The organism is Seohaeicola zhoushanensis, from assembly GCF_014656415.1.
Lineage (GTDB): Bacteria > Pseudomonadota > Alphaproteobacteria > Rhodobacterales > Rhodobacteraceae > Seohaeicola_A > Seohaeicola_A zhoushanensis.
This window is the reverse complement of the sequence record NZ_BNCJ01000002.1, coordinates 115,344-171,429: the sequence shown is the minus strand read 5'-3', so window position 1 is coordinate 171,429 and position 56,086 is coordinate 115,344. Positions and strand designations below refer to the sequence as shown.

Annotated in this window: 50 protein-coding genes, 2 pseudogenes and 1 riboswitch (2 of these 53 only partly in view); of the genes and pseudogenes, 25 read left to right on the top strand and 27 right to left on the bottom strand. The window is 68.0% G+C overall.

The window, feature by feature from the left end; genetic code table 11:
• Positions 1-754 carry the 5' portion of a DUF8462 domain-containing protein gene (locus IE266_RS04830; protein WP_229863927.1) on the bottom strand. Its footprint begins 314 nt before the window's first position, so the window shows 754 of its 1,068 coding nt (coding positions 1-754); the start codon lies at positions 752-754; the stop codon falls past the left edge of the window.
• A gap of 367 nt (positions 755-1,121) precedes the next feature.
• Here IE266_RS04830 and IE266_RS04825 point away from each other — a divergent pair, with 367 nt between their 5' ends.
• Complete coding sequence (locus tag IE266_RS04825) at positions 1,122-1,850, top strand: CBU_0592 family membrane protein (protein ID WP_189678915.1); 729 nt, start codon at positions 1,122-1,124, stop codon at positions 1,848-1,850.
• Positions 1,851-1,976: 126 nt separating this feature from the next.
• Here IE266_RS04825 and IE266_RS04820 read toward each other — a convergent pair.
• From IE266_RS04820 to IE266_RS04790, 7 genes and pseudogenes are all read right to left on the bottom strand, one after another.
• Positions 1,977-3,278, bottom strand: a pseudogene (locus IE266_RS04820) (NAD(P)/FAD-dependent oxidoreductase).
• 6 nt (positions 3,279-3,284) lie between these two features.
• Complete coding sequence (locus IE266_RS04815) at positions 3,285-4,454, bottom strand: acetyl-CoA C-acetyltransferase (RefSeq protein WP_189678914.1); 1,170 nt, start codon at positions 4,452-4,454, stop codon at positions 3,285-3,287.
• Positions 4,455-4,475: 21 nt separating this feature from the next.
• Positions 4,476-5,099, bottom strand: a complete 624-nt coding sequence (locus tag IE266_RS04810; RefSeq protein ID WP_189678913.1) for a LysE family transporter — start codon at positions 5,097-5,099, stop codon at positions 4,476-4,478.
• A gap of 66 nt (positions 5,100-5,165) precedes the next feature.
• Positions 5,166-5,795 (bottom strand): glutathione S-transferase, encoded by a 630-nt coding sequence (locus tag IE266_RS04805; protein WP_189678912.1) that lies wholly within the window; start codon positions 5,793-5,795, stop codon positions 5,166-5,168.
• A 185-nt stretch (positions 5,796-5,980) separates the two neighbouring features.
• Positions 5,981-7,120: an acetate/propionate family kinase gene (locus IE266_RS04800; protein ID WP_189678911.1), complete on the bottom strand. Its 1,140-nt coding sequence runs from the start codon at positions 7,118-7,120 to the stop codon at positions 5,981-5,983.
• Positions 7,117-8,499: a bifunctional enoyl-CoA hydratase/phosphate acetyltransferase gene (locus IE266_RS04795; protein WP_268249743.1), complete on the bottom strand. Its 1,383-nt coding sequence runs from the start codon at positions 8,497-8,499 to the stop codon at positions 7,117-7,119. Before IE266_RS04795 ends, IE266_RS04800 begins: the two co-directional genes overlap by 4 nt.
• Positions 8,500-8,605: 106 nt before the next feature.
• Positions 8,606-9,091: a class I SAM-dependent methyltransferase gene (locus tag IE266_RS04790; protein ID WP_189678910.1), complete on the bottom strand. Its 486-nt coding sequence runs from the start codon at positions 9,089-9,091 to the stop codon at positions 8,606-8,608.
• A gap of 173 nt (positions 9,092-9,264) precedes the next feature.
• Between IE266_RS04790 and IE266_RS04785 the strand changes: the two genes are divergently transcribed.
• The 5 genes from IE266_RS04785 (at position 9,265) to IE266_RS04765 (ending at position 15,612) form a co-directional block, all read left to right on the top strand.
• Positions 9,265-11,037: an ABC transporter ATP-binding protein gene (locus tag IE266_RS04785; protein WP_189678909.1), complete on the top strand. Its 1,773-nt coding sequence runs from the start codon at positions 9,265-9,267 to the stop codon at positions 11,035-11,037.
• Positions 11,030-12,940, top strand: a complete 1,911-nt coding sequence (locus tag IE266_RS04780) for an ABC transporter substrate-binding protein (RefSeq protein WP_189678908.1) — start codon at positions 11,030-11,032, stop codon at positions 12,938-12,940. The genes IE266_RS04785 and IE266_RS04780 overlap by 8 nt, the downstream gene beginning before the upstream one ends.
• Positions 12,940-13,968 (top strand): ABC transporter permease, encoded by a 1,029-nt coding sequence (locus tag IE266_RS04775; protein WP_189678907.1) that lies wholly within the window; start codon positions 12,940-12,942, stop codon positions 13,966-13,968. Before IE266_RS04780 ends, IE266_RS04775 begins: the two co-directional genes overlap by 1 nt.
• Positions 13,965-15,119: an ABC transporter permease gene (locus IE266_RS04770; protein ID WP_189678906.1), complete on the top strand. Its 1,155-nt coding sequence runs from the start codon at positions 13,965-13,967 to the stop codon at positions 15,117-15,119. The genes IE266_RS04775 and IE266_RS04770 overlap by 4 nt, the downstream gene beginning before the upstream one ends.
• Before the next feature lie 124 nt (positions 15,120-15,243).
• On the top strand, positions 15,244-15,612 hold the full coding sequence (locus tag IE266_RS04765) for a hypothetical protein (protein ID WP_189678905.1): 369 nt from the start codon (positions 15,244-15,246) through the stop codon (positions 15,610-15,612).
• A gap of 6 nt (positions 15,613-15,618) precedes the next feature.
• Here the strand turns inward: IE266_RS04765 and IE266_RS04760 are convergent, their stop codons facing one another.
• A complete protein-coding gene (locus IE266_RS04760; protein WP_373310503.1) occupies positions 15,619-17,958 on the bottom strand; it encodes a mechanosensitive ion channel family protein in 2,340 nt (779 codons plus the stop codon).
• 373 nt (positions 17,959-18,331) lie between these two features.
• On the opposite strand from IE266_RS04760, the gene IE266_RS04755 reads away from it, so the two are divergent.
• The 9 genes from IE266_RS04755 (at position 18,332) to rpe (ending at position 26,159) form a co-directional block, all read left to right on the top strand.
• The gene (locus tag IE266_RS04755) at positions 18,332-19,543 is read left to right on the top strand and encodes a glycosyltransferase family protein (protein ID WP_229863897.1); all 1,212 of its coding nucleotides are present in this window, start codon (positions 18,332-18,334) and stop codon (positions 19,541-19,543) included.
• Entirely contained in the window at positions 19,540-20,772 is a 1,233-nt protein-coding gene (locus IE266_RS04750) for a glycosyltransferase (protein ID WP_189678904.1), read from the top strand. Before IE266_RS04755 ends, IE266_RS04750 begins: the two co-directional genes overlap by 4 nt.
• Positions 20,769-21,836, top strand: coding sequence for a glycosyltransferase family 4 protein (locus IE266_RS04745; protein ID WP_373310502.1), 1,068 nt, complete (start codon positions 20,769-20,771; stop codon positions 21,834-21,836). Before IE266_RS04750 ends, IE266_RS04745 begins: the two co-directional genes overlap by 4 nt.
• A complete protein-coding gene (locus IE266_RS04740; protein ID WP_189678903.1) occupies positions 21,833-22,411 on the top strand; it encodes a histidine phosphatase family protein in 579 nt (192 codons plus the stop codon). Before IE266_RS04745 ends, IE266_RS04740 begins: the two co-directional genes overlap by 4 nt.
• Complete coding sequence (locus IE266_RS04735) at positions 22,408-23,514, top strand: glycosyltransferase family protein (RefSeq protein ID WP_189678902.1); 1,107 nt, start codon at positions 22,408-22,410, stop codon at positions 23,512-23,514. Before IE266_RS04740 ends, IE266_RS04735 begins: the two co-directional genes overlap by 4 nt.
• Positions 23,511-24,251, top strand: coding sequence for a polysaccharide deacetylase family protein (locus IE266_RS04730; RefSeq protein ID WP_189678901.1), 741 nt, complete (start codon positions 23,511-23,513; stop codon positions 24,249-24,251). The genes IE266_RS04735 and IE266_RS04730 overlap by 4 nt, the downstream gene beginning before the upstream one ends.
• Positions 24,248-24,724 carry a class I SAM-dependent methyltransferase gene (locus tag IE266_RS04725; protein ID WP_189678900.1) on the top strand — a complete coding sequence of 159 codons (477 nt, stop codon included), beginning with the start codon at positions 24,248-24,250 and terminating at the stop codon, positions 24,722-24,724. The genes IE266_RS04730 and IE266_RS04725 overlap by 4 nt, the downstream gene beginning before the upstream one ends.
• The gene (locus IE266_RS04720) at positions 24,724-25,407 is read left to right on the top strand and encodes a DUF1045 domain-containing protein (protein ID WP_308434565.1); all 684 of its coding nucleotides are present in this window, start codon (positions 24,724-24,726) and stop codon (positions 25,405-25,407) included. Before IE266_RS04725 ends, IE266_RS04720 begins: the two co-directional genes overlap by 1 nt.
• A 62-nt stretch (positions 25,408-25,469) precedes the next feature.
• A complete protein-coding gene (gene rpe, locus IE266_RS04715; RefSeq protein ID WP_189678899.1) occupies positions 25,470-26,159 on the top strand; it encodes a ribulose-phosphate 3-epimerase in 690 nt (229 codons plus the stop codon).
• A 4-nt stretch (positions 26,160-26,163) separates the two neighbouring features.
• Here rpe and IE266_RS04710 read toward each other — a convergent pair whose 3' ends face one another.
• The 5 genes from IE266_RS04710 to era form a co-directional block, all read right to left on the bottom strand.
• Complete coding sequence (locus IE266_RS04710; RefSeq protein WP_189678898.1) at positions 26,164-26,775, bottom strand: glutathione S-transferase family protein; 612 nt, start codon at positions 26,773-26,775, stop codon at positions 26,164-26,166.
• Positions 26,776-26,931: 156 nt separating this feature from the next.
• Complete coding sequence (gene katG, locus IE266_RS04705; protein ID WP_189678897.1) at positions 26,932-29,148, bottom strand: catalase/peroxidase HPI; 2,217 nt, start codon at positions 29,146-29,148, stop codon at positions 26,932-26,934.
• A 290-nt stretch (positions 29,149-29,438) separates the two neighbouring features.
• Positions 29,439-30,764 carry a glutamate--tRNA ligase gene (gltX, locus tag IE266_RS04700; protein ID WP_189678896.1) on the bottom strand — a complete coding sequence of 442 codons (1,326 nt, stop codon included), beginning with the start codon at positions 30,762-30,764 and terminating at the stop codon, positions 29,439-29,441.
• Positions 30,765-31,076: 312 nt separating this feature from the next.
• A complete protein-coding gene (locus tag IE266_RS04695) occupies positions 31,077-31,409 on the bottom strand; it encodes a DUF1491 family protein (RefSeq protein WP_189678895.1) in 333 nt (110 codons plus the stop codon).
• Between the two features lie 3 nt (positions 31,410-31,412).
• On the bottom strand, positions 31,413-32,318 hold the full coding sequence (gene era, locus IE266_RS04690) for a GTPase Era (protein ID WP_189678894.1): 906 nt from the start codon (positions 32,316-32,318) through the stop codon (positions 31,413-31,415).
• 92 nt (positions 32,319-32,410) lie between these two features.
• On the opposite strand from era, the gene IE266_RS04685 reads away from it, so the two are divergent.
• Together IE266_RS04685 and IE266_RS26830 are read left to right on the top strand one after the other, a co-directional pair.
• Positions 32,411-32,794: a GFA family protein gene (locus tag IE266_RS04685; RefSeq protein ID WP_189678893.1), complete on the top strand. Its 384-nt coding sequence runs from the start codon at positions 32,411-32,413 to the stop codon at positions 32,792-32,794.
• Positions 32,795-32,965: 171 nt separating this feature from the next.
• Positions 32,966-33,610, top strand: coding sequence for a thermonuclease family protein (locus tag IE266_RS26830; RefSeq protein ID WP_229863896.1), 645 nt, complete (start codon positions 32,966-32,968; stop codon positions 33,608-33,610).
• 24 nt (positions 33,611-33,634) lie between these two features.
• Here IE266_RS26830 and IE266_RS04675 read toward each other — a convergent pair whose 3' ends face one another.
• A complete protein-coding gene (locus IE266_RS04675; protein ID WP_189678892.1) occupies positions 33,635-34,027 on the bottom strand; it encodes a winged helix-turn-helix transcriptional regulator in 393 nt (130 codons plus the stop codon).
• 111 nt (positions 34,028-34,138) lie between these two features.
• Here IE266_RS04675 and IE266_RS04670 point away from each other — a divergent pair, with 111 nt between their 5' ends.
• Complete coding sequence (locus tag IE266_RS04670) at positions 34,139-34,996, top strand: SDR family oxidoreductase (protein WP_189678891.1); 858 nt, start codon at positions 34,139-34,141, stop codon at positions 34,994-34,996.
• Between the two features lie 40 nt (positions 34,997-35,036).
• Here IE266_RS04670 and IE266_RS04665 read toward each other — a convergent pair whose 3' ends face one another.
• Positions 35,037-35,294 carry a YjhX family toxin gene (locus IE266_RS04665; protein ID WP_189678890.1) on the bottom strand — a complete coding sequence of 86 codons (258 nt, stop codon included), beginning with the start codon at positions 35,292-35,294 and terminating at the stop codon, positions 35,037-35,039.
• A gap of 325 nt (positions 35,295-35,619) precedes the next feature.
• On the opposite strand from IE266_RS04665, the gene IE266_RS04660 reads away from it, so the two are divergent.
• Positions 35,620-36,240, top strand: a complete 621-nt coding sequence (locus IE266_RS04660; protein ID WP_189678889.1) for a sulfotransferase family protein — start codon at positions 35,620-35,622, stop codon at positions 36,238-36,240.
• Positions 36,241-36,279: 39 nt separating this feature from the next.
• Here the strand turns inward: IE266_RS04660 and IE266_RS04655 are convergent, their stop codons facing one another.
• Positions 36,280-37,242 carry an acetyl-CoA carboxylase carboxyltransferase subunit alpha gene (locus IE266_RS04655; protein WP_189678888.1) on the bottom strand — a complete coding sequence of 321 codons (963 nt, stop codon included), beginning with the start codon at positions 37,240-37,242 and terminating at the stop codon, positions 36,280-36,282.
• 82 nt (positions 37,243-37,324) lie between these two features.
• Positions 37,325-37,930, bottom strand: a complete 606-nt coding sequence (locus tag IE266_RS04650; RefSeq protein WP_189678887.1) for a LysE family translocator — start codon at positions 37,928-37,930, stop codon at positions 37,325-37,327.
• 72 nt (positions 37,931-38,002) lie between these two features.
• Between IE266_RS04650 and IE266_RS04645 the strand changes: the two genes are divergently transcribed.
• Positions 38,003-38,455 (top strand): Lrp/AsnC family transcriptional regulator, encoded by a 453-nt coding sequence (locus IE266_RS04645; protein WP_189678886.1) that lies wholly within the window; start codon positions 38,003-38,005, stop codon positions 38,453-38,455.
• A gap of 115 nt (positions 38,456-38,570) precedes the next feature.
• Here the strand turns inward: IE266_RS04645 and IE266_RS04640 are convergent, their stop codons facing one another.
• On the bottom strand, positions 38,571-39,530 hold the full coding sequence (locus IE266_RS04640) for an L-malyl-CoA/beta-methylmalyl-CoA lyase (RefSeq protein WP_189678885.1): 960 nt from the start codon (positions 39,528-39,530) through the stop codon (positions 38,571-38,573).
• A 288-nt stretch (positions 39,531-39,818) separates the two neighbouring features.
• Here IE266_RS04640 and dgcN point away from each other — a divergent pair, with 288 nt between their 5' ends.
• Positions 39,819-40,820, top strand: a complete 1,002-nt coding sequence (gene dgcN / locus IE266_RS04635) for an N-acetyltransferase DgcN (RefSeq protein ID WP_189678884.1) — start codon at positions 39,819-39,821, stop codon at positions 40,818-40,820.
• Positions 40,817-41,815 (top strand): N-acetyl-D-Glu racemase DgcA, encoded by a 999-nt coding sequence (gene dgcA / locus IE266_RS04630; protein ID WP_189678883.1) that lies wholly within the window; start codon positions 40,817-40,819, stop codon positions 41,813-41,815. Before dgcN ends, dgcA begins: the two co-directional genes overlap by 4 nt.
• A gap of 40 nt (positions 41,816-41,855) precedes the next feature.
• Here the strand turns inward: dgcA and metZ are convergent, their stop codons facing one another.
• Together metZ and clpB are read right to left on the bottom strand one after the other, a co-directional pair.
• Complete coding sequence (gene metZ / locus IE266_RS04625; RefSeq protein WP_189678882.1) at positions 41,856-43,043, bottom strand: O-succinylhomoserine sulfhydrylase; 1,188 nt, start codon at positions 43,041-43,043, stop codon at positions 41,856-41,858.
• A 68-nt stretch (positions 43,044-43,111) separates the two neighbouring features.
• Positions 43,112-43,187: riboswitch (SAM riboswitch) on the bottom strand.
• Positions 43,188-43,279: 92 nt separating this feature from the next.
• A complete protein-coding gene (gene clpB / locus IE266_RS04620; RefSeq protein ID WP_189678881.1) occupies positions 43,280-45,895 on the bottom strand; it encodes an ATP-dependent chaperone ClpB in 2,616 nt (871 codons plus the stop codon).
• A 323-nt stretch (positions 45,896-46,218) separates the two neighbouring features.
• Between clpB and arr the strand changes: the two are divergent.
• Positions 46,219-46,644: pseudogene (gene arr / locus IE266_RS04615) on the top strand (NAD(+)--rifampin ADP-ribosyltransferase); the annotation flags it as partial.
• Between the two features lie 269 nt (positions 46,645-46,913).
• Here arr and IE266_RS04610 read toward each other — a convergent pair.
• Positions 46,914-48,395, bottom strand: coding sequence for an ABC transporter substrate-binding protein (locus tag IE266_RS04610; RefSeq protein WP_189678879.1), 1,482 nt, complete (start codon positions 48,393-48,395; stop codon positions 46,914-46,916).
• Between the two features lie 175 nt (positions 48,396-48,570).
• Here IE266_RS04610 and glpK point away from each other — a divergent pair, with 175 nt between their 5' ends.
• Positions 48,571-50,049, top strand: a complete 1,479-nt coding sequence (glpK, locus tag IE266_RS04605) for a glycerol kinase GlpK (RefSeq protein ID WP_189678878.1) — start codon at positions 48,571-48,573, stop codon at positions 50,047-50,049.
• Between the two features lie 122 nt (positions 50,050-50,171).
• Here the strand turns inward: glpK and groL are convergent, their stop codons facing one another.
• The 4 genes from groL to IE266_RS04585 form a co-directional block, all read right to left on the bottom strand.
• A complete protein-coding gene (groL, locus tag IE266_RS04600; RefSeq protein WP_189678877.1) occupies positions 50,172-51,815 on the bottom strand; it encodes a chaperonin GroEL in 1,644 nt (547 codons plus the stop codon).
• A 59-nt stretch (positions 51,816-51,874) separates the two neighbouring features.
• Positions 51,875-52,162 (bottom strand): co-chaperone GroES, encoded by a 288-nt coding sequence (locus IE266_RS04595; RefSeq protein WP_189678876.1) that lies wholly within the window; start codon positions 52,160-52,162, stop codon positions 51,875-51,877.
• A gap of 249 nt (positions 52,163-52,411) precedes the next feature.
• On the bottom strand, positions 52,412-52,798 hold the full coding sequence (locus tag IE266_RS04590) for a hypothetical protein (protein WP_189678875.1): 387 nt from the start codon (positions 52,796-52,798) through the stop codon (positions 52,412-52,414).
• A 67-nt stretch (positions 52,799-52,865) separates the two neighbouring features.
• Positions 52,866-53,543 (bottom strand): DUF2161 domain-containing phosphodiesterase, encoded by a 678-nt coding sequence (locus IE266_RS04585; RefSeq protein ID WP_189678874.1) that lies wholly within the window; start codon positions 53,541-53,543, stop codon positions 52,866-52,868.
• A 111-nt stretch (positions 53,544-53,654) separates the two neighbouring features.
• Here IE266_RS04585 and IE266_RS04580 point away from each other — a divergent pair, with 111 nt between their 5' ends.
• Positions 53,655-54,638, top strand: coding sequence for a TraB/GumN family protein (locus IE266_RS04580; RefSeq protein WP_189678873.1), 984 nt, complete (start codon positions 53,655-53,657; stop codon positions 54,636-54,638).
• A gap of 21 nt (positions 54,639-54,659) precedes the next feature.
• Here IE266_RS04580 and IE266_RS04575 read toward each other — a convergent pair whose 3' ends face one another.
• On the bottom strand, positions 54,660-56,086 hold the 3' portion of the coding sequence (locus tag IE266_RS04575) for a bifunctional sugar phosphate isomerase/epimerase/4-hydroxyphenylpyruvate dioxygenase family protein (protein ID WP_189678872.1). 451 nt of this gene lie beyond the right edge of the window; the window shows 1,427 of its 1,878 coding nt (coding positions 452-1,878); the start codon falls outside the window, past its right edge; its stop codon occupies positions 54,660-54,662.

Sequence of the window (56,086 nt, the reverse complement as noted above, 5' to 3'; positions counted from 1 at the left end):
TGGGGCTTCCCTCGGCGACATTCCAGGCATGATGTCCCCATTCTTGGAGAAAGAACGGATAGCCACCGGTCAGTTCATTGATGCTCTCCAGCGCGTCTTTCTCGATCTCCACGCCTTCCGCCTTGAGAGGTTTGATGATCGCATCATGCGCCGCACCTTCGTCGAGGGCACCGATCTTGGGAAATACGAAGACACGCTCCGCATAGCTCTTGGCGTCACCGGAGAGCTTGGCGATCTGTGGCAATCCCCCGGCAAAGACCATGACGGGAAGATTGCGCTGGGACATGCGATGCACGGCGACGATGACCGCGGCCAATTCTTCTTCCAGATACTGGACCTCGTCGATGAGAATTACCCAGCCTTTCGCGGCTGATCGGGCCGCGCGTCCGATCGCTTCGAACATCTCGCCCAGATCGATTTCCAGGTTTCCGCTGTCCGCGACCCCGGGGTCTGCATCCACGCCGATCTCGACGTCGCCAAGCGTGATCTTGAAGGCGCTTGCGAAGCCCCGCAGTGCCTGCAACCCCTTGATCGCCATATGCCGCGCCTTCTCCTGCGCCGAGAGCTTGCGCAGGAGTTGACGCATGGCGGGATAGAGCATCTCGGTCAGCGGCTTGCTCTCGGGGGCTTCGATGAACGCGGAGATGAAGCCTTCGCGTTCCGCGACCTCCAGTACCTCGTTGAGGAGTACGGTCTTGCCCGTGCCTCGCAACCCGAGGAAAATCTGGCTTTGGGCGCTCCTGCCGGCGATCACCCGTTTCAAGGCGACACCGGCGTCGTGGACGATGCCCTCGCGTCAAGCGAGTTCCGGTGGACGCGAGCCCGCGCCTGGCGAAAATGGGTTTGCTACCGGGTCCATGTCGGCGTCCAATTGTCCTGAAAGCTACCGAAGACTAGCAGGAACTAAAAAGAATGTCTTAGTTCTTGTTAGCTTCTCCTAGTTTGCAGATCTGACAGTCGATCTCCCAAGCGACATCCAAGGTTTCCCTTGTTCTTAGCGAAGCGGTGCAGGGAGTCGCGGCCGTGGCGGACCGGCCTCGGGACTGGTATGCTGGGCGCACGTCATGCGCTGGAGCGACGCTGCCATCAGGCAACGTGCAGTCTCTTCTTCGGGGGTTTACGTGCTCAACAATCTTGGCGCCTGGTTCTGGGGCATGGGGGTCTACGACGTGATCGGCGTCATCGGCGTCATCTTCTACGTCGGCGCCTATCTCGCCCTGCAGCTCGGCCTGCTGCGTGGCGACGGCTACAGCTACCCGATCCTGAACCTGATCGCCTCGGGCTCGGTTCTGATCAGCCTCCTGCGCGATTTCAACCCGTTTTCAGCCACCATCGAGACCTGCTGGATCGTCATCAGCCTGATCGGCATCACCCGGCTGTTCATCGTGCATCGCATCGCGCTGAGCGACGAACAGGCCGAGGTGGCGCGGCGCATCGTGCCCTCGCTCAAGAAGGACCGGGCGCGGCGCCTGCTCAAGCTTGGCCGTTTCGTCGACGCGCCCGAGGGCTTCGTGCTCACCGAGATGGGCAAGCCGGTGCAGGATCTCGCCATGGTGATGGAGGGCTATTGCAGCATCGACCGCGGCGGGCTGCATATCGGCACCATCTCGGTCGGCGCGCTGGTGGGCGAGCTGACCTTCGCCACCGGCGCCCCGGCCACCGCCACGGTGCGCACAACCGCGCCGGCGCGGCTGTTCCTGATCGACCGCAAGGCGCTGCTGGCCTTCATGGCGCGGAACCCCGACGCCATGGCGGACATGGAGCGGTCGGTCGCCGGGGACCTGCGCCTCAAGCTGACGCAGACCACGACCCGCCTCTCGACGGTGATGGGCGAGCGCGAGGTGTCCTGAGCGCCCGGCGTCCACGCCCGCTGGGCTGCGCCGCCTCGGGGGCCTTGCCCCCGCCGCGCCTGCGGCGCGACTCCCCCGAGTATTTGGGAAGAAGAGAAGCGGGGGGCGCGGCGCCTGCCTGCGCCGTCAGCCCAGGACGGAGAAGCTGCTCTCGGTGTTCACCTTGCGGCGGCGCGAGTAGAAGCCGGCGTCGATCTCGCGCCCGAGGTAGGGCAGCGTGAAGCGCAACGGCCTGGTGTCGTGATCCGCCCCGCCTTCGCAATAGCCGATCAGCGCCGTCATCAGCTTGCCGGCGATCGGTGCGTTCTTGAACTGGTTCCCCGAGGTGCCGCAGGCCATGTAGAAGCCCTCGAGCGCAGAGCGGTCGTAGATCGGGATCCAGTCGGTCGAGGCGTCGTAGAGGTCGACCACACCGCGCATCCGGCTGGGGATGCCGAGCGTCGGCACCCGCTGGGCATAGCGCATCGCCTGGGTCGTCCATTGTTCGGTGAAGTCGCGGTTGTAGTGGAGGTCGTCCTCGACCCAGTGATGCGGGTCACAGTCCGGGTCTTCCGAGCCGATCAGGATGTGGTTGCCATGTTCGGGGCGCACGTAGCAGGCGATGTCGCTGTCCGAGACGATTGTGCCATCGGTCTCGAAGTCGAAGCCGGGCGGGCTGGGGACATGCACCACCTCCTGGCGCAGCGGGCGGGTGCGGATGGTCATGTCATCGAGCACGCCGGCCATGGCGTTGACGATATGCGACCCCGGCCCCGCCACGTTGACGACCACCGGCGCGTGGATCTCCTCGCCGCTGGCCAGCCGCACGCCGGTGACGCGCCCGCCGGCCTGCAGGATCGCGCTCACGGTAGCGTTCAGCCGGGTCTCGGCGCCATGCCGCGCCGCCGCCGCCAGCAGGTTCTGCGCCGAGAGCGCCGGGTCGGTGACATAGCCGGCATTGGGCTAGCAGACCGCGCCACCCATCCGCCGTCCGTTGGGCTGGCCGAAGGCCGGGTCGTCGAGCCGCCGCGCCGGGGCGAAGCTGGCGAGGTCGCAGATCGGCAGCCGCGCCTGCACCTGCTCCGCCGTCAGCTCTTCGAAGGGGCAGCCGAGTTCGGCGCTGAAGGTCTTGTGCTTCTCCAGCTGGCCGTTGGCCTCGGTCTTCATCACCAGGCAACCCACCTCGCGGAAGCGGGCGAGGTCGCTGCCCGCCGGCAGCCCGAGGTAATCGGCCCAGTCGCGCCAGTAGTGGTAGCCCTCCCAGGCGAAGGCGGTGCCGTCGAAGGTCGAGTAATGCATCCGCACGATGGCGCAGGAGCCCGAGGTGGAGCCATGCCCCGCCTGCGCGTTGCGGTCGAGCGAGAGCACGCGCCGCCCCTGCTTGGCCAGTTCGAAGGCGATGGCGGCACCGATCACGCCGGTGCCGATGACGATGACATCGGGGCTCATGTCGCGTTACAGCGCCTCGACGATGGTGACATTGGCGATGCCGCCGCCCTCGCACATGGTCTGCAGCCCCCAGCGCAGGCCCCGCGCCTTCAGCGCGTGCACCAGCGTGGTCATCAGCTTGGCCCCCGAGCCGCCCAGCGGGTGGCCGAGCGCGATGGCGCCGCCGTTGACATTCAGCCGCTCGGGGTTGGCGCCGGTGTGCTGCAACCAGGCCAGCGGCACCGGGGCAAAGGCTTCGTTCACCTCGTAGAGGTCGATGTCGCCGATGGTCATGCCGGCCCGGCGCAGGGCGCGGTCGGTGGCGTAGAGCGGCTCTTCCAGCATGATGACAGGGTCGCCGGCGGTCACCGTCAGTTCATGGATGCGGGCGAGCGGGGTCAGCCCATGCGCCTTCAGCGCGCGTTCCGAGACCACCATCACCGCCGCCGCGCCGTCGCAGATCTGGCTGGCGTTGCCGGCGGTGATCCGGCCGCCCTCGACCAGGGTCTTGAGGCTGCCGATGCTCTCGAGCGTGGCGGTGTCGCGGATGCCCTCGTCGGCGGTGTGCAGCTCGGTGCCGTCGGCGGTCTCGACCTCGATCGGCAGGATCTCGGCGGCGAAGGCGCCGCTGTCGCGGGCGGCGGCGGCGCGCTGGTGGCTCTGCAGCGCGAAGGCGTCGAGGTCGGCGCGGCTGTGCTTCCACTTCTCGGCGATCATCTCGGCCCCGGTGAACTGGCTGAAGATGGTCTGAGGGTATTTCGCGCCGATGCCGGGGCTCGTGGGCGAACCCGGCTGCGGGTGGCGGCTCCACTTGCCGGTCGAGCCCATGGGCACGCGGCTCATGCTCTCGGCGCCGGCGGCGATCACCACGTCCTGCACGCCCGACATCACCGCCTGCGCGGCGAAGTGGATCGCCTGCTGCGACGAGCCGCACTGGCGGTCGATGGTGACGGCCGGCACCGAGCGCGGCAGGCCCGAGGCCAGCACCGCGTTGCGGCCGAAGTGCAGCCCCTGCTCGCCGGCCTGGCTGACGCAGCCCATGATCACGTCGTCGATGGCGTCCGGCGCGATGCCGGAGCGGCGGGTCACCTCGTCGAGCACGGCGGCAGCGAGGTCGACCGGGTGCCAGCCGCGCACGCGGTCGTCGCGGCGGCCTCCGGCGGTGCGGGTGGCGCTGACGATATAGGCTTCGGGCATGGGGTCACTCCTTGGGCGGGATCAGGTGAAACGGGCGGTGAGAATGCGCAGGCCAAGCGCGCCGAAGCCCAGCGCGAAGGCGGCCTCGAAGCCGCGACGCAGGCGCAGGTAGCTGCGGGTCATGACCGGAACCGAGAAGAGCAGCGCCCAGCCGTGGAAGATCAGCAGGCTCTGGGTGAAGACGGCGAGGATCACCACCACCAGCGCCGAGGCAGGGGTGCCGGCGGGAATGGCTATGGAATAGAGCGCGCCGAAGAACAGGATCGCCTTGGGGTTGGTCAGGTGCAGGGCGAGGCCGCGCAGGTAGAGGCGGCGGCGGGACCCGGTGAAGCTGCGGGTGGCGATGGCGCGCCCGCCGATGGCGGCGCGGGCGGATTTGAAGGCGAGGAACATCAGGTAGGCGGCACCGACATAGCGCACGACCTCCAGCGTCCAGGCATGGGTGTGCATCAGCGCGCCGAGGCCCGCGGCTGCGGCGACCGACCAGATCAGCGAGCCGGTGGTGATGCCCGAGGCCAGCGCCAGCCCGGCGGCGCGCCCACGTTCGAGCGAGGTGCCGGCGATGGCCAGCGTCGCCGGGCCGGGCGAACAGCTGGCGATCAGCGCGGCGGCGAGGATCGCCGCGAGGTTGATGTCATGCAGCATGGACCTCCCCTTCCATCCGGCGCAATCCAATCCCCGAAGCGGCGCGGCGTCAACCGCGCCGCCGCGTCACAGCGCGGCGCTGGGGCGGGCCTTGATCGCGTCGTACCAGGCCTGGGTGGCGGTATTGCCCTCGGGGATGCGCATCTTGATGACCCGCGCGAAGTCGACGAAGACGAAGGCCGAGATATCGGCCAGGGTGAAATGGTCGAGCGCGACGAAGCGGCTCTCGCGCAGCCGCTGCTCCAGCATCTCGAAGAAGGCGGCGGCGCGCTCCATGCCGCGCGCGGCCAGCTCGGGGATCTGCGCGTGGTTGACGGTGCCGGTCACCGCGCGGTCCTTCATCCGCGGGTTGCCGTTGCGCAGTGCCTCGGCGATGGGCAGACCGCCCTGCAGCTCGGCGATGGCGTTCCACATCAGCACCAGCCCCTTCTCGTCGGGCGTGCGCCCCATCAGCGGCGGCTCGGGGAATGCGGCTTCGAGATAGGCGGCGATGCCGAGGTTCTCGGTCAGGATGGTGCCCTCGTCGGTCACCAGCACCGGCACGGTGGCGCGCGGGTTCACCGCCAGGAACTCGGGCCGCAGCTGCTCGCCCTCGGCGATGGAGATGTTGCGCGTCTCCAGGAACAGCCCCTTCTCGGCGATGAACATGCGGGCGCGGCGCGGGTTGGGCGCGGTGGGGCAGTCGTAGAATAGCATCAAGGATCCTCCCTGCGCGCACCATTGTGCGGCAGGGCCGGAGAGGCAAGCCCCGGCGGCGGTGCGGTGCCGAAATCCTGCGAGGATTTCGGGCGGTTTCCTTCGAGGAAACCGCGCCCCTGCCCAACGTTGGCCGAAATCCTCGCAGGATTTCGGACGTTTTCCGCGACGGAAAACGTCCCCGCTCAGCCCAGCGCGCGGGCGACGGCGCGGGCGATCACCCGTTCTTCGTCGGTGCGGATCACCAGGATCTCGGTCGGGCCGATGCCGATGTCGGTGGCGTTCACCGCATTGGCCGCGGCGTCCAGCTGCAGGCCGAGGAAGCCCAGCCCCTCGATCACCCGCGCCCGGATTGGCGCGGCGTTCTCGCCGATGCCGCCGCAGAAGACCACTGCGTCAAGCCCGCCCATCACCGCCGCCATCGCGCCGAGTTCCCGCTTGATGCGGAAGACGTAATAATCGATCGCCTCGGCCGCCTCTGGCGCGGCGCTGGCCAGCAGCGTGCGCATGTCGTGGCTGATCCCCGAGAGGCCCTTGAGACCGCTTTCGAGGTAGAGCATCTGCTCGATCTGCGCCGCGCCCATGCCGCGGGCCATCAGGTAGAGCAGCACGCCGGGGTCGAGCTGGCCGCAGCGGGTGCCCATCGGCAGCCCGTCGAGCGCCGAGAAGCCCATGGTCGAGCCGATCGAGCGCCCGCCCTGCACCGCGCACATCGAGGCGCCGTTGCCGAGGTGGCAGACCACCACCCGCCCCCTGGCGAGGTCGGGCCGCTGCTGCGCCACCACGCCGGTCACATAGTCGTAGGACAGCCCGTGAAAGCCATAGCGCCGCACGCCCTCGTCATACAGGTGGCGCGGCAGGGCGAAGGCGTCGTTGACGAAGGGATGGCCGCGGTGGAAGGCGGTGTCGAAACAGCCGATCTGCAGCGCCTCGGGGAAGGCGGCCTGAGCCGCCGCCACGGCAGCGAGGTTGTGCGGCTGGTGCAGCGGCGCCAGCGGGTTCAGCGCGGTCAGCTGGGCGATGACATCGGCTGTCAGCGCCACCGGGTCGCCGAATGTCTTGCCGCCGTGAACGATGCGGTGGCCGACTCCCACAACGTCACGGTCGCCCAGATGGCCCTCGACCGTCGACAGGATCGCCCGCACCGCCGCCGCGTGATCGGCCGGGCCGATCTCGCGCGCGTCCTCGCCCTTCAGCTTCATCCGCGCCAGCGGGCCGAGGTTCTCGATCAGGCCCGAGAGATTCAGTTCGGGTTCCGGCGCCGGGGCGTAGACCGCGAATTTCAGCGAGGAGCTGCCCGCGTTCAGGGTCAGGATCGCGCTCATGCCGACCGCGCCGCGTGCAGCACCGCCACCGCGCAGGAGGCGAGGCGCGATTTCTCGTCATCGGCGCGGCTGGTCAGGATCACCGGGCAGCGCGCTCCCATCACGATGCCGGCGCTCTGCGCATGGGCGAGGAAGGTCAGCTCTTTCGCCAGCATGTTGCCCGCCTCCATGTTGGGCGCGACGAGGATGTCGGCATGGCCCGCCACCAGCCCCTTGATCCCCTTGGTGCGCGCGGCGGCGAGGTCGACCGCGTTGTCCATCGCCAGCGGCCCGTCGACCAGCCCGCCGGTGATCTGCCCGCGGTCGGCCATTTTCGACAGGATCGCCGCGTCGAGCGTCGAGGGGATCGCCGGGTTCACCGTCTCCACCGCCGAGAGGATGCCGACGCGCGGCTCGGCCAGACCCAGCGAATGGGCAAGGTGAATGGCGTTCTGGATGATGTCGGCCTTGATCATCAGGTCGGGCGCGATGTTGATCGCGGCGTCAGTCACCATCAGCAGGTGGTCGAGGCCGGGCACATCCATCACGAAGACATGGCTGAGCCGGCGGTCGGTGCGCAGCCCGCTCTCGCGCGACAGGATGGCGCCAAGGAAGATGTCGGTGTGCAGGTGCCCCTTCATCAGCGCGCCCGCGCGCCCCTCGCGCACCAGCGCCACGGCGCGTTCGACGGCGGCCTTGTGATCGGGGGCCGGGGCGATCTCGACGCCCGAGATGTCGAGCCCCGCCGCCTGCGCGGCGGCGGCGATGCGGTCGGGGTCGCCCACCAGCACCGGCTCGATCAGGCCATGCTGCGCCGCCAGCAGCGGTCCGGCCAGGGCGTCGGCCTCCTCGGGCGCGACCACGGCGGTGCGCATCGGCCGCAGCGGCGCCGCCGCTTCCAGCAGCCGGTCGAAATGCTGGTGATCCTGCAGGATCAGCCCCGGCACCTCGGCAGGGTCGAAGGTCACCGCCCGCGCCGGGGCGATCACCTCGGCCTCGCCTTCCAGCACGGGGCGGCCGTCCTGCGTGGTGACGGTGGTGGCAAAGCGCGCCAGCCGCCCCTCGCCCTTCTCCAGCAGCCTGACCCGCACCACCAGCGTCTCGCCCGCCTGCGCCTGGCTGACGAAGCGCAGGCTCTGCGAGCGGTAGATCGTGCCCGGCCCCGGCAGGTCGCAGCCCAGAACCGCCGAAACCAGCGAGGCGATCCACATCGAGGGCGCCAGGGCCTCGGGGCTGCCGTCGCCGTCGCCATCCTCCTTCGGGAGGTGCATCGGGTTCAGGTTGCCCGAGGAATTGGCGAAGACATAGAGGTCGTCGGCATGAAGCACGCGGGTGTGCTCGGCCTCCATCCCGATCTTCAGCGCGTCGAAAGGGATGTTGTGCAGCAGCTTGCGTTGCACGAGGAGCGTTCCTTCCTGCCGTTGGCCTCCCGCTCCGGCAGGGCCGAGCAGTCCGGTGAAGGCTAGCCGATTCTGGACCGCATGGGGAGTGACGCTTTGGCGCGGCTCAGGCGCGGTAGATGAAGCAGCGCCCCGGCACCGCGCCGGGCGGCAGCGGCAATTCCTCGAGGCGGTCGAAATACATCCGGTCGCTCGACACCATCAGCCCGCCCGGCGCCAGCAGCGGTTCGACCAGCGGCGAGATCAGCTGCGCGAAGGCGTCGTTCTTTTCGAGGTTGTGCCCGCCAAGATCGGCGTGAACCAGGCTCGCCGTCGCGCCCAGCCGCGCCAGCGTGGCCGGCAGCGTGTCGCGCACGTCGCCCAGGATCAGGTCCGCGTCGGGCGGCGTCGAGTCGGGATGCGAGGCCACCGCGCGCTCGAAAACCAGGATCTGGCGGCCTGCGACCTTCTCGCGCAGGTGGTGATAGGTGCGCCCGTTGCCGAGCCCCAGTTCGAACACCGGGCCGGGCATCGTGGCGGTCTCGGCAATCGCCCAATCCAGGCAGGCGCGCTGCGAAACCATGCGGTCGATGAAGATGTCCAGTCGGCTCATTGCAATGCCCTTTCCGCGTGCGTCCCCGTCTAGATGGCAGATCGAAAGCCCGAATTACACCCCCGCAAAAATGCGGATAGGGTTTGACGACCCGACCAGCGCCGCGCCAAGGTAAGTATTAATACCGGCTGCCAGGGGGCGGCCCACCAGACCGGCAGGCGAAACCGAGCGACATGACTCCATTGCTGACAGTCGAGAACCTGAGCGTCGGCTTCGGCCGCGCCGATCCGGTCGTGCGCGATGTCAGCTTCGAGATCATGCCCGGCCAGACGCTGGCCCTCGTCGGCGAAAGCGGCTCGGGCAAGACCGTCACCTGCCGTGCGATCCTGCGCATCCTGCCGCGCGTCGCCCGCATCCACTCGGGGCGCATCCTGCTGAACGGGCGCGACGGGCCGCGCGACCTTGCCACCCTATCGCAACGCGACCTGCGCGCGGTGCGCGGCGACACCGTCTCGATGATCTTCCAGGAGCCGATGCGCTCGCTCTCGCCGCTGCACACGCTGGGCAACCAGGTGGCAGAGGTGCTCTGGCTGCATCGCGGAGCCAGCGGCGGCGATGCGAAGAAACAGGTGCTCGACACCTTTGCCCGCGTCGGCTTCCCAGATCCCGAGCGCGCCTATGGCTCGTACCCCTTCGAGATGTCCGGCGGGATGCGCCAGCGCGCGATGATCGCAATGGCGATGGTCGGAAAGCCCGACCTGCTGATCGCCGACGAACCGACGACCGCGCTGGATGTGACCACGCAGGCGCAGGTGCTCGGCCTCATCAAGGAGCTGCAGCAGGAAACCGGGATGGCGATGATCCTGGTGACCCACGACCTCGGCGTTGTGGCCAATATGGCCGAACAGGTGGTGGTGATGCACAAGGGCCGGGTGATGGAATCCGGCGCGGCGGCCGCGGTGCTGGGCGACCCGGCGCATCCCTATACCCGACAGCTGTTCGACGCGGCCCCTGCGATCCCCGCCAACCCCGAATTCGTACCCGAACCGCCGCACGACGACCTGATCCTCGAACTGAAGAACGTCAACAAGACCTATACGATGCGGGCCAAGTCGTCCTGGAAGGCGCAGGTGCTGATCCGCGCCTGCCGCGGTGTCGACCTGGCCCTGCCGCGCGGCACCACGCTTGCCATCGTCGGCGAAAGCGGCTCGGGCAAGACCACCGCCGCGCGCATCGCGCTTGGCGCGGAACGCCCCGACGAGGGCGGCGAGGTGCTGTTCAAGCCCGAGCGCGGCAGCGCAGCCATCGCCGTGCACGACCTCAACCGCACCGCGCGGACCGCCTTCCAGAAGCAGGCGCAAATGGTATTCCAGGACCCCTACTCCTCGCTGTCGCCGCGGATGCGCATCCTCGACGCGCTCTGCGAGCCGCTGGAGATCCACGGGATCGGATCGTCATCGGAACGCCGTGACCGCGCCGCACAGATGCTGGCGCAGGTCGGGCTGACCTCGGACATGCTGATGCGCTATCCGCACGCCTTCTCGGGCGGCCAGCGCCAGCGCCTGTCGATCGCGCGGGCGCTGATGCTGAACCCCTCGCTGCTGGTCTGCGACGAGCCGACCTCGGCGCTGGACGTCTCGGTGCAGGAACAGATCCTCTGCCTGCTGGAAGACATCCGCGACCGGCTGGGCCTGTCCTATCTCTTCATCAGCCACGACCTTGCCGTGGTTGCCCGGATCGCCGACGAAGTTGCAGTGATGCGCCAGGGCCTGGTGGTCGAACAGGCCCCGCCCGAGACGCTATTCCACAATCCGCGCCACCCCTACACGAAGGCGCTGATCGCCGCTCAACCCACGCCCGACATCAACCGGCCGATCAACCTGAAACTTGTTGCGCAGGGGGCCGGCGCACCGGAAAGCTGGCCCGAGGCCTTCCGTTTTTCCGAGACCGTGGTACCGTCGCTGATGCAGGTGGAACCCGGCCACAAGGTGAGATGCCATGTCTAGGATCGTTCACTCTTTCGCCTTCGTTCTCGCCGGGATGCTGGCCGGCCCTGCCGCCGCGGCGGACCTGCAGGAAAGCCCCTACTGGGCCGAGAAGATCGGCAAGGGCGAGTTGCCCGCCATCTCCGAGCGTGTCCCGGCCGAGCCGCTGGTGGTCGACCTCGAGGCCAAGGGCCGCACCTCGGGCACGCCGGGCGGCACGCTGACCACGCTGGTCTCGCGCGACAAGGACATCCGCATGATGGTCGTCTACGGCTATGCGCGGCTGGTCGGCTTCGACAAGGATTACAACCTGGTGCCGGACATCCTGGCCTCGGTCGACGTGCAGGAAGGCCGCGTCTTCACCTTGCACCTGCGCAAGGGCCACCGCTGGTCCGACGGCGCGCCCTTCACCTCGGCCGATTTTGCCTATTGGTGGGACGACGTCGCCAACAACCCCGAGCTCAGCCCCTCGGGCCCGCCGGATTTCCTGCGCATCGACGGCAAGTATCCAACCGTCACCACCCCGGACGAGACCACCGTGGTCTATGCCTGGGACGCGCCCAACCCGCTGTTCCTGCAGACGCTGGCCCAGGCCCGTCCGCCCTTCATCTACCGCCCGGCGCATGTGATGAAGCAGTTCCACCAGAAATACGCCGACCCTACCGGGCTGGCCGAAGCCGTGGCCGACGCGCGTGTCAAGAGCTGGGCCGCGCTGCACAACGGCCTCGACAACATGTACGACTTCGACAACCCCGAGCTGCCGACGCTGCAGCCCTGGGTGAACACCTCGGACGGCAAGAAGATCCGCCACCAGTTCGTCCGCAACCCCTATTACCACCGCGTCGACAGCCACGGCATCCAGCTGCCCTATATCGACGTGGTCGAGATGGAGATCGTCTCGGGCGGGCTGATCGCCGCCAAGGCCAATGCCGGCGAGACCGACCTGCAGGGCCGCGGCCTAGATTTCCGCGATATCCCGATCCTCAAGAAGGGCGAGGCCGACGGCAAACCCTATCGGACCCTGCTCTGGGCCAATGGCACCGCGAGCCAGATCGCGATCTATCCCAACCTCAACTGCGCCGACGACACCTGGCGCACCGTGCTGCGCGACGTGCGGGTGCGCCGTGCCCTCTCGCTGGCGATCGACCGCGCCGCGATCAACCGCGCGCTGTTCTTCAAGATGGCCAAGCCCGGCGCCATGTCGGTGCTGCCGCAAAGCCCCTTCTTCGAGGAGGAGAACCGCGAGGCCTGGGCCGCCTTCGACACCGCCCAGGCCAACGCGCTTCTGGACGAGGCGGGGCTGGCGAAGAAGGGCGGCGACGGCATCCGCCTGCTGCCCGACGGCCGCCCGATGGAGCTGGTGATCGAGGTGGCCGGCGAACGCCAGGAAGAGGAGAACGCGCTCCAGATCGTCACCGACACCTGGCGCGAGATCGGCGTCAAGCTGGTGATGCGCCCGCTCGACCGCGACATCCTGAGGAACCGCGTCTATGCCGGCACCTCGATGGCCTCGGCCTGGTTCGGCTGGGACAACGGCATCCCGCAGGCCTATACCTCGCCCGACTACCTCGCGCCGCGCCAGCAGGAGTTCTTCGCCTGGCCGAAGTGGGGCCAGTTCTACCAGACCAACGGCGGCGCCGGCGAGCCGCCCGACATGGAGGCCCCCAAGCGCCTGCTCGACCTCTCGCATGAATGGGAGCAGACCACCGACGACACCCGCCGCGCCGAGATCTGGCAGGAGATGCTGAAGATCCATGCCGACAACGTCTTCGGTATCGGCATCCTGAACGAGGCGCCGCAGCCCATCGTGGTCTCGACCAAGCTGAAGAACGTGCCGGAATCGGCCATCTGGGCCTGGGAGCCGGGCGCGCATTTCGGCATCCACCGGATGGACGAATTCTATTTCGAAGGCGGCAAGAAGTAATGCAGATCCTGCGCTACGCGGTCTATCGCTTCGGCACCATGCTGCTGACGCTGCTGGTCGTTTCGGCGCTGATCTTCGCCATCATCAACCTGCCGCCGGGCGATTACCTGTCCAACCAGATCGCCGAGCTTAAGTCGACCGGCCAGTCGGCGGGCGTCGCCAAGGCCGAGTTCCTGCGCAAGGAATACGCACTCGACCGGCCGCTGTGGGAGCAATACCTGATCTGGGTCGGCTTCGCCCCCGGCCCGCACGGCTTCTCGGGGCTGATCCAGGGCAATTTCGGCTGGTCCTTCGAATTCGACCGCCCCGTGGCCGAGATCGTCGGCGACTCGCTCTGGCTCACGGTGCTGGTGAACCTCGCCGCCGTGCTCTTCGTCTACATGGTCGCCCTGCCGCTGGGCGTGCTGGCGGCGGCGCGCTCGCGCACCTGGGTCGACTATTCCTCGGCCTTCGTCGGCTACCTCGGGCTTGCGACGCCGAACTTCCTGCTGGCGCTGATCCTGTTCTACTACGGCCACCGCTACATGAACCTGCCCATCGGCGGGCTGATGGACCCCTCGTTCGAGGGCCAGCCGATGAGCTGGGACAAGGTGCAGTCGATCCTGTGGCATCTGATCGTGCCGACCTTCGTGATCGGCACCTCGGGCGCGGCGGCGATGATGCAGCGGCTGCGCGCGAACATGCTCGACGAGCTGGGCAAGCCCTATGTCGAGACCGCCATCGCCAAGGGGATGAGCCCGCGCCGGATGCTCACCAAGTATCCGCTGCGCGTCGCCTTCAACCCCTTCGTCGCCGATATCGGCAACCTGCTGCCCTCGATGGTCTCGGGCTCGGTTCTGGTATCGGTGGTGCTGGGGCTGCAGACCATCGGCCCGACCCTGCTCACGGCGCTGCGCGCGCAGGACCAGTTCCTCGCCGGTTTCGTGCTGATGTTCGTGGCCCTGCTCACGCTGATCGGCACCATGATCTCGGACGTGCTGCTGGTCCTGCTCGATCCGCGCATTCGCTACGAGGGCCGCGACGCATGAGCCGCCTACCCGACGGTCGCTATGTCGACGACGCCCCCTACGACCCGAACCTCTCGATCCAGACGATCGAGCGCAAGGATCTCGACGCGCCCGCCCGCGTGCTGGTCTGGCGCAAGTTCAAGACCCACCGGCTCGGCCTGATCTCGGGCATCTTCCTGCTGTTCTGCTACCTGATGCTGCCCTTCGCCGGCTTCATCGCGCCCTATTCGCCGAACGAGCGGTATTCGGACAATCTCTACTCTCCGCCGCAGGGCATCCACCTCTGGCACGAGGGCAAGTTCGTCGGCCCCTACGTCTATGCGATGACCTCCGAGCCGAACATGGTCACCTTCAAGTGGGAGTTCAAACCGGACACCTCGACCCCGCAGAAGCTGTCTTTCTTCTGCAAGGGCTCGACCTATGACCTCGCCGGGCTGATTCCGACCGACCGGCACCTGTTCTGCGCCCCCGAGGGCGTCACCGTGTTCCTTCTCGGCTCTGACCGGCTGGGCCGCGACATGTTCAGCCGCATCCTCTATGGCGCCCAGCTGAGCCTCACCGTGGGCCTGATCGGCATCACCGTCTCCTTCGTGCTCGGCATCTTCTTCGGCTCGGTCGCCGGCTACTTCGGCGGTGGCATCGACTGGGTGATCAATCGGATGATCGAGATCCTGCGCTCGCTGCCCGAGCTGCCGCTCTGGCTGGCGCTTTCGGCGGCGGTGCCGTCGAACTGGGGGCCGGTCTCGGTCTTCTTCATCATCTCGGTGATCCTCGGGATCCTCGACTGGCCGGGCCTGGCCCGTTCGGTGCGCGCCAAGTTCCTCAGCCTGCGCGAAGAGGAATACGTCCGCGCGGCCGAGATGATGGGTGCCTCCTCGGGCCGGGTGATTCGAAAACACCTGCTGCCGAACTTCATGAGCCACCTGATCGCCTCGGCCACCCTTTCCATTCCGGCGATGATCCTGGGCGAAACCGCCCTATCGTTTCTCGGACTGGGACTGCGCGCCCCGGCGGTCAGCTGGGGCGTGATGCTCAACGATGCCCAGAACCTGGTCAACGTGGAGATATACTGGTGGACCGCTCTGCCCATGCTGCCCATCATCATCGTCGTGCTCGCGTTCAATTTCCTCGGTGACGGGCTGCGCGACAGCCTTGACCCCTACGAGCATTGATTGCGTAATTGTAATCCTCACCACAGACGGCTGTATGAAACCGTCCGATAGTTACCGAGTTATCTCCCAGAGGTCAGCACAATGACCGTTTACGATCAGGAGATGTTAACGAATGAGACCGGACATGAATCCCAGCACCTATGCACGGGTCGCCCCGCCCGTTGATCAACCGACGCCGACCCTCTGGTGCGGCGAAGGCCGGGGCAGCGAGGAAAGCGCGCTCGACACCGAGACCGCCGTCCGGCTGAACTGCATCGTCGGGCGCATCTTCGAGGCGGCGGCCGACTGGAGCCAGCTGGTGCGCGGCCTGTCGGCCTATGGCTTCTCGCTGCAGTTCGAAGGCTCGCGCCTGGTGCTGTTCAACGACCAGACCGGCCACGGCCTCTGCACCTGCGCATCGCTCGGCCACAGCTTCCGCGCGCTGCTCGCCCGGCTGGGCAAGCCCGCCGTTCTGGCCGACTCGGGCCGGCTGATCCCCCGCCCGGCGCGCTGAGGCGGCTCAGCGGTCGTCGCCGCCGACGCCCTTCATGTCGTCCATCGCATCGTCGTCGATCGCCGCCTGCGCCGCGCCGGTGATGGCTTCGCGCTGCTCGGGCGTCAGTTCGGCGACGCGCCCGTCGGCCAGGCGCACCGTCACCTCGCGGTGCGCGAACTTGATGCCCTCTCGCGCGAACAGCGCCCGGATCTCCTCGTAGACGCGCTTGCGGATATTCCACTGGTCACCCGGCTTGGTCATGAACTTGACCCGGATGATCATGGCGCTGTCCTGCATCTCGATCACGCCCTGGCTCTTGAGCGGCTGGATGAAGTCGGCACCGATCACCGGGTCTTCCAGCAGCTCCTGCCCCAGCTTCTTGATGAGCTTGCGGACCTTCTCGACATCCGTGTCATAGGTCACCCGCAGCGGCAGCTTCATGATCACCCAGTCGCGCGAATAGTTGGTCAGCACCTGGATCTCGCCGAAGGGAATGGTGTGCAGTGCGCCGAGGTGGTGGCGCAGCTGGAACGAGCGGACCGAGATCTTTTCGACCGTCCCCTTCACGGTGTTGATGTCGATGTATTCGCCCTTGCGGAAGGCATCGTCGATCAGGAAGAACGCGCCCGAGAAGATGTCGCGCACCAGCGTCTGCGCGCCAAAGCCGACTGCGAGGCCAACCACCCCGGCCCCTGCGAAGAGCGGCGAGACGTTGATCCCCAGCTCCATCAGCGCGATCAGCGCGATCGAGACCACCACCACAGCCAGGATCGCGCCCCGGAACAGCGGCAGCAGCGTGGCCAGCCGCGAGGCGCTTGGCGCGGCGCCCTCGTCGCCGAGTTCGCCGCTCTCCTCGGGCAGCGGCGCTTCCTCGGCGATCTTCGTGTCGATCCAGATCCGGAACAGGTGATAGACGATGTAGCCGATGAACAGGATGAAGATCACGTCCATCAGCCGCCCGACCAGGCTCTCGCGCAGGAAGGCGTTGTCCGGGTCCCAGATCCGCAACAGCGCATAGGCCCCGGCCACGAAGGCCAGGATGCCGGCGACGCGGCGCGCCAGGTCTTCGTAGGTGTTGAACGAGGGGCGTGGGATCAGCGGCATGTCCTCTTGCGCGGCGTCTTCCAGCGCATCGGCCTCGGCCATGTCCTGGTTCATCCGCTCGCGCGCCATGGTGCGGTGGAAATAGCGCTCGATCCCGTAGTTGATGACGCCGTAGACCACGATGATGGTCAGGAAGACACCATAGGCGCCCATGATCAGCGGCACCGACTCGGGCAGTTCCATCACCAGGTCAAAGGCCAGTTCGAGCCAGCCGAAGATCACGTAGGCCACGAGCAGCGGCGCCCAGCCAAGGGCCACCATCCGTGTAACCCAGCTCAGCTCGCGCGTCGGCTTGCCGCGCCGGATCGCATTGGTGATCGACCTCGCGTTCAGCGCGATCATCGCCAGGTTCAGCAGCGCCCCCAGCAGCGAGAGCGCGCCATACATCAGCGCGTAGACGTTGTAGTTCAGCCCGAAGTCGTGGATCCAGGTGCTGAACATGATGACGGCGACATTGTAGCCGCCCAGCAGCGAGGCCCAGTAATACAGCCGCCGCGCGTCGCGGTCGCTGAAATCGGGAATGCGATATTGCGGCAGGAAGGGCGACAGGATCATGCGCCAGACATCGGCCAGCGTGCGGGCGATGAACCAGCCGAGGAAGATCGCCGTGACGGTGAACTGGATCGACAGGTCCTTGGATTCGCCCCAGATCAGTAGAAGTAGCAGGTAGGCCACCGTCATGCCGAAGATCGTGCCACCGACGCCCATCAGGAAGCGGAAGACCAGGAAGGGCATCTTCTCGCGATAGCCCTGCGGTGCCTCCATCACCCGCGAGACGACCAGCCCGCGCACCAGCCGGCGGCCGTAGATATAGACCCCGGCAAAGCGCCCGATGACCAGCATGACAAGGGTCCAGAAGAAGACCATCACATAGGTCTTGATCTCCCCCTCGGGGCTGGTGGCGCGCAGGATATAGGCCACTTCGTTCAGCGAATTGGGCAGCGCGTCGAGCCGTTCGCGCAGGGTCTCGCGAAAGCGCGAGACCTTGGACTGCGCCTTCATCAGCGCCGAGGCGCCCTCCATGCTGGCCGCCGCCGGCACCGCGGGGTCGGCCGGATCGGCCTGCGGCGCGCTCAGCACGGCGCCGTTGCGGTCGATCACGATGACGCTGACACCGGCCGCGGCGGCCTCGCGGATAGCGCGGGTCAGCGTGTCGGTCTCGCCGCCCGCCGTCTCCGCCGCCTGCTGGGCCATGGCCGCCAGCGGCAGAAGCAACACGAATATCAGCGCCGCGCCAAACCGCCGCATCAGCCTGCCCATGCCCGTCTCCCGGCTTTTCCTGTCCGATCGAGGCTACAAGACGCCGCCAGGGCAGGCAATCGGCTTGCATCCCGATCACTCCGCGCCACGGCGGACAGGAAAAAACCGAGGTTTCTCTTATCTGTTTTCAAGCCGGAACAATTTCACTAAACCTGATGTGACCGCTCTCGGGTGCGGGGCCGCCAGCCTCTGACCCCAGGGCAGTCCGGAAGGACATTGCAGGTACCGAAAACGCGTGCCAGAAACACGGGTCGGACGAGCCGATCAAGGGGCGGAACATGACCGCGGTGAGGCAATTTCCAATGACCGGCGCCGCCTGCCCGCGGCGCACTGCTTCGCTGCGCCCGCAGACCAGCCAGGTGACAAGGCGAAAATGAACAGCCCGTTCTCACGCCGGGGCGCGCGTGCGCCCCGGATCATGCTCTACAGCCATGACACCTTCGGGCTTGGCCACCTGCGCCGCTCGCGTGCGCTGGCGCAGGCGATCACCGGCTCGATCCCCGACGCCTCGGCGCTGATCCTCACCGGCTCGCCCGTCGCCGGCCGCTTCGACTTTCCCCGGCGCGTCGACCACGTGCGCCTGCCGGGCGTGACCAAGCTGCAGGATGGCTCCTACGTCAGCCAGACCATGGGCATGGGCATCGAGGAGACGACCGAGTTGCGCGCCGGGCTGATCCGCTCGACCGCCGAGCAATACGAGCCCGACGTGCTGATCGTCGACAAGGAGCCGACCGGCTTCCGGGGCGAGCTGATGCCGACGCTCAAGATGCTGCAGGCCGAGGGCAAGTGCCGCCTCGTCCTGGGCCTGCGCGACGTGCTCGACGAACCCGAGGTGCTGGCCGCCGAATGGGAGCGCAAGCACGCCCTGCCGGTGATGGAAAGCGCCTATGACGAGATCTGGATCTATGGCACGCGCTCGGTCTACGACCCGACCGCCGGGCTGGACATCAGCCCCGCCACCCGCGCCCGGATGCACTGGACCGGCTACCTGCGCCGCTCGCGCAACTCGACCGCCGAGCCGCCGGAACAGCCCTATATCCTGGTGACCCCCGGCGGCGGCGGCGATGGCGAGCTGATGGTCGACCTGGTGCTCTCGGCCTATGAACAGGACCCCGACCTCAGCCCCCGCGCGATCCTGGTCTACGGCCCCTTCCTCTCGGGCGAGATCCGCGCCGAGTTCGAGGCCCGGGTCGAGGCGCTTGGCGGCCGCGTCACCGCCACCGGCTTCGATTCCCAGATCGAGACGCTTTATGCCGGGGCCGAGGGCGTGGTCTGCATGGGCGGCTACAACACCTTCTGCGAGGTGCTTTCCTTCGACATGCGCGCGGTCATCGTGCCCCGCACCGTGCCGCGCCTGGAACAGTGGATCCGCGCCAGCCGCGCCGAGGAACTGGGCCTGGTTCGGATGCTCGACGACAAGCGCGACGGGCTCTCGCCGCAGTCGATGATCGCGGCCATCCGCAACCTGCCGCAACAGAACCTGCCCAGCGAGGCGATGACCGACGGGCTGCTGGACGGGCTCGATTACGTCACCGACAGGGTCGCGGCGCTGTTGTCGTTACGGGCGGGTCAGGCAGCGGAATGAGCAGACCGCCGCTGGCGGTGGTGGTCAAGGGCTGGCCCCGCCTGTCGGAAACCTTCATCGCCCAGGAACTTGTCGCGTTGGAAGCGGCGGGCCACCCGCTCGCCCTCTGGTCGCTGCGTCACCCGACTGACACCAAGACCCACCCGCTGCACGACCGTCTTGCCGCGCCGGTCAACTACCTGCCCGAGTATCTGCACGACGAACCGGGCCGGGTCTGGCACGCCTGGCGCGCCGCGCGGCGGCTGCCGGGCTACAAGGCGGCCGTGCGGCTATGGCGCGCCGATCTTTCGCGCGAACGCACCCGCAACCGGGTGCGCCGCTTCGGGCAGGCCTGCGTGCTGGCAACCGAGCTGCCCGAGGGCACGCCGGCGATCTACGCCCATTTCCTGCATACCCCCGCCTCGGTCGCGCGCTATGCGGCGGTGATGCTGGGCATTCCCTGGGCCTTCTCGGCCCATGCCAAGGATATCTGGACCTCGCCCGACTGGGAGCTGCGCGAGAAGCTGGCCCTCGGCCCCGGCGGCGCCAGCTTCGGCGCCACCTGCACCGCCTTCGGCGCGGCCCACCTGCGCGACCTCGCCGCCGATCCGGGCCGCATCGACCTGGTCTATCACGGCCTCGACCTTGCCCGCTTCCCCGCCCCGCCCGAACGGCCCCTGCGCGCCCCCGGCGCGCCGCTGCAACTGCTCTCGGTCGGGCGGCTGGTCGAGAAGAAGGGGTTCGACCGGCTGATCGACGCGCTGGCCCTGCTGCCCGACTGGCTCGACTGGCACTGGGTCCACATCGGCGGGGGCGAGCTGAAGGACCAGATGAAGGCCCAGGCCGAAGCCGCCGGCATCGCCACGCGTATCACCTGGAAGGGCGCCTGCGACCAGCCCGAGGTGATCGCTGCCATGCGCACCGCCGATCTCTTCGTGCTGCCCAGCCGCATCGCCGCCAACGGCGACCGCGACGGGCTGCCCAACGTGCTGATGGAGGCTGCCTCGCAGCTGCTGCCCATCGTCACCACCGCGGTCTCGGCCATCCCCGAGTTCATCACCCATGGCACCCACGGCCTGCTGGTGCGCGACGCCCCCGAGGATATCGCCGAGGCGATCACAGACGTGGCCTCCGACCCGGCGGCGGCGGCCGAGATGGCCACGGCGGCGCTGGCACGGCTGCGCTCGGACTTCGCCGTCGACCCCGGCATCGCCCGCCTTTCCGACCGCCTGCGGGAGCTTGGCGCGTGATTGCCTTCTACGCGCCGCTCAAGGCGCCGGACCATCCGGTGCCCTCGGGCGACCGTGAGATGGCCCGCGCCCTGATCGCGGCGCTGCAACCGCTTGGCCCCGTCACCTTGGCAAGCGGGCTGCGCAGCCTCGACCTCGCCGGCGATGCCGCGGCGCAGGCCCGCCTGCGCGCCAAGGCCGAGGCCGAAGTGGAACGGCTGATCCGCGAGCTGCCGCACGAGACCCGGATCTGGCTGACCTATCACAACTACTACAAGGCGCCCGACCTGATCGGCCCCGCCGTCTGCGCCGCGCGCGGGCTGGCCTATGTTCAGGTCGAATCCACCCGCGCGAAGAAGCGCCTCACCGGCCCCTGGGCCGGTTTCGCCGCCAGCGCCGAAGCCGCCAGCGATGCCGCGCAGGTGATCTTCTACCTGACCGAACGCGACGGCGAGACGCTTGCGCGTGACCGCGCGCCGGGCCAGCAGCTTGTCCACCTGCGCCCCTTCCTGCCCCGCCCCGCCCTGCCCGATCCCGCCCCGCTGGCCGAGGGCGCGCCGATGCTCGCCGCCGCCATGATGCGCCCCGGCGACAAGCTCGCCTCCTATGCGCTGATCGCCGAGGCGCTGGCGCTGATGTCCGGGGACTGGACGCTCGACATCGCCGGCGACGGCCCCGCGCGACCCGAGGTCGCGGCGCTGATGGCGCCTTTCGGAGCGCGCGTCCGCTTTCTCGGCCGTCTCGACGCCGAGGGCATGGCCGCGGCCTACCAGCGTGCCGGCCTGTTCCTCTGGCCCGGCGTCAACGAGGCCTTCGGCATGGTCTACCTCGAAGCCCAGGCCGCCGGGCTGCCAGTGGTGGCCCAGGACCGCCCCGGTATGCGCGAGGTGCTCGCCACCCCGCCCTGCCCGGTCGAAGGCGGCCCTGCCGCCCTGGCCGCCCACGCGACCCGGCTGCTTGCAGACCGCGCCGAACGGCAGGCCCAGGGCGCCGCCGCCCGCGCCCATATCGCCCGCCACCACCTGCTGGAGGCCGCCAGCGCCACCCTCGCCGCCGCCCTGACCCCGCTGGAGCCGCGCCCATGATCCGCCTTGCCCTGCTCCGCCACGGCCCCACCGCCTGGAACCGCGAAGGCCGCATCCAGGGCTCGACCGACATCCCGCTCGACCCCGAGGCGCGCGCGGCGCTTGCCGCCCTCGCCCTGCCCGCCCCCTGGGACGCCGCCGAACTCTGGTCGAGCCCGCTGCAACGCGCCGCCGAGACCGCGCGGCTGGTCGGCGGACGCGCGCCGCGCACCGCCGAGGCCCTGCGCGAGATGCACTGGGGCGACTGGGAGGGCCGGCACGGCACCGAGTTGCTGGCCGACCCCGCCAGCGGCTATCGCCATATCGAGGACTGGGGCTGGGACTATCGCCCGCCGAACGGCGAAACTCCGGGCGAACTGCGCGACCGCCTGACGCCCTGGCTCGGAACGCTAAACCGCGACAGCCTTGCCGTCTGCCATATCGGCGTGATGCGCGTGCTGCTGGCGCTGGCCCATGGCTGGAACTTCGCCGGCGCCGCCCCCTTCAAGGTAAAGCGCAACCGCTTGTTCGTGCTGGCCCTCGATGGCCAGCATCTCGCCCCGCTGGGCGAGCCGATCCGGCTGGTGCCGCGATGAAGGTGCTGATCGCCGTCACCCACCTGCTCGGCACCGGCCACCTGGCCCGCGCGCTGACGCTGGGCCGCGCCTTCGCCGCGCGGGGTCACGCGGTGCGCATTGCCTCGGGCGGGATGGCGGTGCCGCAGTTCGACCTCTCGGGGGTCGAGCTGGTCCAGCTGCCGCCACTGCGCTCGGACGGCACCGCCTTCACCCGCCTGCTGGCCTCCGACGGCACGCTGGCCGACGACGGCTACCACGCCCGGCGCCGCGACATGCTCGTTGCCGAGGTCCGCGATCACGCGCCCGACATCCTGATTACCGAACTCTTCCCCTTCGGTCGCCGCGCCCTGCGCGCCGAGTTCCGCGCCCTGCTCGACGCCGCCCATGCGCTGCCGCGCCGGCCGGTGGTGCTGGCCTCGATCCGCGACATCCTCGCGCCGCCGAGCAAGCCCGAGCGCGTGGCCCAGACCGAGGTGCTGGTGCTCGACCACTATGACGCCGTGCTGGTCCATTCCGACCCCGCCGTCGTCCCGCTCGACCTCAGCTGGCCGGTCAGCGCGGCGCTCACGGCAAAGCTGCGCTATACCGGCTTCGTCGCGCCGCCGCCGCCCGAACCCCACCCGGAGGGGCTGGGCACGGGCGAGGTGCTGGTGAGCGCCGGCGGCGGCCCGGTGGGCCAGCGCCTGTTCCAGACCGCCATCGCGGCGGCCCGCGCCGACAAAAGGACATGGCGACTGATGACCCGTGACATGCCCCCGAACCTGCCGCCGAACGTCGTGATCGACCCGCCGCGCCCCGACTTTCGCGCGCTGCTGGCCAATGCCGCCGCCTCGGTCAGCATGTGTGGCTACAACACCGCCATGGACCTGCTGCAAACCGGGGTGCCCGGCGTGATCGTGCCCTTCGACGCCGGTGGCGAACAGGAACAGGGCCTGCGCGCAGGGGCGCTGTCGCGGATGCCCGGCCTGCGCATCCTGCGCGACGAGGCGCTGTCACCCAAGGCGATGCTGGCCGCGCTGGCCGAGGCCACCGCCGATCCGTCCCGCACCGCCACCCCCGATTTCGACGGCGCCCGCCACGCGGTGGACATCGCCGTGACCCTCGCCGAGGCGCGACCATGAGCTGGCGCGCGCTTGGCCGGGAGCTGGCGCACTGGCGCCGCGACAGCCTCGACCTGCCGCTCTGGTGGCGGGACGACGACGCCGTGGCCCCCGGCGCGGCGCTTGACCGGCTGCTGGCCACCGCCGCGCATCTGGAGGTGACCCCGCACCTCGCGGTGATCCCGGCCGCGGCGACCGAGGCGCTGGCCGCCGAGAGCGGTTTCGTCGCCATGGTCCACGGCTGGCAGCACCGGAACCACGCCCCCGAGGGCGAGAAGAAGGCCGAATTCCGCGCCCATCGCCCGCTGCCGGATCGCCTGGACGAGGCGCAGCGCGGCTTGGCCCGCCTCACCGCCCTGTTCGGCCCGCGCGCCTGCCCGGTCTTCGTGCCGCCCTGGAACCGCATCGACGAGGACATGACCGAGGGCCTCGCCGCGCTTGGCTATCGCGGCCTCTCGGCCTTTGGCCCGCGCTCCGCGCGCGCGACCGGCGGGCTGGTGCAGGTCAACACCCACCTCGACCCGATCGACTGGCGCGGCACCCGGTCGCTGGTTGACCCCGCGGCGCTGCTGGCCCAGGTCACGCGCCAGCTTGCCGACCGCCGCGAGGGCCGCGCCGATGCGGCCGAGCCCTATGGCCTTCTGACGCACCACCTTGTGCATGACGCCCCGATCTGGGAATTTTCAACGCGGTTTATGGCCACCTTGCTCGACGCGGGCGCCCGGCCGCTGACCCTCGACACGGAGACCCTGCCATGAGCCGCCTCGATTCGATGCTGCGCCGCCTGAACGCCCAGCGCGACGGGCTGAACTGGGCGGCAGCGCAGGTCGCCGGCCAGCCCGGCGATGCGCTCGACATCGGGCTGGGCAACGGGCGCACCTACGACCACCTGCGCGAGATCATGCCCGGCCGCCGCGTGCTGGTGATCGACCGCGCGCTGCAATGCCACCCTTCCTGCGTGCCGCCCGAGGCGGATTTCCTGCAGGGCGAGGCCGAAGCCATGCTGACCCGCCTCAAGGGGGCGAACCTGCGGCTGGTGCATTATGACCTCGGCTTCGGGGTCGAAACGAAGGATGTGGCCGAAGCGGCCCGGCTCAGCCCGCTGATCAAGGCGGCGATGACCCCCGGCGGCATCGCGGTCTCGGGCCAGCCGCTGGTCGGCTTTACCCAACTCGCCGGTCCCGAGGGCATTCCCGAAGGCCGCTACAACTTCTACCGCCGAGAGGACTGATGTTCCGCCGCTACGCCATCTACCACCTGCCGCCCGCCGGCACGGAGTGGTCGCACTTCGCCACCCGCTGGCTCGGCTGGGACGCCGAGACCGGCGCCATGGCCGAACCGCTGCCCAATCCCCCTGCCGGGGAGATCGTCGAGACGCCGCGCCGCTACGGCCTGCACGCGACGCTCAAGCCGCCGTTCCACCTAACCCAGGGCACCACGCCCGAGGGGCTGGCCCAGGCCACCGCCGACCTGGCCGCGACCTTGTCGCCCGTGCGCCTCGACGGTCTCGACCTTGCCCGCATCGGCCGCTTCCTCGCCCTGCGCCCGCGCGGCGATGAAACCGCGCTCAACGCCCTCGCCGCCGCCTGCGTCCGCACGCTCGACACCTTCCGCGCCCCGCCGGACGAGGCCGAACTGGCCCGCCGCCGCGCCCGCAGGCTGTCCGAGCAGCAGGAGGCCAACCTTGCCCGCTGGGGCTATCCCCATGTGATGGACCTGTTCCGCTTCCACATCACCCTCAGCGGCTCGCTCGACCCCGAGACCCTGGCCGCGACCGAGGCGCGTTTGTCGCAGGATCTCGCGCCGCTGCTGCCCGCGCCCTATATGATCGACGAGATCGCGCTGGTGGGCGAGATGGACGACACCCGCTTCCGCCTGATATCGCGCCACCAACTGACCGGAAACGCGGCGTAACCGCCCCTACCGGCCCCATGCCCTTCGGGGTAGAACGACCTGAACAGACCGGAGATGACACCATGACCTTCGACCGCAAGATCAAGATCGCCCCGTCGATCCTCGCCGCCGATTTCGCCAATTTCGGCGCCGAATGCGCAGCGGTCGAGGCGCAGGGCGCAGACTGGGTGCATGTCGACGTGATGGATGGCCACTTCGTGCCCAACATCACCTTCGGCCCGGCCACCTGCGCGGCGATCCGCCCCCATATCAAGGGCGTGATGGACGTCCACCTGATGATCGCGCCGGTCGACCCCTATATCGACGCCTTCGCCAAGGCCGGCGCCGACGTGCTGACCGCCCATGTCGAGGCGGGCCCGCACATTCACCGCACCCTGCAGGCGATCCGCGCGGCGGGCTGCAAGGCGGGCGTCGCGCTGAACCCCGGCACCCCGGCCGAGGCGGTGGCGCATCTGCTCGACCTCACCGACCTGGTCTGCGTGATGACCGTCAACCCCGGCTTCGGCGGGCAGAAGTTCATCGACATGACCGCCAAGGTGAAGACTCTGCGCCAGATGATCGGCGACCGCCCGATCCATATCGAGATCGACGGCGGCATGGACCCGAACACCGCCCCGCTGATGGCCCGCGCCGGAGCCGACGTGCTCGTCGCCGGCTCGGCCGTGTTCAAAGGCGGCTCGGTCTCCGACCCCGCCCCCTACGGCGCCAATATCCGGGCGATCCGGGCGGCGGCCGAAGGGGTCTACGCCTGAGGCATCAGACGGCGCTCTTCGCCAGCATCCGCTGCACGGCCGGGCGCGCCAGCATCCGGTCGTGGAAGGTCGAGACATTGTCCGGCATCGGAATTTCCCGGCCCCGGCCCCAGGTCGTGAGATAGAACATCGTGGCATCGGCGATGGAATAATCGCCGAGCAGCCAGTCCCGCCCACCCAGCACCTCGCCCAGCTGCGCGAAGCCGTCGGTGACGATGCCCCGCCCATGGGCGCGGATCTCGTCATGCGCCGCCTCGACGGCGGTAAAACGCTGCGGCGCGAAGATGAAGGTGAAGCCGCGCATGTGAACCGTGGCGACCATGTAGTCCATCAGCTCCAGCGCCCGCGCCTGCCCTTCGATGTCCTGCGCCAGCAGGCCCGCCTCGGGAAAGCTGCGCCCCAGCCAGAAGGCGATGGCCTGGTATTCAGTCAGCACCGAGCCGTCATCGCGCACCAGCGTCGGCACCTTGCCCTTGGGGTTGATCGCGCGGAAACCCTCCGAGAACTGCTCGCGGTTCTGGAAATTCACCCGGACCGACTCGTAGGGAACCCCGATCTCTTCCAGGATGACATGGATCCCGTTCGAGCAACTGTTTGGCGAGAAATGCAATTTCATGGCGTCGGTCCTCCCAGACCGGATGCGGACCGCAACCGTTGGCGGGCCTGACGCCGCGAGTCCTAGCACCAGCCGTACAGGCAGTGCCAGAGGGGCAAACGGATAAGGCGCGCCGGTTGCCCGGCGCGCCGCATCGTCTTCACGGAACCGTTCGGATCAGAGATCGAAACGGTCGGCGTTCATCACCTTGGTCCAGGCGGCGGCAAAGTCCTTGGCGAACTTCGCACCGGCATCCGAGCTGCCATAGACCTCGGCCAGCGCCCGCAGCTGCGAGTTCGAGCCGAAGACCAGGTCCACACGGGTGGCGCGCCACTTGGCGGCGCCGGTCTTGCGGTCCTTGCCGACGAATTCACCTTCGGCCGCCGGATCGGCTTCCCACACCGTGCTCATGTCGAGCAGGTTGGTGAAGAAGTCGTTGGTCAGCGCGCCCTTGCGGGTGGTGAAGACGCCCAGGTCGCTCTGACCATAGTTCGCGCCCAGCGCCCGCAGGCCGCCGACCAGAACGGTCATCTCGGGGGCCGAGAGGGTCAGCAGCTGCGCCTTGTCGATCAGCAGCTCGGCCGCCAGCTTGCCGTATTCCTTCTTCTGGTAGTTGCGGAAGCCATCGGCCGCCGGCTCCAGAACCGCGAAGGACTCGACGTCGGTCTGCTCCTGGCTCGCATCGGTGCGGCCCGGGGTGAAGGGCACCTCGACGGCGTTGCCGCCATCCTTGGCCGCCTTCTCGACAGCCGCCGAACCGGCCAGCACGATCAGGTCGGCCAGCGAGATCTTCTTGGCGCCCTTGGCGTCGAACTCGGCCTTGATGCCTTCCAGCACCTTCAGCACCTTGGCCAGCTGCTCGGGCTGGTTGACTTCCCAGTTCTTCTGCGGAGCCAGGCGGATGCGTGCACCATTGGCGCCGCCGCGCTTGTCCGAACCGCGGAAGGTCGAGGCCGAGGCCCAGGCGGTCGATACCAGTTCCGACACCGTCAGACCCGAAGCCAGCACCTTCTCCTTCAGCGCTGCCACGTCGGCCGCGTCCACCAGCGGGTGGTCGACGGCGGGCACCGGATCCTGCCAGATCAGGTCTTCGGCCGGAACCTCGGGCCCGATATAGCGCGACTTCGGCCCCATGTCGCGGTGGGTCAGCTTGAACCAGGCGCGGGCAAAGGCATCGGCGAACTCGTCCGGGTTCTCGTAGAACCGGCGCGAGATCTTCTCATAGGCCGGGTCCATCCGCAGGGCGAGGTCGGTGGTCAGCATGCCGGGCGCGATCTTCTTCGACGGGTCATGCGCCGCCGGGACCTTGCCGTCGCCGGCATGGTTCTTCGGGGTCCATTGCTTGGCGCCGGCGGGGCTGGTGGTCAGCTCCCACTCGTAGCCGAAGAGGTTCTCGAAGAAGTTGTTGCTCCACTTCGTCGGGGTCTCGGTCCAGGTGATCTCCAGGCCCGAGGTGATCGCGTCGCCCGCGATGCCCGTGCCATGGCTCGACCGCCAGCCCAGGCCCTGGTCGGCGACGTCGCCGGCTTCCGGCTCGACACCCACCAGCCCGGCATCACCGGCGCCGTGGGTCTTGCCGAAGGTGTGGCCCCCGGCGATCAGCGCGACGGTCTCCTCGTCGTTCATCGCCATCCGGGCAAAGGTCTCGCGGATGTCGCGCGCGGCGAGCAGCGGATCGGGGTTCCCGTCCGGGCCTTCCGGGTTCACGTAGATCAGGCCCATCTGCACGGCGGCCAGCGGGTTCTCGAGATCGCGCTCGCCCGAATAGCGGCTGTTCGGATTGTCGCTGACGGCCAGCCACTCGGTCTCGCCACCCCAGTAGACATCCTCCTCCGGTTCCCAGACGTCGGCGCGGCCGCCGGCAAAACCGAAGGTCTTGAAGCCCATGGTCTCCAGCGCGACGTTGCCGGTCAGGATCATCAGGTCGGCCCAGGAGATGGCCTTGCCGTATTTCTGCTTGATCGGCCAGAGCAGGCGGCGGGCCTTGTCGAGGTTGGCGTTGTCCGGCCAGGAGTTCAGCGGCGCGAAACGCTGCTGACCCGCACCCGCGCCCCCGCGGCCGTCGCCGGTCCGGTAGGTGCCGGCGCTGTGCCAGGCCATGCGGATGAACAGCGGGCCATAGTGGCCCCAGTCCGCCGGCCACCAGTCCTGGCTGTCGGTCATCAGCGCGCGCAGGTCGGCCTTCAGCGCATCATAGTCCAGGCCCTTGAAGGCCTCGGCATAATCGAAGTCCTCACCCATCGGGTCGGTTGCCGGCGCCTGCTGGTGCAGCACCTTCAGGTTCAGCTGGTTCGGCCACCAGTCGCGGTTCGAACGTGCCGCGAAAGTCGTCTGCTTGCCGACTCCGTGCACCACGGGGCACTTGCCGGCGTTTTGGTTGTCGCTACCGTCCATATCTTTCTCCGATCCTGGCTGCGTCTCTTGAATCCGTCGCCGAGAGGAGCGCTGCCCCGCGCGCCCGGCCAAGCCGGAATGCGCAAAGCCGCCGCGAGTCCCGCGCGGCGTCCCCCCCTCTGTCTGTGAGTCGGGTCTAGCAAAAGATTGCCATTGGTTTAAGTTGCATTTTCCAATTACGTTAATAATAATAAATTATCGCAGATTTATGTGCGGCAAAAAAGGCAACCGCCCGCCGGAAGGCTCCGGCGGGCGGCTCGATCTCACGCGAACGTGTCCGGAAGGGCGGCTCAGCGGCCGCGCACGACCTGCAGCAGCGGCATCAGCGCCGCCATCTCGGGGCCGTGGTCCATGCCGGTCAGCGCCCGCCGCAGCGGCATGAACAGGCCCCGGCCCTTGCGCCCGGTGGCGGCCTTGACGGCATTGGTCCACTCCGACCAGGTCGAGGGCCCGAAGGGCTGCGGCGGCAGCATCGCCAGCGCCTGGGAAACGAACTCGGCATCCTCCTCGGCCACCAGCGGCTCGGCCCCGTCGCGGCAGAGCGTCCACCACTGGTCAAGGTCGTTGAGGGTCGAGATATTGTCCCGCGCCATCAGCCAAAAGGCCTCGGCCTTGTCGGCCGGCACGCCCAGGGCATCGATCTGCGACCGCACCTCTTCCAGCGGGGTGCCCTGCAGGTAATGCGCGGTCAGCGGCAGCAGGTCGGCTTCGTCGAACTTGGTCGGCGCCGAGCCGAAACGGGTGACGTCGAAACCGTCGATCAGCTTGCCCATGTCGCGCTGCAGCTCGATCGGGTCGGACGAGCCAAGCCGCGCCATCAGGCTCAGCAGCGCCATCGGCTCGATCCCCCGCGCCCGCAGGTCGCGCAGCGACAGGGTGCCGAGCCGCTTGGACAGCGCCTCGCCCTGGGGGCCGGTCAGCAACGAATGGTGCGCGAACTGCGGCGGCGTGCCGCCCAGGGTGTTGATGATCTGGATCTGGGTGGCGGTATTGGTCACATGGTCGGCGCCGCGCACGATATGGGTCACCCCCATCTCGACGTCATCGACCACCGAGGCAAAGGTATAGAGCACCTGCCCGTCGGCCTTGATCAGCACCGGATCCGAAACCGAGGCCGCATCGATCGAGATCGGCCCGAGAATGCCGTCGTTCCACTCGATCCGCTCCTGGTCGAGCAGGAAGCGCCAGACGCCGTTGCCCCGCTCGGCGCGCAGCCCGGTCTGCTCCTCCTCGGAGAGCGCCAGCGCCGCCCGGTCATAAACCGGCGGCTTGCCCATGTTCAGCTGCTTCTTGCGCTTGAGGTCCAGCTCGGTCGGGGTCTCGAAGGCCTCGTACATCCGGCCCATGCCGCGCAGCTCCTCGGCGGCGGCGGCATAGCGGTCCAGCCGCAGCGATTGCCGCTCGATCCGGTCCCAGTGCAACCCGAGCCAGGTCAGGTCCTCTTTCAGCGCGTCGACATATTCCTCCTTGCTGCGCTCCGGGTCGGTATCGTCGATGCGCAGGATGAAGGTGCCGCCGGCCTTGCGGGCGATCAGGAAGTTCATCAGGGCAGCCCGCAGGTTGCCGATGTGGATATATCCGGTCGGCGAAGGGGCGAAACGGGTGGTGACGGTCATGGGCAGCAGGCTCCTGATTGCGCGCGCGTGGTGTCACAGGAACGCCGATTTGTCCAGCGCGACAGGCGACGGCGGGGTGAACCCCGCCCTACGCCCCTGCCGGAACGCGCGCGTTTGGCAGATCCCGGACGGGACTATTTGGAAAGAAGAGAAGCAGCAGGCGCGCGTTCCTGATTTCTCTTCTTTCCAAATATCTCCAGGGGAGTCGACCGCAGGAAGACGGGGGCAGCGCCCCCAATGCGCCAGCAGCCAAAAGGCGTGGACACCCGGCAGGCGCGTAGGGCGGGGTTCACCCCGCCGTGCCCGGCCAGCTCACTCCGAGAGCCCGGCCTCGTTCAGCAGGTGCCGCCCGGCGCGGTCCTCGACCTCGATCACCCAGGCATCCGGGTCGAAGCCGCGTTGCCGGCTCAGTGCCGCGTCCACCTCGGCCTCGGCGCCGCGGGCCAGTTCGACCCAGATCCGCGTGCCGGCGGCGAGGTCGAAGCTGCGCTGGAACGCCACCGCCTTCCCGTCCAGCGTGTTCAGCTTGACCAGCACCGCGCCAGCGACATCGTCGCCATGGGCCATCACGTAGCCGGCGATGCCCTGAAGCCGCAGCCGGGCGAGATAGGCCTTAACCCAGAACTCGGTGGCGAGCCGGGTCATGCCTCAGTTGCCGTCCTTGAAATCGAGCCCCATCTCGGTGTAGCGGTCCGACTCCTCCAGCCAGTTCGGCCGCACCTTGACCTGCAGGAAGAGGTGCACCTTGCGCCCCAGGAACTCCTCCAGCTCCTCGCGCGCGGCCTTGCTCACCGCCTTGATCGTCTCGCCCTTGTGGCCCAGAACGATACCCTTGTGGCCGTCGCGCACCAAGTAGACCACCTGGTCGATCCGGGCCGAGCCGTCCTTGCGCTCTTCCCACATCTCGGTCTCGACGGTCAGCTGGTAGGGCAGTTCCTGGTGCAGCCGCAAGGTGAGCTTCTCGCGGGTCATCTCGGCGGCGATCATCCGCATCGGCAGGTCGGCGATCTGGTCCTCGGGATAGAGCCAGGGCCCCTCGGGCACCTCGCCGGCCAGCCAGTCGCGCAGCGCCTCGACGCCGTGGCCCTTCTCGGCCGAGATCAGGAAGGTCTCGGCGAAAGCGTACCGCTCGTTCATCTCCTTGGTCAGCGCCAGCAGCGACTCGGCCTTGACCCGGTCGATCTTGTTGATCGCCAGCGCAACCTTGCGCCCGCCGGCCACCTCGGGCAGCCGCTCGAGGATGCGGTTCACCCCGTCGGTGATCCCGCGATGCGCCTCGATCAGCAAGACCACCACGTCGGCATCCGCCGCCCCGCTCCAGGCGGCGGCGACCATCGCCCGGTCGAGCCGGCGGCGCGGCTGGAACAGGCCCGGCGTGTCGACGAAGACGATCTGGCTCTCGCCCGCCATCGCCACGCCGCGGATCCGCGCGCGCGTCGTCTGCACCTTGTGGGTGACGATCGAGACCTTGGCCCCGACCATGCGGTTAAGCAGGGTCGACTTGCCCGCGTTGGGCTCGCCGATCAGGGCGACAAATCCGGCTCTCGTGGTCATGGCGGTCCATCCGGGGTTGAGAAGGCGCGGGCTTAGCCGATTTCCTCTCTCTCTGCTAGGGTGGATCGAGTCGCAACCAGGGGAGACCGGCCATGCGCACCGGACATTGCCTCTGCGGCGGAGTGACCTTCGCCTATGACGGCCCCGAGAACTGGCGGGCGCATTGCCATTGCGAAAGCTGCCGCCGCCAGACCGCCTCGCCCTTCACTACCTTCATGGGCGTGCCCAACGGCGCCTGGCGCTGGACCGGGGCCGCGCCGAAGGTCTACCACTCCAGCCCCGGCGTCCGGCGGCTGTTCTGCGGCACCTGCGGCGCGCCGGTGGCCTTCCAGGCCGACCGCTACCCCGACGAGGTCCACTTCTACGCCGCCCTGCTCGACGATGCCGCCGATTTCGCGCCGCAGGGCCATGTGCATTGGGAAGAACGCCTGCCCTGGGTGGAATTGGCCGACCATCTGCCGAAGAAGGAAGGCTGAGGCAGGGCGGAAGCAGGCAACATCCGTTGAAACGGCCCCTTGCTGAGTTGCCGAAACGGATTACTCATCATTCAATTTGACTTTGCCGATTTACGGGCACATTCTGAATATCACTGAATCACCAATACCAAGATGTTTTCATCACGATGCCCAAAGGAAATATGAGAAACATTGGAACCGGTAATTCTGATAATCATCGGGGGGATCTTCGTCGCAATCCGGCTGGTGCGGTTGCCGTCGCGGCGCAGGAACCGTGGCTTTCGCCCGCGCGACGCATTCACCGAGGATTTTGCCAGACAGCGCCGCGCGCGTGCCGACGGACACGATGCGTCACGCAACCTGCCTGAACCACCGCCGCCCTTCGATTCCACGACCTCGCACCCGGTTGCATCGCCCCGAATCCTGCGGGGACGGGCCCGTATCGTCGATGGCGATACCATCGTTATCGAAAGCACCCAGATCCGCCTGTTCGGCATCGACGCTCCGGAAATCAGCCATCCCCATGGCAAGAATGCCAAATGGGCCCTGATCGCGCTATGCAAAGGCCAGACAATCACTGCGGAAATCACCGACGAGGATGTCCACGGCCGCATGGTTGCGAAATGCCGGCTCGAGGACGGCCGCGACCTTTCGGCGGAAATGGTAAAGCGCGGCCTGGCAATTGATTGGCCGAAATTCTCCGGCGGCGTTTATCTTCCGATGGAAACCGCCGATGCGCGCCGGAAACTCTGGCTGGCGGATGCCCGCCAGAAGGGGCGGATGGACGTCTGGGAGCGGTTCGAGGCCCGGCAGGCGAAAACCGCGCCGCGGGACTGATCCCCCCAGCGATAAGGCCCCTGCCTACGCCTCCGCGCCGAAGGCCTCGCGCGCCACCAGGATCGCCGGCATGTGCTCGTCCGCCCAGTCGACCAGCGTGAGGATCCGCGCCAGGAACGACTGCCCCATCGGCGTCAGGCTGTAGCTCACCCCCGGCGGCTTCGTGTCGTGCACCTCGCGCCGCACCAGCCCGTCGCGCTCGAGATCGCGCAGCGACTGCGCCAGCATCCGCTTCGAGATATCTGGCAGCCCACGGAACAGCGCGTTGAACCGCTGCGGGCCGTTGCCCAGCTCCATCAGCACCAGCGTCGGCCACTTCGCCGAGACATGGTCCAGCACCTGCCGCACGGGGCAATTGGCCGGATCGAAGCCCTGGATACGCCAGGCTTCGAGCCGGCCATCGGTGGTGTTTCGCACGGTCAGGATCCCTCGTTGTTACCTTGTGACCAAATACTGCCTCCTTGTCAGGGGCCGCAAAGGTCTCCAAATGAGACTAGTATTCGATTCGAGACCGGAAAGGAACAGACCATGGCGACCTATCTCGTGACCGGTGCATCCGGGCAACTTGGCAGGCTGGTGATCGCGCAACTCGCGGAACTGGTGCCCCTCGACAGCATCATCGCGCTGGTGCGCACAGAAAAGGCCCGCGCGGCCTATGCGGCCGAGGGCATCACCGCCCGCCTCGCCGACTACGAGAACCCCGCGAACCTGCGCGCCGCGCTGGCCGGGGTCGACCGGATGCTGCTGATCTCCTCCTCCGAGGTCGGGCGGCGCGCGCCGCAGCACGCCAATGTGATCGCGGCCGCCAGGGAGGCGGGCGTCGGCTTCATCGCCTATACCTCGATCCTCAACGCCGAGACCGGCGGCATGGCGCTCGCCGAAGAGCATCTCGCCACCGAGGACGCCCTGCGCGACAGCGGCCTCCCCTTCGCCATCCTGCGCAACGGCTGGTATTCCGAGAACATCACCGGCACCGCCGCCCAGGCGCTCTCCATCGGCCAGCACTTCGGCGCAGCCGGCGCGGGGCGCTTCGCCACCGCCTCGCGCGCCGATTACGCCGAGGCCGCGGCCCGCGTGCTCGCCGGCAAGGGGCACGAGGGCAAGACCTATGAACTTGGCGGCGACGAGGGCTTCACCCTGGCCGAATACGCCTCGATCCTGTCCGAGCTGGCGGGCCGCCGGATCGCCTATGTCGACATGCCCGAAGCCGCCTACCGCGACGCGCTGGTCGGCGCCGGCCTGCCGGCCGCCTTCGCGGCCGTCCTCGCCGACAGCGACGCCAAGGCCGCGAAGGGGGCGCTGGCGACCAACAGCCACGACCTCTCGCGCCTGATCGGCCACCCCACCACGCCGATCCGCAAGACGCTGCAGGCGGTGCTCGGCTGATACGATGGCCCCCGCCGGGAAGACCGGCGGGGGCCTGGGCCTACCTCTGGTTCAGCTGAGCCCGAACCGAGGTGATGCCAAGCCGCGAGGCCCGGTAGGGCCGGCCGTTGCGCGACTGGAGGAACCCCCTCCGGTGCAGGCGGTGGAACAGATCGAGAGTGCACTCGCCCAGGATGTGCCCCTCGCGGGTGTAGCAGGTGACGCTGTGGATCTTGCCGTTTTCCCGGCGTTCGAAGTGGATGGCGCCGCCCAGCGCGAGTTCGTGCAGAACACGCTGTTCGTGTTTGGAGATGTTCAACGGAATGTCCCGATGTCATGAGATCAGAGCAAAAAGGGCCGCCCAGCGTTTCGCCTGGGCGTCCTTGCGGCTACTCCTGTTCCCGAAGGCGGCTGCCTCTCAGGAACGGACCTCTGACCGGGTCTCTTGCATCAAGTCTCCATCGCATGAGGCGCGCGGCCCCAGGACGCTCCCCAGATAGGCGCGCCCCTTGCGGCAGGCAAGGCCCCGGCCCGTCGAACCCCGACGTGAAAGGTACGTTGACGCAACCCGGCAACGGGTTCCAGACTACGCTGATGGACGGGACGTCCACGTCCCCGTCCGCCTGGGGGGAGGTACAACATTCATGACACTGGCAATCATCGGCGCCGGATGGGGCCGCACGGCCACCAATTCCCTGAAACTCGCGCTCGAACGGCTCGGCTACGGGACCTGTCACCACATGTGGGAAGTGGCCCACGACCAGGACCGGCTGGTGCCGCTCTGGTCGGCGGCGCTCGACGGCCGGCCGGACTGGCCGGCGCTCTTCGAGGGCAACCGCTCGGCGGTGGACTGGCCGGTCGCGGGCTTCTGGCGCGAACTGGCCGCGGCCTATCCCGAAGCCAAATTCATCCTGACCACGCGCAGCCCGGAAAGCTGGTGCGCCAGCATCTCCGAGACCATCCTGCAGGTGATCGGCGACCCCGAGGCCGTGCCCGAAGTGGCCCGGCCCGTCAGCCGCATGGCGCGGCGCGCGGTGATCCGCAGCCTGGGCGAGGACTGGAGCCCCGAGACGCTGATCGCCAAGTTCAAGGCGCATGAGGCCGAGGTCAAGGCCAGCCTGCCGCCCGAGCGGCTGCTGGTCTTCTCGCCGCTGGAGGGCTGGGGCCCGCTCTGCGCCTTCCTCGGCGCATCCGTACCGGAAGAGCCCTTCCCGAAGAGCAACCATCGCGACGAGTTCTTCGCCAACATGGACAGCATCACGTAGGGTGCGCATTCATCGCGCACCCCGACGCCGGACCCGGCCTCAGGCCGCCAGACCCTTCGAGCCCATCGACAGGAACTTCTGGCGGCGGTCCTTGACCAGTGCCGCCCCGTCCTTCTTCTTCAGCTCGCCCAGCATGGTGCCGATGGCCTTGCCCACGGCCTTGACCGTGTTGGCCTTGTCACGATGCGCGCCGCCCCTGGGTTCGGGGATGATCCGGTCGATCACGCCCAGCCCCTGCAGGTCCTGCGCGGTCAGCCGCAGCGCCTCGGCGGCCTCGATCATCTTCTCGGCATCCTTCCACAGGATCGAGGCGCATCCCTCGGGGCTGATGACCGAATAGACCGAATGTTCCAGCATCGCCACGCGGTTCGCCGTGGCGAAGGCCACCGCCCCGCCCGAGCCGCCCTCGCCGATGATGACCGAGACCAGCGGCACCGGGATCTGCAGGCAGGCCTCGGTGGCCCGCGCGATGGCCTCGGACTGGCCGCGCTCTTCCGCGCCCTTGCCCGGATAGGCGCCAGGCGTGTCGACGAGGGTGATCACCGGCAGGCCGAAGCGGCCGGCCATCTGCATCAGCCGGATCGCCTTGCGATAGCCCTCGGGCCGCGCCATGCCGAAGTTCCGCTCGATGCGCGACTTGGTGTCATGGCCCTTCTCGTGGCCGATCACCATGACCGGCTTGTCCTCGAACCGCGCCAGACCGCCCATGACCGCATGGTCGTCGGCGAAATTGCGGTCGCCGGCCAGCGGCGTGTATTCGGTGAACAGCTGGTCGATGTAGTCGCGGCAATGCGGCCGGTCGGGATGCCGCGCCACCTGGCACTTCCGCCAGGGCGACAGGGTCTTGTAGAGATCTTCCAGCAGCTGCGCCGCCTTGGTGTCGAGCGCCTGCGCCTCGTCGGCGAAATCGACCGAGGAATCGCCGCGCGCAAGGGCGCGCAACTCGGCCGCCTTGCCTTCGATCTCTGCCAGCGGTTTCTCGAAATCCAGGTATTGGGTCATCCGGGGTGCCCCGTTCTTGTCATTTTCCCCTATATGGACGGGGCGCGGCGCATATGCAACTCGGCAAGCGGCCCCTGCGCGGCTAGAGGCCGGGCCCCGCCTGCATCACCGGCCAGATCGCCGTGACCAGCAGCAGCGCCATGGTGACGTTGAAGGCCATCAGCCGGCGCGGGCTGGTCAGGAAGCGCGCCATCTGCTGGCCGAGCACCGTCCAGACCCCGACCGAGGGCAGGTTGACCACCGCGAAGATGGTGGCGACCAGCGCCACCGCGGCGAGGCCACGGTCGGGCGTATAGGCGGTGATCGCCGTCATCGCCATGGCCACCGCCTTTGGGTTGACCCACTGGAAGGCCGCCGCCTGCAGGAAGGTCATCGGCCGCGCCTGCGCGCCGCCGCCCTGCGCCGGCCCCGAGCGGGCGATCTTCCAGGCCAGCCACAGCATGTAGGCCACCGCCAGCGCCTTCAGCACCGTGTAGACCGGCGGCAGCGCGTCGAAGACCCGCGCCAGCCCGGCGCCCAGCACCACGGTCATCGCCGCGAAGCCGATCGAGATGCCCATCATGTGCGGGATCGTCCGGCGAAAGCCGAAATTGGCCCCCGAGGCCATCAGCATCAGGTTGTTCGGCCCCGGCGTGACCGAGGAGACAAAGGCGAAGAGCACGAGGCCGGCGAGAAGATGATCAAGCATTGCGGCAGGATTGCCGGAAAGCGACCGAATGAAATTGCCAAATGCTGCGCCAAGGACCATTCTCTGCAACAAATGGCGAAGATCGACGCAACAGACGACCGGATATTGCGCGAACTCCAGCGCAACGGCCGGATCAGCAACCTCGACCTGGCCGAACGCATCGGCCTGTCCCCCTCGGCCTGCCTGCGCCGGGTGCAGGAACTCGAACGCTCGGGCGTGATCTCGGGCTATCGCGCCGTGCTGAACCCGGCCGCGCGCGGCATCGGCTTCGTCGCCTATCTCGGCGTCGGGCTGGGCGAGCACACCAAGGCGGCGATGAGCGCTTTCGAGAAGGCGCTGGCGCAGTCCCCCGAGGTGGTGGAATGCCACAACGTGACCGGCACCATCGAGTATATCATCCGGGTCGAGGCCGCCGACCTCGCCAGCTACAAGGCCTTCCACACCGACGTGCTGGGCACCCTGCCGCATGTGGCGGCCATCACCACCTACGTGGTGATGGACTCGCCCAAGGACCTGCGCGCCTGAGGCTGCCGAAATCCTCCGAGGATTTCGTCTTGTTTTCCTGCGAGGAAAACAACCACGCCGGGCCCGAATTCCTCGCAGGAATTCGGACGTTTTCCGCGCCGGAAAACGGCTTGCCTCAGCCGGCCGCGATCAGCTCCGACTGCTTCACGATCACCTCGGCCTGCTTGATCGAGGCGATATCGACCAAGCGGCCCTTGTAGACCGTGGCGCCCGCGCCGGTTCGCTTGGCCTCTTCCATCGCGGCGAGGATCTCGCGCGCCTCGGCCACCTTGGCCTCGGGCGGCGTGAAGACCTCGTTGGCCAGGGCGATCTGCTTGGGGTGAATCGCCCACTTGCCGACCATGCCCAGCGTGGCCGAGCGCAGCGCCTGCGCGCGGAAGCCGTCATCGTCCGAGAAATCGCCGAAGGGCCCGTCAACCGGCAGAACGCCATGGGTGCGGCAGGCGGCGACGATGGCGGTCTGCGCCCAGTGCCAGGGATCGGCCCAGTATTTCTGCCCCTCGCGCAGCATGTAGTAATCTTCCTGCGTGCCGCCGATGCCGGTGGTCTGCATCCCCATCGAGGCGGCAAAGTCGGCGGCGCCCAGGCTCATCGCCTCCAGCCGCGGCGAGGCGGCGGCGATCTCCTCGACATGGGCGATGCCCGCCGCGCTCTCGATGATCACCTCGAACTTGATCGGCTTGCTGCGGCCCTTGGCCCGCTCCACCGAGGTGACCAGCGCATCCACCGCATAGATGTCGGCGGCACAGCCCACCTTCGGGATCATGATCATGTCGAGCCGGTCGCTCGCCTGCTCCAGCAGGTCGACCACGTCCCGATACCAGAAGGGCGTGTCCAGCCCGTTGATCCGCACCGACAGCGACTTGCGCCCCCAGTCCACCGCGCCGATCGCCTCGATCACGTTGGCCCGCGCCGTGTCCTTGTCGCTCGGCGCCACCGAATCCTCGAGGTCGAGGTTGATCACATCTGCCGCGCTGGCCGCCATCTTGGCGAAGAGCTTGGTGTTCGAGCCGGGGCCGAACAACTGGCAACGGTTGAGGCGGGCGGGCGGCAGGGGCTGCAGGCGAAAGGACATGGGCAGGGCTCCGATCCGGTTGGGCGCGCAAGGAAATTACGCGCGTTACCCCTGCGAGGTATCAAAGTTGCGCCGCATCACGCAAGGCCGATTGTGCACCCGCAGCAACCGCTCACCGCGACGCAGCAAGCCGCGCGGCGTCAGCGCAACCAGCGCAAAATTCTTCGGCAAATCAGCGTAAAGACCGCAGAAGCATGCACATCTCGCACTCCGGGCGGCGGTTTATGCAAACCCACTGCGGCGCCAAGGCTTTAGACTGCCCCAGAATCAATACACGGAGTCCGCGCCATGATCGAAACCCCCTACCTCCTCTTCCTGGGCGATGCTCCCGACCAGCTGGCCGCCAAGGTGGCCCAAGGCATCCGCGACTGGCGCCCGCAGAACGCCATCGGCCAGTTCCGCCTGCCCGGCTGCGGCGCCGACGTGAAGCTGAACGACATGACCCTCGCGGAAGCCCGCGAGAAGGGCGCCAAGACGCTGGTGGTCGGCGTGGCCAACCGCGGCGGCATCATCAGCGCCTCGTGGAAGAAGGTGCTGATCGAGGCCATCGAGATGGGCTATGACATCGCCTCGGGCCTGCACAACCTGCTGCGCGACGAGGGCGACCTGGTCGCCGCCGCCCAGACCCACGGCCGCACGCTGCACGACGTGCGCGTGCCCACCGTCGGCTATCCCATCGCCAATGGCGTCAAGCGGTCCGGCAAGCGGCTGCTGGCCGTCGGCACCGACTGCTCGGTCGGCAAGATGTACACCACGCTGGCGCTGGACGAAGCCATGCGCAAGCGCGGCAAGAAGAGCACTTTCCGCGCCACCGGCCAGACCGGCATCCTGATCACCGGCTCGGGCGTGCCGCTCGACGCCGTCATCGCAGACTTCATGGCCGGCGCGATCGAATACCTGACGCCGGACAACGACGAGGATCACTGGGACATGATCGAAGGCCAGGGCAGCCTCTACCACGTCTCCTACTCGGGTGTGACGCTTGCGCTGATCCACGGCGGCCAGCCCGACGCGCTGGTGATCTGCCACGAGCCCTCGCGCGCCCATATGCGCGGCCTGCCCGGCTACCAGCTGCCGACGCTGGAAATGGTGCGCGACACCGCGCTGCCGCTGGCCCGCGTCGCCAATCCGAAATGCCAGGTCACCGGCATCTCGATCAACACCCAGCACATGAGCGAGGACGAGGCGCTGAGCTACCTCGAAGCCGTCGAGAAGCGCATGGGCCTGCCCGCCGTCGACCCGTTCCGCCAGGGCGCCGACCGCCTGGCCGAGGCGCTGGACGCGATATGAAGATCACGACCGCCGAGGAAAGCTTTCGCATCGCCGGCAGTTTCGTCATCTCGGGGCGCGGCAAGGCCGCGCCCTGGGTGCGCACCGAGGCCTGGGTGCTCACCGTCACCATCGAAAAGGATGGCATCCTCGGGCGCGGCGAATGCACGCCCTACCCGCGCTATGACGAGACCCTCACCAGTTCCGCCGAGGAAGTGCGCGCGATCATGCCGCAGCTCCAGGCCGGGCTCGACCGCCAGGGCCTGCTGAGTGCCATGCGCGCCGGCGCGGCGCGCAACGCGGTCGACTGCGCGCTCTGGGACTGGGAGGCCAAGGCCACCGGCAAGCGGGTCTGGCAACTCGCCGGCCTGGCCGAGCCGAAGCCGGTTGAAACCGTCTACACGCTCTCGCTCGGCTCGCCCGACGAGATGCGCGCCAAGGCGGCCGAGGCGGCGGCGCGTTATGGCACGCTCAAGGTCAAGCTGGGCGGCGAAGGCGACGTGGAGCGCATCCACGCCGTGCGCCAAGGCGCGCCCCATGCCCGCATCGTGATCGACGCCAACGAGGGCTGGACCGTCGCCACCTACATGGAAATGGCCGCCGTCCTGCCCGGCCTCGGCGTCGAGCTGGTGGAACAGCCGCTGCCCGCCGCCGATGACGCCGGCCTCGACGGTATCGCCCGGCCGCTGCCGGTCTGCGCCGATGAAAGCTGCCACACCCGCGCCTCTCTGCCCAAGCTCAAGGGGCGCTACGACGTGGTGAACATCAAGCTCGACAAGACCGGCGGCCTGACCGAGGCGCTGGCGCTGCGCGACGCTGCGCGGGCACAGGGCTACAAGGTGATGGTCGGCTGCATGATGGGCTCGTCGCTGGCGATGGCCCCGGCGGTGCTGGTCGCTCAAGGCGCCGAGGTCGTCGACCTCGACGCGCCGCTGCTGCTTGCCGAGGACCGCGAGGTGCCGCTGTTCTACGACGCCCGGGGCGCGCACCCGCCCGAAGCGGGCCTCTGGGGTTAAGGCCCCGCGCCCGGCGTGCCAAGGCGCCGGGCGTAATCCGTCAGGCCGGAACCTTCGCCAGCGCCTGCAGCACGTCGGCGATGAGGTCATCGGTATCCTCAATCCCCACCGACATCCGCACCAGCCCCGGCGTGATACCCAGCGTCACCTTCTGATCCTCCGGCAGCCGCTGGTGGGTCGTGGTCGCGGGATGGGTGATGATCGACTTGGCGTCGCCCAGGTTGTTCGAGATCAGCACCACCTCGAGCGCGTTGAGGAAGGCAAATGCCGCCGCCTGCCCGCCCTTGATGTCAAAGGCGATGACCGTGCCGCCCTGCCCCATCTGCCGCCTGCAGAGCTCATGCTGCGGATGCGCGGCGAGGCCCGGATAGATCACCCGCTCCAGCGCCGCATGGCCTTCCAGCGCCTCGGCCAGCTTCTGCGCCGTGGCCGCCTGCGCGTTGACCCGCAGGCTCATCGTCTCCAGCCCCTTCAGCAGCACCCAGGCGCTGAACGGCGACATCGACCCGCCGGTATGCTTCATGTAGGGCTCGACCGTCTTGCGGATGAACTCGCGCGTGCCGAGGATCACGCCGCCCAGCACCCGGCCCTGGCCGTCGATATGCTTTGTCGCGGAATAGACCACCACGTCGGCCCCCTGCGCCACCGCATCCGAGAAGACCGGCGTGGCAAAGACGTTGTCGACGATGACCAGCGCGCCCTGCGCATGGGCGATCTCGGCCACGGCGGCAATGTCGATCATCTCCAGCGTCGGGTTCGACACCGACTCGAAGAACACCGCCTTGGTGCCCGGCCGCACCGCCGCGCGCCACTGGTCGAGATCGGTGCCGTCGACGAAGGTCACCTCGACGCCATAGCGCCCCAGCACCTCTTCCAGCACATAGATGCACGACCCGAACAGCGCGCGCGAGGAGACCACGTGATCGCCCGCCCGCAGCATCGAGGTCAGCGTGCCGCTCACCGCCGCCATGCCGCTGGCGGTGGCGAAGGCGTCCTCGGTGCCCTCGAGCGCCGCGATGCGCTCCTCGAACATCCGCACCGTCGGGTTGCCGTAGCGGGCATAGATGAACTCGTCATCCCCCGCCTTGATGAACCGCGCCTCGGCCTGCTCGGCGCTGTCATAGGCGAAGCCCTGGGTGAGGAAGATGGCCTCGCTCAGCTCGCCATACTGGCTGCGGCGGGTGCCTGCGTGCACGGCCTTCGTGCGCTTGCTCAACTTGTCAGTCATATCCGATCCTTCCGGCCCGACCCACATGCGGGCACAATGAAAAAGCCCCAGACGCGGTCAAGCGAAAGGGGCCTTTCATCCTGACCTTTTAGCGGTTGTTTAGCGTGGCCCGCAATCCGGTAACAAATCGCCACGTGGTGGATGTGCTTTACTCCCGCGCGCCCGCCCCCGTCAACCCGTGTACAGCGGGGCTCCGGCCAAAGGAAAAAGGCCCCGCCGAAGCGGGGCCTTTCCGATCAATGCACCACGGCGTCCTGCGGCGGCGGGCGGTTCGAGGCCGCCACCCGATCGCCGATCAGCAGCCCGTCGGCCCCGGCCGTGACCGGCACCGCCGTCCCGTCGAGGATGTCCCCGGCCAGCAGCATCTCGGCCAGCGGGTTCTGCAGCGCGCGCTGGATCACCCGCTTGAGCGGCCGCGCCCCGAACACCGGGTCGTACCCCTCGTCCGCCAGCCAGCTCTTCGCCGCCTGGTCGAGGTCGAGAGTGATCTTCCGCCCCGCCAGCCGCTTCATCAGCCGCTTCAGCTGGATCTCGACGATCGCATCCATGTCGCGCCGCTGCAAGCGATCGAAGATGATCGTCTCGTCCAGGCGGTTCAGGAACTCGGGGCGGAAATGCGCCCGCACCGCGTCCATCACGTCACGCTTGGCGTCCGAGGCATCGGCCCCGTCCGGCAGCTGGCTCAGCGCCTGCGCGCCCAGGTTCGACGTCAGCACGATCAGCGTCTGCTTGAAGTCGACCCGGTGGCCCTGGCCATCGGTCAGCACCCCGTCGTCCAGCACCTGCAGCAGCACGTTGAACACGTCCGGATGCGCCTTCTCGACCTCGTCGAACAGCACGACCTGGTAGGGCCTGCGCCGCACCGCCTCGGTCAGCACGCCGCCCTCGTCATAGCCGACATAGCCCGGAGGCGCGCCGATCAGCCGGGCGACCGAATGCTTCTCCATAAACTCCGACATGTCGATCCGCACCATGGCGTTCTCGTCGTCGAACAGGAACTCGGCCACCGCCTTGGTCAACTCGGTCTTGCCCACGCCGGTCGGCCCGAGGAAGAGGAACGAGCCGAGCGGCCGGTTCTCGTCGTTCAGCCCGGCCCGCGCCCGGCGCACCGCATTGGCAACGGCAGTCACCGCCGCGTTCTGGCCGATCACCCGGCGATGCAGGTCATCCTCCATGCGCAGCAGCTTCTCGCGCTCGCCCTCCAGCATCTTGCTGGTCGGAATGCCGGTCCAGCGCTCCACCACGGCGGCGATCTGTTCGGGCCGCACGGCTTCCTCGACCATCTTGTCGCCATCGCCCTGCTCGGCGGTCTCGAGCTTCTTCTCCAGCTCGGGAATCCGGCCGTATTGCAGCTCGCCCGCCTTGGCGAAGTTGCCCTCGCGCTTGGCGTGCTCCAGCTCGGCGCGCGCCTTGTCCAGCGCCTCCTTGATGTCGCGGGCGCCGGCCAGCTTGTCACGCTCGGCCTGCCACTTGGCGGTCATCTCGGCGCTCTGCTCCTGCAGGTTCGCCAGATCGACTTCCAGCTTCTCAAGTCGGTCCTTCGACGCCTTGTCATCCTCGAGCTTCAGCGCCTCGACCTCGATCTGCATCTGCAGGATCTGCCGGTCGAGCTGGTCCAGCTCCTCGGGCTTGGAATCCACCTCCATCCGCAGACGGCTCGCCGCCTCGTCCATCAGGTCGATGGCCTTGTCGGGCAGGAAGCGGTCGGTGATGTAGCGATGCGACAGCGTCGCCGCCGCCACCAGCGCCGAGTCCGAGATGCGCACGCCGTGGTGCAGTTCGTATTTCTCCTTGATCCCGCGCAGGATGCTGATGGTGTCCTCCACCGTCGGCTCATCCACCATGACCGGCTGGAACCGCCGCGCCAGGGCCGCGTCCTTCTCGACATACTTGCGGTATTCGTCGAGCGTGGTCGCGCCCACGCAGTGCAGCTCGCCCCGCGCCAGCGCCGGCTTGATGAGGTTGGCCGCATCCATCGCGCCATCCGACTTGCCCGCGCCGACCAGCGTGTGCATCTCGTCGATGAAGAGGATGATCTCGCCCGCCGCCGAGGTGACCTCGTTCAGCACCGCCTTGAGGCGCTCCTCGAACTCGCCGCGATACTTCGCGCCGGCGATCAGCGCGCCCATGTCGAGCGCCAACAGCTTCTTGTTCTTCAGGCTCTCCGGCACGTCGCCATTGACGATGCGCAGCGCCAGGCCCTCGGCGATGGCGGTCTTGCCGACGCCGGGCTCGCCGATCAGCACCGGGTTGTTCTTGGTGCGGCGGCTCAGCACCTGCATGGCGCGACGGATCTCCTCGTCGCGGCCGATGATCGGGTCGATCTTGCCCTGCTCGGCGGCCTCTGTGAGGTCGCGGGCGTATTTCTTCAACGCGTCGTAGCCCTCCTCGGCGGTGGCCGAGTCGGCGGTGCGCCCCTTGCGGATGTCGTTGATCGCGGCGTTCAGCTTCTGCGCATTGACCGCACCGGCATCCAGCGCGTCCTTGGCGCCCGATTTCACCATGCAGAGCGCCATCAGCACCCGCTCGACCGGGACAAAGCTGTCGCCCGCCTTCTTGGCAATCGCCTCTGCCTCGGCCAGCACCTTGCCGGTCACCGAGTCGAGATAGACCTGCCCGGAATCGCCCGAAACCTTGGGCATCTTGCCAATGGCCAGCGTCAGCGCGTCAACAACGCGCGACGGCACGCCGCCTGCACGGGTGATGAGATTGCTCGCCAGCCCCTGCTCGTCGTCCATCAATGCTTTCAGAAGGTGCTCGGGCGTCAGCCGCTGGTGGCCTTCGCGCATCGCGATCGTCTGGGCGGCCTGCACGAATCCCCGTGCCCGCTCGGTGAACTTGCTCAAGTCCATGCCTATCTCCTTTATCAGCGCCTCTGGAATTCGACGCCCGCCAGGCAGCGCGTCAGGGATGAGGCCTTGCCTTCAATTTGGGGAAGACGCGCTCACCTTCAAGACCTCGTGAACCGGGAATCGACCGACTTGCCACGATTTTTCCCCGCTCGGCCATGACCCGCCCGCGCCGACCTGCCCCAACGGCAGCAAGGCGCCGCCGCCCCCGCGCCTCCCCCTTTGCCCGGCCAGGGGCCCGCGCCATATCCTGCCGCGGCCGACAGCCCCGCCATGCCCATCACCGGCGGCCCGCCACAGGCACCATCTGAATCACCGGAGCCTTCATGCCAGCCCCAACCACTCCAGCCCGCGCCAGTCGCTTCTGCCAATCCTTCTTCCACGGAACCAAGGCCGCCCTGCAGCCCGGCGACGAGATGGTCGTCGGCCACCCCTCCGCCTTCTCCGAAGGCGACCCGCTGTCCTGGGTCTATTTCACCGCCACCCTCGACGCCGCCATCTGGGGCGCCGAACTCGCGCGCGGCGACGGTCCGGGGCGCATCTACGTGGTCGAACCGACCGGCCCGGTCGAGGATGACCCCAACCTCACCGACAGGAAGTTCCCCGGCAACCCCACCCTCTCCTTCCGCTCGCGCGCCCCGCTGCGCATCATCGCCGAGGTGACCGGCTGGGCCGGGCACGCCCCCGATCAGCTGCGCGAGATGCGCGAAGGCCTCGCCTGCAAGATCGCCGAAGGCGCCGAGATCATCGACTGTAGCCCCTCCCCCACCCGCAGCGCGCCCCGCCCCCCGCTTCTCTTCTTCAAAAGTACCTCCGGGGGAGGCGCGCCGCAGGCGCGGCGGGGGCAGCGCCCCAATGGCCCCGATGCCCACCCCAAGGCGCTCCGTCAGGCAGGCGTCAACAGTCACCTGGAAATTTAAATTCAATTACAACAGGTTAAATGGCGTCCCAGCTGGGACGCCCCTTCCGGAGACGAAAAAGGGGCCGGAAACCGGCCCCTTCCCCTGCGTCTGAACGGCGATCACTTCGCCCATTTCACCACGGTCAGGTCCACCGCCGCCGTCGGGGCGTTGACCCAGAGGCCCTCGATCCCGGCCTTGGCGACCGAGAGCATGGCCAGCTGGAACAGGTAGCCGTTCACGTAGTCCTTCGCGATGATCTCCTGCGCCTGCTTCAGCATCTCGCTCCGCTTCGCCGGATCGGTGGTGCGGTTCAGCTCGGCCATCAGGTCCTGGAAGGCCTTGTTGTCATACTGGAAGTAGTAATCGGGCCGGGCATAGATCCCGATGTCCATCGGCTCGGTATGGCTGACGATGGTCAGGCCGAAGTCCTTGCCCCGGAACACCGTCTCCAGCCACTGCGCCCATTCCACGTTGACGATCTCGGCCTTGATCCCGACCGCCGCCAGCTGCGCCGCGATGATCTCGCCCCCGCGCCGCGCGTAGGAGGGCGGCGGCAGGTGCAGCGTGGTCGAGAAGCCATCGGCCATTCCGGCCTCGGCCAGCAGCGCCTTCGACTTCTCCGGGTCGTAGTTCGACAGCGCGGTCAGGTCGACATAGTCCGGGTTGTGCGGCGCGAAATGGGTGCCGATCGGCGTGCCATAGCCATACATCGCCCCGTCGATGATCGCTTGCCGGTCGATCGCATGGGCCACCGCCTCGCGCACCTTCACGTTGTCGAAGGGCGGGCGCTTGTTGTTCATCGCCAAGATTGTCTCGCCCTCGGTCGAGCCGACCAGCACCTGGAACCGCGGATCCGCCTCGAACTGCGGCAGGTTCTCCGGCGCCGGGAAGCCGGAGAAGACGTCGACGTCCTCGGCCATCACCGCGGCGAAGGCGGCGGTGGGGTCGGAGATGAACTTGAAGGTCGCGTTCTCAAGCGCCGGTGCCGGGCCCCAGTAGTCGGGGTTGCGCGCCAGCTCGATCTTGTCGCCTTGGGTCCAGTTCACGAACTTGAAGGCGCCGGTGCCGACCGGGTTCGACTTGATGTTCTCGATGCTCTCGGGCGCGACGATCACCGCGTCGCCCCAGGCCATGTTGAAGAGGAACAGGCCATTCGGCTCTTTCAGCGTGACCTTGACGGTCAGCGGGTCGACCACCGTGACATCGCTGATCGCGGCGAAGAGCGCCTTCTGCGCGTTGGTGCTGTCCTCGGCGCGGGCACGGTCGAGGCTGAACTTCACGTCCTCGCCATCCATCGTGGTGCCGTCGTGGAACTTCACGCCGGAATGCAGGTGGAAGGTATAGACCAGGCCGTCATCCGAAATCTCCCAGCTTTCCGCCAGGCCCGGCACGATCGAGCCATCGCCCTGGAACTTGGTCAGACCCTCGAAGACATTGGTATAGAGCACCGAGTCGATCGCCTGCGCCGCGGCGCTGGTCGGGTCGAGGTGCGGCGGTTCCAGCTGCATCGCCACGGTGATCGCGGTCTGCGCCTGCGCAGCGCCGAGCCCCGCGGTGATGGCCATCACGCTGGCCATGGCCAGCTTGGCAAAACGTGTCATCGGATTGCTCCCCTTGAGTGCGGATTCGCGCCTGTTTCCGGCGCCATGGCTGGCAGTCTTGGCCGATAACGGTTGCGATACAAGCGATTAATGCGGACGCGGAAGGGCTTGGCAGAGCGCGCCCGGACAGGGATAACGTCGGCCAGGGAGAACGCGCAGCGAGGAGACAGGCGGCATGACCCATATTCTGGCCATCGACCAGGGGACCACCTCGTCACGCGCGATCCTGTTCGACGGATCCATGCGCGCCGTGCACATGGCGCAGACCGAATTTCCGCAGCATTTCCCGCAGGCCGGCTGGGTCGAACACGACCCCGAGGACATCTGGGACACCACGGTGGCGGTCTGCCGGCAAGCGCTGGAAAAGGGCGGGCTGATGGCCGCAGACGTGGCCGCCATCGGCATCACCAACCAGCGCGAGACCACCGTGGTCTGGGATCGCACCACCGGGCGCGCGATCCATAACGCCATCGTCTGGCAGGACCGCCGCACCGCCGCGATCTGCGCCGATCTCAAGGCCGCGGGGCACGAACCGGCGGTGGCCTCGGTGACGGGGCTGCTGCTCGACCCCTATTTCTCGGGCACCAAGGTGAAGTGGATCCTCGACACGGTGCCCGGCGCGCGGGCCCGAGCCGAGGCGGGCGAGCTGCTGTTCGGCACCGTCGACAGCTTCCTGATCTGGCGGTTGACCGGCGGGCGCGTCCATGCCACCGACGCCACCAATGCCGCGCGCACCCTGCTCTTCGACATCGAGAAGGGCGAATGGAGCGCCCAGATGTGCGCCCTGCTCGACGTGCCGCCCGCGATGCTTCCCGAGGTGCGCGACTGCGCGGCCGACTTCGGCGAGACGACCCTGTTCGGCGGCTCGATCCCGATCCTCGGCGTGGCGGGCGACCAGCAGGCGGCGACCATCGGCCAGGCCTGCTTTGCGCCGGGGATGATGAAATCGACCTATGGCACCGGCTGTTTCGCGCTACTGAACACCGGTGACAGCCCGGTGGCCTCGAGGAACCGGATGCTGACCACGGTGGCCTACCAGCTCGATGGCAAGCGGGCCTATGCGCTGGAAGGGTCGATCTTCATCGCGGGCGCGGTGGTGCAATGGCTGCGCGACGGGCTGAAGCTGATCGAACGCGCCGACCAGTCGGGCCCGCTGGCGCGGCAGGCCGACCCGGCACAGGACGTGGTGATCGTGCCTGCCTTCACTGGCCTTGGCGCGCCCTACTGGGACCCGGACTGCCGGGGCGCGATGTTCGGGCTGACCCGCAACACCGGCGCGGCCGAGATCGCGCGGGCGGCGCTGGAGAGTGTCGCCTTCCAGACCCGCGACCTGGTCGAGGCGATGCGCGCCGACTGGGGTGCCGAGGGCGAGACGATCCTGCGGGTGGACGGCGGGATGAGTGCGAGCAACTGGACGATGCAGAGCCTGTCCGACCTGCTGGGCGCCGCCGTGGACCGGCCGGTGATGCAGGAGACCACCGCGCTTGGCGCGGCCTGGCTGGCGGGGATGCAGGCGGGTGTATACCCCGACCGCGAAGGCTTTGCCGCCACCTGGGCGCTGGAGCGGCGGTTCGAGCCGCTGATGGAAACGGCGACCCGCGAGGCGCGCTATGCCCGCTGGAAGCGCGCGGTCGCGGCGGCGATGAGCGTCTGACCCTTGGGGCGCGGCGGGGTGAACCCCGCCCTACCGCAACGGTGATGCCGCCACTAAAGCAAAGGGGCCGCGCGATGCGGCCCCTTCTTCGTTCCGATCCGGCAAGCCGGAGGGCGCGATGCTTACATCATGCCGCCCATGCCGCCCATGTCGGGCATGCCGCCACCGGCACCGGCGCCTTCTTTGGCCGGCTTGTCAGCGACCATGGCTTCGGTGGTGATGAGCAGACCGGCGATCGAGGCAGCGTCCTGCAGCGCGGTGCGCACGACCTTGGCCGGGTCGATCACGCCGAACTTGAACATGTCGCCATATTCTTCGGTCTGGGCGTTGAAGCCGAACTTGACGTCGTTGCTTTCGCGGACCTTGCCGGCAACCACCGAACCGTCGACGCCGGCATTCTCGGCGATCTGGCGCAGCGGAGCTTCCAGAGCGCGACGGACGATCGACACACCGACGTTCTGGTCGTTGTTGTCGCCCTTGACGTCTGCGAGCTTCTTGGCGGCCTGCACGAGGGCGACGCCGCCGCCGACCACGATGCCTTCCTGAACGGCAGCGCGGGTCGCGTTCAGGGCGTCATCGACGCGGTCCTTGCGCTCTTTCACTTCGACTTCGGTCATGCCGCCGACGCGGATGACGGCAACGCCGCCGGCCAGCTTGGCAACACGTTCCTGCAGCTTCTCGCGGTCGTAGTCCGAGGAGGTTTCCTCGATCTGGCCACGGATCTGGCTGACGCGGGCTTCGATCTCGGCCTTTTCACCAGCACCGTCGACGATGGTGGTGTTGTCCTTGTTGATCGACACCTTCTTGGCGCGGCCGAGCATGTCCATACCGACATTCTCGAGCTTCATGCCGAGGTCTTCCGAGATCACCTGGCCGCCGGTCAGGATCGCGATGTCCTGCAGCATGGCCTTGCGGCGGTCGCCGAAGCCCGGAGCCTTGACGGCAGCGATCTTGAGGCCGCCACGCAGCTTGTTGACCACGAGGGTTGCCAGGGCTTCGCCCTCGACGTCCTCGGCGATGATCAGCAGCGGCTTCTGCGACTGGATGACCTGCTCGAGCAGCGGGACCATCGGCTGCAGCGACGACAGTTTCTTCTCGTGCAGCAGGATCAGGCAGTCTTCCAGCTCGGCGGTCATCTTGTCGGCGTTGGTCACGAAGTAGGGCGACAGGTAGCCGCGGTCGAACTGCATGCCTTCGACGACTTCGACTTCGGTGTCGAGGCCCTTGTTCTCTTCGACGGTGATGACACCTTCGTTGCCGACTTTCTGCATCGCGTCTGCGATGAAGCGGCCGATCTGGGCTTCGCCGTTGGCCGAGATGGTGCCGACCTGAGCGACTTCGTCGCTGTCGGTCACGTCACGTGCGGCGGCCTTGATGGCTTCGACGACGGTGGCGGTGGCGAGGTCGATGCCGCGCTTGAGGTCCATCGGGTTCATGCCCGCTGCGACCGACTTCATGCCTTCCTTGACGATGGCCTGGGCCAGCACGGTGGCGGTGGTGGTACCGTCGCCGGCTTCGTCGTTGGTGCGGGAAGCAACTTCCTTCACCATCTGCGCGCCCATGTTCTCGAACTTGTCTTCCAGTTCGATTTCCTTGGCAACCGACACACCGTCCTTGGTGATGCGGGGTGCGCCGAAGGATTTGTCGAGCACAACGTTGCGGCCTTTCGGGCCGAGGGTCACTTTCACCGCATCGGCGAGAATGTTGACGCCGCGCAGCATCCGGTTGCGGGCATCGGTATCGAACTTGACGTCCTTAGCAGCCATGTTGGTATCTCCTCTGGGGAATATCGTGTGAGATCAGGGTAAAGTCCGGGCGAAAGGCCTCAGGACATTTTCCCCATGATGTCGCTTTCCTTCATGATCAGCAGCTCTTCGCCGTCGATCGTGACCTCGGTGCCCGACCATTTGCCGAACAGGATACGGTCGCCGGCCTTAACAGCCATCGCGATCAGCTCGCCCGAGTCCTTGCGGGCGCCTTCGCCGCAGGCGACAACTTCGCCTTCCGAGGGCTTTTCCTTGGCGCTGTCGGGGATGATCAGGCCGCCCTTGGTCTTTTCGTCGCTCTGAACGCGACGTACCAGTACGCGGTCATGAAGTGGGGTGAATGCCATCTTAGCAGCTCCTCAACGCTCAGCATTAGTAATTCGCTCGCCCCACTCGGGGGCGATTAGCACTCAAGGCAAGTGAGTGCTAACGGCGCCTAGTTAGGAACAGCAAGTGCAGGAGTCAACAGATTTTGGTGAGATTTTTGATGCCGGCCAGGGGCTGCGTAGCGGTCTGCATCGGGGGCTGTGCAGACATCCGGACCACCTGTCACAGCTAGGTATCGCGCAGGCCTGTTTCAACCCGCCCCTTCGCGATCAGGGACATCTCCGATAGGTCACATGCAGCGCCTCGGGTCCGTTTCCGGCGTCGTCGCGCCGCAGCGCAAGGCCGCCTTCGACCGCCGCGAGGGAAATGCGCCGGGTCCAGCTCTGCCCTTCGCCGGTGAAGGCGAAGTCGGCGGTGATGCGGGTGGCATCGCGCATCTGCACCCCGGCAAGCGTGGCGCGGGTTTCATAGAAGCGCAGCGAGGTCGCGGCCACCTCCATCAGGCCCTTGGCATCGTCGCGCGCCGGGTCGCAATCGGCGGCAACAAGGCCCCATCGGCCCTGCATCACCTCGGGGATTGTCTCGACGTCGGGCCTCTCCATGTCGCATGCGGCGAGGGTTGCAAGCGCGAGGCCGGCCAGCAGGGGGAATTTCATGATCGCTCCTTTTCGGCGTAGTGGTCAGGGGCAGAACCCGCGACAGCGCCGCGACGTTCCCGCGCGATCAGCCTTCCGGCAGGCTCTCCGACCAGTCGGCAAGGCCCCGCCGCCCCCCTTCGGTCAGCGCGTAGATCCCGACCGAGACCCGCTCGAACCAGCCATAGTGGTTGTCGGCCATGATCCGCGTCGCCGCCTTCACCCCCGTGGCCTGCGCCACCACCGCGCCCTTGACCGCGCCATGCTCGGCCAGGTGCAGCGCGCAGGCCAGCGCGTCCTGGCGATAGCCGGTGACAATGCCGTGCCGCGTCGCCCCGCCATCGTTCGGATCGCCGCGCAGGCGGTCGAATTCGCGCAGCAGCCGCGCCTGCCGCAGCTTCGACTTGCGCGGCGCATAGGGGCCGGGGTCGCACAACACCTCGGCCCGCGCCCGCGCGTCGACGCAGATCAGCCCCAGCCCCAGCCGGCGGCACAGCGCGAGGTTGTCCTTCAGCGTCCGCCGGGCCAAGCGCCCACTCGGGCGCGGCACCGCGATATAGACAAGGTCGCTCAGCGACAGCCGGGTGATTGCCTGGTGGAACAGCGAGAGCGAGAAGCGCAGCTTGAGCTCGACGATCACCACCGGCTCGTCGCCACGGCGCGCCACCACGTCGGCGGCCCCGACTTCGCCCTTGACGGTATAGCCCTGGCGCTCGAACAGCGCCTTGACCGGGGCATAGAGTGCGCGTTCCGAAGTGATCTGCATGCCCGGTTCGATAGCAAAGCGGTCACGTCCTCGCCAGTGCGCCCGTGCCGCCTTGTGGCGCTCGGGTGCAGCCTGTAGCCTTCCGACCACCGCCCCAGCAGGACACGCCCCATGATCCGACTTCTCGCCGCCCTGCTGATCAGCCTGCTGGCCGTCCAGGCACAGGCGCGCTGCCAGGGTGTGGACCTGCGCGACCATCTCGATGCGAGCCAGAGCGCCGCGCTGGCGCGCGAGCTGAAGCAGATGCCCTATGCCGAAGGCAATCACTGGATCGCCCGCAAAGGCGCGCGGACCATCCACATCGTCGGGACGATGCATGTCAACGACCCGCGCCTGAACGGGGTGATGCGCCGCCTCTCCCCGGTTATCCGCGCCGCCGACGCCGTATTGCTGGAAGTGACCGGCCCCGAGGGGCGCAAGTTCTGGGAAACGCCTGAGAAGAACATCGACCTCTTCGTGATCCGCAAGGGGCCGGGCCTGTCGGAGGTAATGTCGCAGACAGGCTGGGAACGGCTGTCACGCGCGGCGCTGCAGATCGGGTTGGACCCGCGGCGGGCAGAGCGCATTCAACCCTGGTTCCTGTCGATCATGCTGGCCGAGTCCTTCTGCGGGCCCCGCGGATTCCGGCCGCAGAACGGTCTCGACGAGCGGATCGAACAGGTGGCCGCGCGGGCCGGGGTGCCGATGGGATCGCTTGAAACCGTCGCCACCGCCATCGCGGCTCTGTCGCGCGGGTCGCTGGCCGACCAGGCCCGGCTGCTGGAATACGACCTCGCCTCGGCCACCGGCAACGACCATACCTATGTCACCCTGCGCGAGGCCTATTTCGAGGAGAAGATGGGCTCGGGGATGGTCCTGGAGAAATGGCAGTTCCTGGCCAACGGGCCCGGCGGTCCGCGCGAGCGGCAGCGGCTGTGGAAGAACTATACCGCCGACATTCTGGACATGCGCAACCGGGCCTGGGCGCCGCGCATCATCGGCACGCCGGGCGACCTGCTCGTGGTGGCGGTCGGCGCCGCGCATCTACCGGGGCGCGAGGGCGTGCTGAACCTGCTGGCGCGCACCGGCTACCGGCTCGAGCGCGCGCCCTTCTGACCGCGGGCCACCGGGCTGCCTTCAGTGCGAGGGCATCCCCTTGGGCCGCGCCAGCCGCTTCTGCGCCGCGATGCGGAACGGGGCGTTGGGCGCGCCATAGCCCTGGTAGCCTTTGCGCTCGACGATCTCGAAGAAGAACCCGCTGGCCGAGGCCCGGCCATAGATCTGGTGGAAGCTGCCGTGGTCGTCGCGGTCGTGCAGGATGTTCCACCGCTTCATCCGCGCGAGGTCGTCCGGGGCGATGTCGAGCCGACTGGCCAGGTCGTCGTAGTAGTTCGACGGGATCGGCAGCGCCTCGAAGCCGCGTTCGGCCAGGGCCTCGGCGGTGGCGAAGATGTCGTCGGTGGTCAGCGCGATGTGCTGCACCGGCGCGCCGAAGCTCTCGGCGAGGAAGGCGCCCGCGAAGGTGCGGTGCGTCTCGGCGCCGTTCAGGGTGATCCGCATCTCGCCGCCCGGCGTGGTCAGCGCCTGCGAGCGGACCAGCCCGTCGGGGTCGATCACGTCGACCATCGGGGCCTTCTCCATGTTGAAGAGCGAGCTGTAGAACAGCGACCAGCTGAGCATCTCGTCATAGGTCATGGTCTGCGCGAGATGGTCGACTGCCAGCAGGCCGACGCCCGGCGGACCGGCGCGCGAGGTGCCGAATTCGGCCTCCCAGACCCCGGCGTGGCTGTCGTCGAGGAAGTGCAGCACGCTGCCGCCCAGTCCCCGGATCGCCGGAATGTCGAGCTGGCCCACCGAGGGCGGCTGCGAGAACTGCTTTGACCCCAGCGCCGAGGCGCGGGCCAGCGTGTCGGCGGACGAGGGCACATGCAGGCCGATGTCGCAGACCGAGGTGCCATGCGCATTATAGGCCGAGGCGGCAAAGTCGCCGCGCTGTTCGTTTACCACGATGCGGATGTCGCCCTGCTGCCACAGCTCGATCGCCTTGCCGACATGCCGGCCGGTTTCCGAAAAGCCCAGCGCCCGGAGCTGGGCGCGCAGCTTCTGGCCCTCCTGCCCCTGCGTGGCGAATTCGATGAAGGCGGTGCCCTGCACCGGCTGGCGCGGAGGGATGGCAGTCAGGTCGATCTCGAGCTCGGGCTCGGCGCGGCGGACGTCGTCCATCAGGGTGACGAGCGAGCGGTAGCCGTCGAGTGCGACGGTCTTCGGGCTGCCGCCGCGGAACTGGTCGTTGAAGATCTCGAGGCTGACCGGCCCCTTGTAGCCCGCCGCCAGCACGGCGCGCATGAAGTCGGTCACCGGCAGATCGCCCTCGCCCGGCATGTTGCGGAAGTGGCGCGACCAATAGAGCAGGTCCATCGGGATCAGCGGCGCATCGGCAAGCTGGACAAAGAAGATCCGGTCGCCGGGAATACGCCGGATGGTTTCCGGGTCAAGGCCGCGGCCCAGCGTGTGGAAGCTGTCGAGGATGACACCGACATTCGGGTGATCGGCGCGCCGGACGA

Excerpts from the sequence above, each read along its gene's own strand:
- IE266_RS04815 (WP_189678914.1), bottom strand. The coding sequence starts at position 4,454 with ATGCCCGAAGCCTATATCGTCAGCGCCACCCGCACCGCCGGAGGCCGC.
- IE266_RS04810 (WP_189678913.1), bottom strand. The coding sequence starts at position 5,099 with ATGCTGCATGACATCAACCTCGCGGCGATCCTCGCCGCCGCGCTGATC.
- IE266_RS04805 (WP_189678912.1), bottom strand. The coding sequence starts at position 5,795 with ATGCTATTCTACGACTGCCCCACCGCGCCCAACCCGCGCCGCGCCCGC.
- IE266_RS04800 (WP_189678911.1), bottom strand. The coding sequence starts at position 7,120 with ATGAGCGCGATCCTGACCCTGAACGCGGGCAGCTCCTCGCTGAAATTC.
- IE266_RS04790 (WP_189678910.1), bottom strand. The coding sequence starts at position 9,091 with ATGAGCCGACTGGACATCTTCATCGACCGCATGGTTTCGCAGCGCGCC.
- IE266_RS04785 (WP_189678909.1), top strand. The coding sequence starts at position 9,265 with ATGACTCCATTGCTGACAGTCGAGAACCTGAGCGTCGGCTTCGGCCGC.
- IE266_RS04780 (WP_189678908.1), top strand. The coding sequence starts at position 11,030 with ATGTCTAGGATCGTTCACTCTTTCGCCTTCGTTCTCGCCGGGATGCTG.
- IE266_RS04775 (WP_189678907.1), top strand. The coding sequence starts at position 12,940 with ATGCAGATCCTGCGCTACGCGGTCTATCGCTTCGGCACCATGCTGCTG.
- IE266_RS04770 (WP_189678906.1), top strand. The coding sequence starts at position 13,965 with ATGAGCCGCCTACCCGACGGTCGCTATGTCGACGACGCCCCCTACGAC.
- IE266_RS04765 (WP_189678905.1), top strand. The coding sequence starts at position 15,244 with ATGAATCCCAGCACCTATGCACGGGTCGCCCCGCCCGTTGATCAACCG.
- IE266_RS04760 (WP_373310503.1), bottom strand. The coding sequence starts at position 17,958 with ATGGGCAGGCTGATGCGGCGGTTTGGCGCGGCGCTGATATTCGTGTTG.
- IE266_RS04755 (WP_229863897.1), top strand. The coding sequence starts at position 18,332 with ATGAACAGCCCGTTCTCACGCCGGGGCGCGCGTGCGCCCCGGATCATG.
- IE266_RS04750 (WP_189678904.1), top strand. The coding sequence starts at position 19,540 with ATGAGCAGACCGCCGCTGGCGGTGGTGGTCAAGGGCTGGCCCCGCCTG.
- IE266_RS04740 (WP_189678903.1), top strand. The coding sequence starts at position 21,833 with ATGATCCGCCTTGCCCTGCTCCGCCACGGCCCCACCGCCTGGAACCGC.
- IE266_RS04735 (WP_189678902.1), top strand. The coding sequence starts at position 22,408 with ATGAAGGTGCTGATCGCCGTCACCCACCTGCTCGGCACCGGCCACCTG.
- IE266_RS04730 (WP_189678901.1), top strand. The coding sequence starts at position 23,511 with ATGAGCTGGCGCGCGCTTGGCCGGGAGCTGGCGCACTGGCGCCGCGAC.
- IE266_RS04725 (WP_189678900.1), top strand. The coding sequence starts at position 24,248 with ATGAGCCGCCTCGATTCGATGCTGCGCCGCCTGAACGCCCAGCGCGAC.
- IE266_RS04720 (WP_308434565.1), top strand. The coding sequence starts at position 24,724 with ATGTTCCGCCGCTACGCCATCTACCACCTGCCGCCCGCCGGCACGGAG.
- rpe (WP_189678899.1), top strand. The coding sequence starts at position 25,470 with ATGACCTTCGACCGCAAGATCAAGATCGCCCCGTCGATCCTCGCCGCC.
- IE266_RS04710 (WP_189678898.1), bottom strand. The coding sequence starts at position 26,775 with ATGAAATTGCATTTCTCGCCAAACAGTTGCTCGAACGGGATCCATGTC.
- katG (WP_189678897.1), bottom strand. The coding sequence starts at position 29,148 with ATGGACGGTAGCGACAACCAAAACGCCGGCAAGTGCCCCGTGGTGCAC.
- gltX (WP_189678896.1), bottom strand. The coding sequence starts at position 30,764 with ATGACCGTCACCACCCGTTTCGCCCCTTCGCCGACCGGATATATCCAC.
- IE266_RS04695 (WP_189678895.1), bottom strand. The coding sequence starts at position 31,409 with ATGACCCGGCTCGCCACCGAGTTCTGGGTTAAGGCCTATCTCGCCCGG.
- era (WP_189678894.1), bottom strand. The coding sequence starts at position 32,318 with ATGACCACGAGAGCCGGATTTGTCGCCCTGATCGGCGAGCCCAACGCG.
- IE266_RS04685 (WP_189678893.1), top strand. The coding sequence starts at position 32,411 with ATGCGCACCGGACATTGCCTCTGCGGCGGAGTGACCTTCGCCTATGAC.
- IE266_RS04670 (WP_189678891.1), top strand. The coding sequence starts at position 34,139 with ATGGCGACCTATCTCGTGACCGGTGCATCCGGGCAACTTGGCAGGCTG.
- IE266_RS04660 (WP_189678889.1), top strand. The coding sequence starts at position 35,620 with ATGACACTGGCAATCATCGGCGCCGGATGGGGCCGCACGGCCACCAAT.
- IE266_RS04655 (WP_189678888.1), bottom strand. The coding sequence starts at position 37,242 with ATGACCCAATACCTGGATTTCGAGAAACCGCTGGCAGAGATCGAAGGC.
- IE266_RS04650 (WP_189678887.1), bottom strand. The coding sequence starts at position 37,930 with ATGCTTGATCATCTTCTCGCCGGCCTCGTGCTCTTCGCCTTTGTCTCC.
- IE266_RS04645 (WP_189678886.1), top strand. The coding sequence starts at position 38,003 with ATGGCGAAGATCGACGCAACAGACGACCGGATATTGCGCGAACTCCAG.
- IE266_RS04640 (WP_189678885.1), bottom strand. The coding sequence starts at position 39,530 with ATGTCCTTTCGCCTGCAGCCCCTGCCGCCCGCCCGCCTCAACCGTTGC.
- dgcN (WP_189678884.1), top strand. The coding sequence starts at position 39,819 with ATGATCGAAACCCCCTACCTCCTCTTCCTGGGCGATGCTCCCGACCAG.
- dgcA (WP_189678883.1), top strand. The coding sequence starts at position 40,817 with ATGAAGATCACGACCGCCGAGGAAAGCTTTCGCATCGCCGGCAGTTTC.
- metZ (WP_189678882.1), bottom strand. The coding sequence starts at position 43,043 with ATGACTGACAAGTTGAGCAAGCGCACGAAGGCCGTGCACGCAGGCACC.
- clpB (WP_189678881.1), bottom strand. The coding sequence starts at position 45,895 with ATGGACTTGAGCAAGTTCACCGAGCGGGCACGGGGATTCGTGCAGGCC.
- IE266_RS04610 (WP_189678879.1), bottom strand. The coding sequence starts at position 48,395 with ATGACACGTTTTGCCAAGCTGGCCATGGCCAGCGTGATGGCCATCACC.
- glpK (WP_189678878.1), top strand. The coding sequence starts at position 48,571 with ATGACCCATATTCTGGCCATCGACCAGGGGACCACCTCGTCACGCGCG.
- groL (WP_189678877.1), bottom strand. The coding sequence starts at position 51,815 with ATGGCTGCTAAGGACGTCAAGTTCGATACCGATGCCCGCAACCGGATG.
- IE266_RS04595 (WP_189678876.1), bottom strand. The coding sequence starts at position 52,162 with ATGGCATTCACCCCACTTCATGACCGCGTACTGGTACGTCGCGTTCAG.
- IE266_RS04590 (WP_189678875.1), bottom strand. The coding sequence starts at position 52,798 with ATGAAATTCCCCCTGCTGGCCGGCCTCGCGCTTGCAACCCTCGCCGCA.
- IE266_RS04585 (WP_189678874.1), bottom strand. The coding sequence starts at position 53,543 with ATGCAGATCACTTCGGAACGCGCACTCTATGCCCCGGTCAAGGCGCTG.
- IE266_RS04580 (WP_189678873.1), top strand. The coding sequence starts at position 53,655 with ATGATCCGACTTCTCGCCGCCCTGCTGATCAGCCTGCTGGCCGTCCAG.